Raw genomic sequence first — 54,590 nt, forward strand, 5'->3', positions numbered from 1 at the left:
AAGCTTGCAAGGGCGTGGGGGGGCATAAGAAACTTCTATGACGCCGGCAGGGGGGGAGGCATATCGCATGCCCTCGGGGGGGCCGAGCTTGGCTGGTTTGTGCCCGGGTCGATAATAGCGAACACAGATTCGCACTCGGTAGCAGCGGGTGCCTTCAACTGCCTGAGCAGGGGGGGGCTGGGCACCCCCCCGGAGCTCATGCAGGTGCTCTGCACGGGCAGGACGTGGTTCATCGTCGGGGGGGAGACAGTGAGGATAGACTTCCAGGGTGGCCTCAGGAAGGGCGTTGAGGCCAAGGACGCCTTCTTCGAGATAGCCAGGCGGGTGGGTGACATATCCAACATGAACATAGAGTTCGGTGGAGACATGCACTCTCTCTCCATGGACGACAGGTCCTCAATATCCGCCATGACGGCGGAGCTGGGGGGGGTGGAGTTCTCCATCTTCGAGCATGACAGCGTCTTATCTTCATACCTTTCAGGCCGGGTAGGTAACTACAGGCCCGTGGCACCGGATGCAGGTGCCCCGTACGCACAGACGCACACTGTTGACCTCGGGGGGGAGCTGGAGCCAATGGTCGCGGTGCCCCCACAACGTCGTGGGCAACGTAAGGCCAGTCGGTGACGTGCAGGGCACCAGGATAGACCAGGCTGTAATCGGCTCATGCGCCAACGGACGCTGCATGACCTTGAGGTGGCCGCGCGGATACTGAAGGGCAGGAAGGTAAACAGGGACGTGAGGCTCATCGTCACTCCGGCCACGGTAAACATATACAGGGAGGCCCTGGAGCTGGGCTACATAAAGGCGATCGCGGAGGCCGGGGCGGTGGTCACAAACCCCACGTGCGGCTCGTGCTTCGGTGGCCACATGGGGGGGCTGCTGGCCCCGGGCGAGGTTGCTGTGACCTCCACCACCAGGAACTTCAGGGGCAGGATGGGCTCCAGGGACGCCAGCATATTCCTGGCCTCGAGCGCCACAGTGGCCGCCTCCGCCCTGAACGGCTACATCTCAGACCCCCCCAGGGAGGTGATGGCACAGTGACAGCCCACAGGGTCATGGGGAGGGCCTGGGTCTTCGGCGACAACGTAAACACCGATAATATGTACCCGCACATCTGCTACACGCTGCCGGAAAGGGATAGCCAAAATACACCATGTGGGCCAACAGGCCGGGCTGGGCCGAGCAGGTCAGGCCCGGAGACCTCCTGGTGGCAGGGAAGAACTTCGGCCTTGGGTCTTCCAGCCTGCGGCGACAAACCTCCTGATGCTCGGCATCAGGGCTGTATTCGCAGAATCGGTGAACGGCCTCTTCCTGAGGAACGCCGTGAACGTGGGCCTCCCGGCCGTGGCCGTGCCTGGCATAACCTCCGCGGTGACGGAGGGCCAGACCCTGGAGGCCGACCTGGACGAGGGGGGGTGGGTGAGGACGGAGGAGGGGGGGAGGAGATAAGGTTCAGGCCCCTCCCGGCCTTCCTTATGGAGATAATAGACGCGGGAGGCATAATCGAAGTGCTCAGGGCCAGGGGGGGGCTCCTGAGCGAGGAGCCGCTTTAGGTGGTGCCATGGACAGGAGGCTCAGGCTCGCAGTGGCTGAGGGCGATGGGATAGGCAGGGAGGTGGTGCCGCAGGCCATCAGGGTCCTCAGGAGCGCCCTGGAAGCGTATGGGGGGGAGACTGAGGTCGAGTTGGTTGGCGTGCCCGTGGGCTGGGTATCGGTGGAGAGGTTCGGGAGGCCTCTGACTGACGCCGTCCTTGAGACCATAGCGGGGGGGTGCGATGCACTGGTCCTGGGCCCGCTGGAGGTCGGCAGCTACCCGGGGGGGACGCTGGAGGAGACGGTGAGCCCATCGGGCAGGATAAGGCGGCACTTCGATTTATACGCGAACATAAGCCATCAAGGTCAAGGGGGGGAGGAACATCTGCGGGAAGGAGGTCGATATTGTCATAGTGAGGGAGAACACAGAGGACTTCTACGCGGACAGGAACATGTTCAGAGGCTCCGGTGAGTTCATGCCCACCCCGGACGTGGCTATGTCCCTGAGGGTCATAACGAGGGCTAAGAGCCAGAAGATCTCAGAGGTCGCGTTCAGGTACGCCATGGGGGGGAGGAGGAAAAAGGTAACCGCTGTGCACAAGGGCAACGTGCTGCGCATGACGGATGGCCTCTTCCTGCAGGCATTCCGGCAAGTGGCCTCCAGGTACCCTGAGGTGAAGGCAGAGGACAGGATAGTGGATTCCACAGCCTACGACATGGTACTGCACCCTGAGAAGTTCGATGTCATCGTTACCACCAACATGTTCGGCGACATACTCTCCGATGAGGCGGCAGCTTTCGGGGACACTAGCTGGCACCCTCGATCAACGCTGGCGACAGCTTTGCCATGGCCCAGGCCGTCCACGGGTCCGCACCTGACATTGCAGGGAAAGGGATATCGAACCCCCCCATATCCGAGATACTCTCCGTGTCCATGCTCATGTCCTGGCTCTCTGAGAGGAAGGGCCTCAGGGACCTGGAGAAGGTAGCCTGGGCCATCGATGGTGCCGTAGACAGGGTGCTCCGGTCTCCGGAGGATCTGACCCCCCCGGATCTGGGCGGCAGAGGCACCACAGTGTCCCTGGCTGACAGCATCATCGCGGAGATGCGCTGATACGATCTCCTGAATGTACGGTACGGAATACGTAACAGACTGTCCTGATGGCTGGCAGGGAGACTGAGAGGTATATATTTTGAAATTTTCTGGAAAAGATGAAGAGAGACACGATCCGTCATCTATACGAAATTCGTAATCTGATTACGATTAATGATAATTTTATATCTCACATTGCCATGGGGGGGCAGGATAGCATGACACATGGGATCAGGGTTGGCCTCCTGGACTCCACCCTGCGGGAGGGCGAGCAGACACCGGGGGTCGTGTTCACGAGGGAGCAGAGGGTCGAGATTGCGAGGGCGCTTTCGGCGCTGGCATCAGCATGATAGAGGTGGGCCACCCGGCGGTGTCTCCGGACGTTTACGACGGCGTAAAGGAGATTATGCGGCTTAGGCGTGAGGGGGAGATCACGAGCGAGGTGGTGGCTCACAGCCGTGCAGTGCGCTCTGACGTTGACATTGCGATGGGCCTGGAGGTTGACAGGATAGCCATATGGTACGGAGTGAGCGACATCCACCTGGCGGCAAAGACCAGGGACACAAGGGAAGCTGCACTGCAGAAGATAGGCGACGCAATACAGTACGCGCATGACCATGGCTTCAGGGTGCGCTTCACCCCCCCGGAGGACGCCTCCAGGACGGACCAGGAGTACCTCATCCAGGTGATCAGGACAGCGAGGGAGTGCGGTGCGGACAGGATAGGCGTCGCGGATACTGTGGGCCTCCTTGACCCGGAGCAGACATCGGGCCTCTTCAGGAGGCTGAGGGCCGCAGAGCCAGGCGTTGAGTATGACTTCCACGGGCACAACGACCTGGGGGGGTGCGCGGTGGCCAACTCTCTTGCCGCCATATCAGCCGGGGGGGCGACCATAGTACACTGCACGGTCAACGGCCTCGGCGAGAGGGTGGGGGGGATAACGCCAACGCAGGTCATTGCTGTCGCCATCAAGCAGAAGTTCGGCGTGGACGTGGCCAGGCTGGACAGGCTCAGGGATCTCTCGGTCCTGGTGGAAAGGTACAGCGGCATACAGATGCCCCCCCCAACTATCCCATCACAGGAGACTTCGCCTTCGTGCACAAGTCGGGCGTACACGTCCAGGGCATACTGAGCGACCCGAGGACCTACGAGTTCATGGACCCATCCCTGCTAAACAGGAGCAGGGACTATGTGATCGACAAGTACACAGGCAAGCACGCGGTGAAGGCCAGGCTGGAGCGCATGGGCATCCCGCTAAGCGATGACGAGCTCACCAGGGTCATATCTGCCATAAAGAGGGCTGAGGATACCAGGTCGTTCTCCGATGCCGATCTCGTCGAGCTTGTGGAGAGGGAGACGGGAAAAAGGGTCTCCTCCAGCACGCCGGACAACATCGAGGCCATGGTGTCCGTCAAGTGCGAGTCGAACATCTACACAACATCAGTGGCCAGGAGGCTCAGCTCCATCCAGGGCGTCAGGCAGGTCGTGGAGGTTTCCGGGGGGGAGTACGACATTGTTGCATGGGTTGAGGGCAGCAGCACGAAGGAGATAAACAGGATAATAGAGGCCATGAGGTCGGTCAAGGGCCTCTCATCCACAAAGACGGACATGGTGCTCAAGAAGCTGCCCGCCTGAGGACCGTGCTAAGGGCAGGCTTGCTGCCGGTGGCCTAGCGGTACAGGGCATCCAGCCAACACATTCAGCAGGGGGCACCATATGTGGCCAGCCCATGCCTGTGGTCAAGGGAGAGCGGAGTGCACAAGGCCCTACGGGCTAGGGATGCCAGGAAACGGTCTCACGCGGGGGGGCTGTGCAGAGGGACTGGCCTATACGCCTCATCAGGGGGGGCGCTATTATCTGCTGCCTGTCTAGCCTGGCCACCCTGAGCTTCAGGCCGTCCACGCCCAGGACTATGACCTCATCGCCCACGTTTATGCTTGGCCCCACAACGATGGCGGACCATAGCTGGGAATTCACGCTCACAGTTACGTTCCCGTTGCTTATGCTCTTCACTATGGCCCTGCTGCCTATGAGGGCCTCCTTGCCCGTAACGGGTTTCCTGCCCCCCCACGGCCTCCTGAGGAAGAGCCTCGCGAACCAGGCGCCGAAGAAGAAGGCGAGAACCGCTGTGAGGATGATTTCCGCGTCGAATGTGAGGGAGGAAATATACATAATCCTTAATACAAAGTGGTGTTATAAAACCATTACCACCCTGCAGCCATGTTTTATAAGGGCGTGTATGCTGTATGCCCGTGTACATACCGAGGGAGTTCGCTGTCAGGGAGAGGGAGAGGATCGTTGGCTTCATGCAGAAGTACCCGTTTGCGCAGCTGCTGACGCCTGTTGATGGGGGGGACATTGAGATGACCCTCGTTCCCGTGGTCACAGTCCCTGGCGAGCAGATAGAGGCCTACTTCCACCTCTCAGTATTCAATGAGCACTGGAAGAAGGCCCAGGGCAGGAGGTCATACCTCGTGTTCTTCGGGCCACACCACTACATATCAGCCAGGTGGTACGGCGACAGGAGGTCTGTGCCCACCTGGAACTACGCTGTGGTGAAGGCCGCTGGCAGTGCCCAGGTAACGGACGAGGAGAAGAAGGCTTGGATCCTGAGGCGGCTCTCAGAGGTCTTTGACGCCGAGTGGGCGTCATGGCACATGGAGAGGGAGGACTACTACCGCACCATGATGAGGGAGATCGTTGGGATGAGGTTCCTGGTCGAGTCTCTGGAGGCCAAGTTCAAGATGAGCCAGAACAGGCCTTTGCCTGACAGGCTCAGTGCCATAGAACACCTGAGGGGGGCCTGCCGGACGGCAGGGAAACTGCTGAGTTCATGGAGGGCCTCCTGGGAAATGTGGAGTAGGGCTCTGCCCTGAGCCTCACTGTGATATCTCATCTATGTTTTCACTCAGCTTTTCTATGAGCCTGTAGAACTCCCTGAGCTCCTCCTTGGAGAACGACTTTAGCGATTTCTCCACGAACCTCATGTGCGTCTCCCTGGCCTTCTCGAAGGTCTGCCTCCCGAGGTCGGTGATGGCTATCTTTATGACCCTCCTGTCCTCGTCTCCCCCCTGACCCTCCTGACCAGCCCCCCCTCTCCTCAAGCTTGTCTATCAGCCCGGTCATCCAGCCCTGGGAGACGTGCAGCATTTCGGCCAGGTAGGCCATATTGCACTCTCCCTCCTCGGAAAGGATGCGTATGGTGGAGTAGTCGTTGACCCCCCCGAGGCCCAGGGAGCTCAGGTTCCTTTCAACGCACCTGTACCACTTCTTCCACGTCCGCGAGTAGAGGCGCCATATATTTATCGGCTCAACGTCACTTCCCTCTCGGAGCACTGCTATCACCCCCCCTCTGCACCTGTAAGCTGCCGTCCAGGTCGTGCACGTACTTCTTGCCCCTCATGGCGGACGCGACCGCCGCGATGAAGGAGAGTGCCATGCCGAAGTAGAAGGTTATGTGGAGTGCTTCATGAAGGCAGGCGCTATGACATGCGGGAACCAGGTGTTGCTCTCAAGCGTCGATATTACCGAGGCGCTGAGGCCGCTGGTGGCGGATGATGGCAGGCTGCTGAGTATGGTGCCAACCGGGTTATAGCCCAGGAAGGCTGAGAAGAGCGCTGAGGTCGGCGGTATGTTGCTGAAGTACGGGGACAAGCGAGCTGGCGCCAGCCGCTGTAAGCGTGGAAGCGAAAGCGTGTGGCAGGCTGTAGGAGAGGTCGAGTATCACTATTGAGAAGAATATGGCAAGGCTCGCTGTCATGCCTGCGTTCTGCATCGTCGTCCTCATGCCTGATGCAGCACCCCTTGTCTCCGGGGGGGCACGGAGTTCATTATTGAGGCGGAGTTGGGCGAGGCGAACATGCCGCTGCCGAGGCCGAAGACAAGGAGCACGAGGGCGAAGTAGATGTAGACGAAGTTGTACGGGAGGAGTGCCAGGATTATGAAGCCACACCTGCGACGACCATGCCGAATGTGGCCAGGAACCTTGCCCCGTACTTGTCGGAGAGCGCACCGCTCAGCGGGCCCATGATCAGGAAGCCCGCGGTCAGGGGGGGAGCATGTAGACGCCTGCCCAGAACGGCGTCACAGAATAAGCGTAGCCATGGAGCGGGAGCCATATGCCCTGGAGCAGTATGATGAGCATGAACTGCAGCCCGCCCCTGCCTATGGAGCTGAGCATGCCCGCCAGGGTGCCATATGTGAAGGGCCTTATCTTGAACAGCTCCATCCTGAACATGGGCGAGCGCACCCTCTTCTCAACGAAGACGAAGGCCACAAGTACCGCGGCACCAACGACGATCGCTGCTATGACCAGCGGGTTTCCCCAGCCATGGTGCTCTTGCCGTACGGCATCAGGCCGTATGTTGCACCTACGAGTATTGAGGTCAGGCCCGCAGCGAACATCATGTTGCCCACATAGTCGATCTTCTGCTGCGTGTCCCTCCTGCCGACGTCCTTCAGCTTGAGGTATGACCAGACCGTTCCGAGGATGCCCACGGGCACGCTAACCAGGAACACGAACCTCCAGTTTATCGTGGCCAGTATGCCCCCCCAGGAGGAGGCCAATGAAAGAGCCAGAGAGGCCGGCCACCTGGTTCAGGCCAAGGGCCTTGCCCCCCCTCTCCGTCGGCGGGAAGGCGTCCGTGAGTATGGCGGCGCTGTTGGCCATGAGGAAGGCTCCGCCGACGGCCTGGACAAGCCTGAAGAGTATGAGCTCGAGGGCGCCGGTTGTACCCTTGCCCGGCGTCAAGAAGAGCAGTATGGAGCCGATGGTAAATATGAGGAAGCCCATGTTGTAAAGCCTTGTCCTCCCGAATATGTCTGAGAGCCTGCCGAATGTCACGAGCAGTGTGGCTGTGACTATGTTGTAGCCCATTATGATCCACAGCAGGTACACGAACGAACCAGGGGGGGCGAACGGGTTCAGGTCTATGCCCCCCTGAATATGGCTGGGAGCGAGATTATCAGGATCGTCTGGTTGATGAAGGCCATCAGTATGCTTATTGTGGTGTTTGACAGTGCTATCCATTTATACTGCACCATGATAATCATGTCCTAAATTATTTCAGCTATAAAACATTTCACTGGAAAAGTAAAATATCGGCGTTGATATACATCTCTTGGATGGAAAGGAACCGCAAGATACTCCTCATAGTGATCCTCCTCATAGTCGCGAACTTCGCGATGATGCTGATAGCGGCCATGATCAACGAGGGGGGGATGCTGAACCCCTGAGCTAAGTTAAAATACCGTCTGGGGGGGATTTTTGATACGATAGGGATGGCGCAGCTCAGAGAGCTCGAGCGTTTTGAGGAGAACTTCCTCGACCTGTGCCTAGATCCTGAGTACAAGGAAAAGCTGAGGCAGGAGATCGCCAAGAGGAGCGAGCCACTGGACAGGAAAGCCATGAAGAAGTACAAGGACAAGATAGAGAAGGTCAATGAGAAGTACAGGGAAAAGACGCTGAAGCACTGAGATTTTAAGTGGCCTGGCGATATCCATCCGATGCAAGCCGCTGTCCTGACCATAGGAAACGAGATACTTAAGGGAAAGACCGTTAACACCAACGCGGCCCACATCGGCCGCGTGCTCACATTTTCTGGCCACACCGTTGTCCTGGGCCTCACGGTAAGGGACGTGCGTGAGGAGATAGTCTGGGGGGGCTTCAGGACAGCATCACAGTTCGCTGACATAGTGGTCTCCACCGGAGGCCTTGGCCCTACATTCGACGACATGACATCGTCGTCTTTCGCTGAGGCCCTGGGACTACCGCTCGTTGAGAACCTGAGGCCATGGAGATGATAAGGTCCCGCCTCACCGCCAGGGGGGGCCTGGAGATGACAGAGAACAGGAGGAAGATGGCCATGATGCCCCAGGGGGGGCCAGAGCCATCAGGAACCTGGCAGGGACTGCCCCCCGGGATATATCTCGAAGCAGGGGGGGCAAGAAGTACCTGGTGACGCCTGGCGTGCCTGACGAGATGAGTCTGTGCTCGAGAACGCCATAGAACTGATCGCTGACAGGAACGTCAGGTACGCGGAGAGGTCGACGCTGGTGCGCGGCATAATGGAGAGCTCCTTTGCGCCCCCCATGTGGATGAGGTGATGAAGATGTTTGCGGGCAGGGTATACATAAAGAGCCACCCCCAGGCCCAGGGGGGGCCCCAGGGGGGGCCTGAGATAGAACTGGAGGTTTCCGCTTCTGGCCAGGACCCGAGGGGGGGACGTCGAGGGTGCCCTGCGGGAGCTGGAGAGAAGGGCAGCCTCGATGGGGGGGCGAGTACTCCAGGATCTAGTGTGCCCCCGGCGGGAATACTATGCTGTCGTACCGCAGGTAGCGCTCGTCCTCGAACCTCAGGTAGTCAGGGTTGATGCCCATCCTCAGGGCTAGGTGGTAGGCGAAGAAGTAGACAGAGAGGATGTAGGTGAACGGCGACCTCATCTCGTCTATGTAGGGCACATCCATGCTGTGGTCGCCATCGCCGTTCACCACGAGCGTCTCTGTATCTGTCTCCCTGCACGCCCTCACTATGTCGGAAACCCTGTCCTCAACAGTGGGCGTGCTGAATATTATGACCAGCGTTTCCTGGTCTATGACCGAAGTGCAGCCGTGGTTGAACTCTTCGAGCTCGATGCCCTCAGCGTGGAGGTGCGTGGCCTCCTTGAGCTTCTGTGCGCACTCCCTGGCGCTGACCTGGTTTGGGCCAGCCCCCCCAAGCACGAACATCCTCTTCGGCACACGGATGCCCTGGGCCATCTCCCTACCTAGCCTGTCTAAGTAGGGTATGTTCCTTGAGATGATGGAGGAGACCGTTTCCCAGTCGTCCCAGGCGCCTAGGGCATTTCCCGTCAAGATGTACGAGGCGATGGCGTTGTCGAAGAACGCCTTTGTGTTGCAGAGCGAGATATCGGGCGAGTTCCCTATGACAAGACCCGTGTCGCTCTCCCTTATGATGGGCGAGTCCCTGTAATGCGATATGCCCACGGTCCTGCACTTCCCCCTGTGCTTCCTGAGGGCGTCAACGGTGGACTTCGTCTTCCCGGTGTGGGAGATGCCTATGATGGTTCCTGATGGCCTCATGAACCTCTCCAGCTCGAAGGCCTGGACGCACCTGACCCTCATATCGTCCGCTGGCTGCGAACCGACAAGTGCGGAGTGGTAGCTCGTACCGTTTCCAGTGAAAAGGATCTGGCCTGTGTCACCACCAAGCCTGAAGTCCTCGCAGGCTGAGACCGTGCCCTGAGGCCGTTCGGTATGTCCATGAGCATGTCGTACATTGCGTATGGGTGTCCGCTCCTCCTTGGTGGCAGCTCGTCTGTCATCGTGGAGTTCAGTCACTCATGATATAAAGGATTTTCACAAACGGCCCTTTGGATATTGCTCACAGTGAAATGAAAAAAGTACCCTGTAAGGGGTATCTACGAGAAGAAGTTCAGGTAGAAGTTTACGTCAGACTGGCCGTAGTAGACCACCAGCACTTCGGTGACAGGCGTGGAGGAGGAGAGGACTTTGGAGCTCTCTAGGCTGCTTATCAGTGCCGTGTTATACGAGAGTGTTGCACTGACCTTGTACTCCGTGTACTTGACCCCCCCGGACACGGTCTTTGTCGTTCCTGTGGGTGAAATGCTGGGCGTTCCTGACAGCACTGCGACCATCCTGGAAGTGTTGTTGGATGTGACGTAGGCTGACGGGGGGGTCGCTGTGGCCCACACCTCTGCGGTCACCGTGTAGGACGTGCCTGATATCGTAACGTTTGTCACCTGGGGCGTTGCGTTCATGACGTCGGGAATGTAAGTGGGAGATATCGAGGAGGAGGAGTGCATGAACGGGACATAGTATGCTGCTGCCAGCCCTATGCCCGCTATGATGGCAACTATGACCGCTGTACCGAAGACCATGAGGAACTTGTCATCCTCGAACTGTTCCTGGTTCTCATCCCTTTTCCTGCCAGGTCCCATTGGCATGAGTATCAGATCTAAATCGAAGATGTGGATTTTAAACTTGTGCGTTTCTGCGCTGGTGAAGGCCCCAGAGCGCCGGACATGCGCCAGCCGCATGTGGGAGGTGTGCGGGCGTTAAAATTCATTTCCGTATACACGGGATCCGGGATGTAAAAATTTCAATATTGGCCCGGTCTACAGGTGGACAGTTTGCCTGGCTCCATATTCCTTAAACTCCCCCCCGGGAGGAGGTACAGCGAGGTCCTCTCCAGCCACCGCATTAGGAGGTATATACTCTCATACAACCTATTCTTTGTTTCGAACAGCGTGGCGTCAAGTTTCATAAATGTACTGCTCTTCTCAACCGGCAGCATAGCAAGGGTCGTGGAGTTCCAGGCCATGAACCAGGCCGCGCAGTTCCTCTTCTTCTTCATGAGCGGCTTTTTGAGCTCCCGGGCCAGGGACGAGACGCTCTTCGCCCTCGGCAACCTGCTGAGGGGGCTTCTCAATGCTCCTGGCGATCCTGGTGGGTGGTGTGTTCTTCAACCCCCCCCTGGTATTCGGCACCATCTACGGCATATCTGGCGGCCTCTTCTGGGGCTCGAACAACGTGATGCAGCAGGAGGTCACCAGGGGCAACGACAGGCTCACCTTCCTCTCCCTCAACTCCACAATCTCGGGCATAATCTCCCTCGTGGGGCCCGTGGCTGGTGCGCTCATAATAGGGGGCAACACCTTTCCACGGTGTGGCCAGATACGTACCTGTCTTCTCAGTTTCCGCAGCTGCCCTCATAGTCGCGGCTGCGGTGGGGGAGGACCATAGGCGTTTCCAGGGAGAGGCGCAGGCTCACTGCCAGGGACCTCAGGGAGGCGAACAGGAACATACCGCTTAGGTTCAAGGTCTTCTTCTTCTCATCTAACATCTACACCCTGGCCCTCTCCGTGGTGCTTCCAGTGTACTTATTCGCGCAGACGCACAACTACTACCTGGTCGGTGTCCTGGGGGGGAGCGTCCTGGCCTCCGGCAGCGTGCTCGGCAACCTTCTCACCCCATGGCTCCTCTTCAGGGACAGGCCATGGGTGCACGCACTCTACGGCATAGCGGTGATCGCAACTGGCCTCCTGCTCATGGACAGTTCCCTTGCCGCTGTGGCGGCCTTCCTATCCGGCTTCACTGCCAACCTCCTGACTGTACCGATAAGCAACGGCACGCTTACGGCGTTCATGGGCATAATGGATGTACCTGCAAGCTCGTACCCGTACTGGATCAGCAGGGAGTATTACCTGGTGGGTGGCAGGGTGTCAATGCTCGTAGCCCTCCTGGCCAGTTCCATTCTGGGGGGGCATCGGCGTTACAGCGGCTGTGGCATCCCTGCTCTCTGTGAGCTTCATGCTATGGTTCCAGCGCTCTTCGTTACCGGTGCAGGGAAGAGGTGATGAACACGGCCGGATGGGTCTACAAAACAATATATACCCCCCCACTAAATTCACAATCGGTCAGATGAGTCCAGCTGTTTATGAGCCGGTGAACACATCAATAGGCCTCAACCAGATATCCAGGGAAGTGCTAGACTTCTGGGAGAGGGAGGGCACAGTGAAGCGCGTCCTCTCAGACAGTTCGAGGCCCAGGGTCTTCTCCTTCCTTGAGGGGGGGCCGCCAACGGCAAACGGCAGGCCGCACGTGGGCCATGCCATGACGCGTACAATAAAGGATATAGTGCTCCGTTACAAGTACATGCAGGGCTACTCCATCTCGAGGAGGTACGCAGGCTGGGACTGCCACGGCCTGCCGGTTGAGCTCGAAGCGGAGAAGCACTTCGGTTTCAAGGTCAAGAAGGAGATAGAGGACTTCGGCATAGAGAAGTTCAACTCTTACTGCAGGGAGAGCATTTTCCGGTACGTGGATGAGTGGGAGCAGGTCGACAGGCTCCTGGGCTTCTGGATCGACCACTCAAAGGCGTATGTGACGCTTAGGAACGAATACATCGAGAGTGAGTGGTGGGCCCTGAAGAACCTGTACAGCAGGGGGGGCCTCCTGGTCAAGGACTTCAAGATCGTTCCCTACTGCCCCCAGGTGCGAGACTTCGCTGAGCTCGCACGAGGTATCGCAGGGGGGGTACGAGGAGGTCAAGGACCCCCCCTCAGTATATGTGAAGTTTCCGGTCAGGGGCCAGGAGGGCACCTTCTTCCTTGCCTGGACGACCACTCCATGGACGCTTCCCTCGAACGAGTTCCTGGCGGTCAACCCCCCCGACTTCGATTACTCCTTAATATTGGTTGGTGAAGAAAAATATTACATGGCCACCGCTGCAGTTGACCGGGTCATGGAGGGGAAGCAGTACAGGGAGGAAAAGAGGCTCAAGGGATCGGAGCTGCTGGGCATGGAGTACGAGAGGCCCATAGACTTCATACCAGCACCTGACGGCTCCTGCAGGGTTGTCGGGGGGGGTTCCCACGTCACCCTCGAGGAAGGCACAGGCATAGTGCACACGGCGCCGGCCTTCGGGGGGGCAGAGGACTTCGAGATAGGGAGGCGGGAGGGTGTTGCTGTCATAAACCCTGTGAACGCCTCCGGAAAGTTCGAGGACGACAGGCTCCCGTGGTCAGGCCTCTTCGTGAAGGACGCTGACCCGAAGATAATATCGTACCTCAAGGGCAGGGGGGGCCTCCTGTTCAGGAGCGGCAAGGTGAGCCACACTTACCCGTTCTGCTACAGGTGCGGGACGCCACTCCTGTACTACCCCCCTTGAGGCCTGGTTCATTAAGGTCTCCAGGATAAGGGAGGAACTGCAGAGGAACAACTCGAAGATAAACTGGTACCCGGACCACCTGAAGGACGGCAGGTTCGGCAACTTCCTAGCAGAGGCCAAGGACTGGGCGCTGAGCAGGAACAGGTACTGGGGGGGGACGCCGCTCCCCGTCTGGGACTGCAGCAATGGCCACACGGTCTTCCTCGGCAGCATGTCGGAGATAAGGGAACTCGGCGGCGAAGTCCCGAAGGACCTGCACAGGCCCTACATAGACCAGGTCACTCTGAAATGCCCGGAGTGCGGCGGGGGGGAGATGAGGAGGGAGCCGTACGTCATAGATACCTGGTTCGACTCAGGAAGTGCCACTTACGCAGCCATGCACTACCCGTTCTCGAAGGACTTCGACCCATCCTCTGACCTGCCGGTGGACTTCATAACCGAGGCCATAGACCAGACCCGCGGCTGGTTCTACACACTGCACGTGATCTCGTCCCTCCTGTTCCAGAAGAATGCTTACAGCAACGTCCTCTCCATAGACTTCATCCTTGACGAGCAGGGGGGGAGGAAGATGAGCAAGAGCAAGGGCAACTCCGTCTACGCCCTTGACTTCATCAACGAGTTCGGTGCAGATGCTGTCCGCCTCTTCTTCCTCAGCAATGCGCCTTGGAGGCCCAAGGCCATAGACAGGAAGCTGATCCTGGAGATGTCCAGGAAGACCATATACACTATGCTTAACGTTTACCAGTTCTTCGCGTCCAATGCCAACCTGGACGGTTACATGTACAGGGGGGGCCTGGTGCAGCCCAAGAACATACTGGACCGCTGGATAGTGTCAAGGGTCAACAGCACCGTCAGGGACGTGACCAGGGAGATGGACAACTACCAGGTGCACACTGCGCTGAAGCTCATAATGGACCTCATAGACGACATATCCAACTTCTACCTCCGCCTCTCAAGGAGGAGGTTCTGGTCAGATGAGATGGGCATAGAGAAGGAGAGGGCCTACTCTTCACTGTTCTATGCCATGTTGAACACAGTGAAAATGATGGCACCGCTGACGCCGTTCTTCTCCGAGTACCTATACAAGCGCCTTGTGCCCGGGGGGGGAGGGAGCGTCCATGAGGAGCGTTATCCGGTGGCCGACCCGGACCTGATAGACAGGGAGATAGAGGGGGGGAGATAGAGTTCGCAAAGACCGTGATCGAGGGCGTCAGGAGGCTGAGGCAGGAATCCGGGATAAAGGGCAGGCAACCGGTGACGGAGATACTGATATCTGCACCCGGCAGCATACCGGAGGACATCATAGAGATAATAGCGCCGGAGTGCAACGCGAGGTCTGTAAGGTACATAGCAAAGGAGAAGAGGCCCCTGATGCACCAGGTCAGGGTCAACATGTCCAGGGCAGCGCCAGTGCTCCGTTCAAAGGTCAGGCAGCTCCAGGCCTATGTGGAGAGCACAGAGCAGGAGGAGATATACAGGGAAGTATCGGAGAAGGGCTACGTGACCTGGGAGGACAGGGAGATAGAGAAGGACATGCTTGAGATAACGGAGGTTCCAGACCCGAGGTACGCATACCTGCACGAGGCAAAGAGCGACATCGACATATTCCTGAACAAGGAGATCGATGAGGACCTGGAGATGGAGGGCCTGGCCAGGGAGGTCATAAGGAGGGTGCAGGTCATGAGGAAGGAGATGGACCTCGAATACGATGAGAGGATCGTAACGACCGTGGAGTGCTCTGACAGGGTAAAGAGGGCACTGCAACAGCACATGAAGATGGTGAAGAACGAGACACTCTCTGACTCGGTTATCTTCGCCGATGCGCCCGGCGGGAAGGAGTGGGAGATAGAGGGCGAGAAGGTGAGGATAAGCATAAAGACCTCTCCCGCCTAGCTGCCGGAGGCTGAACAGTTGGCAAAACCGAGGAAGGAGACGGGCAGGGCGTTCATGGTGGGCCGGTTCCAGCCCTTCCACAACGGCCACCTGGCTGTGATAAAGGAGATACTGAAGGAGAACAGGAGCATCATAATAGGTATCGGGAGTGCGCAGTACTCGCACACCCTAAAGGACCCCCCCTTCACGGCAGGGGAGAGGCACCTCATGATATCCAGCTCGCTGGAACAGGAGGGCATCTACAACTTCTACCTCGTCCCGATCGAGGACGTGAACTCAAACCCACTCTGGGTGGCGCACGTGGAATCGCTCACCCCCCCGGGCTTTGACAGGGTCTACACCAATAACCCCCCCCTTGTGAGGAGGCTCTTCCAGGAGAGCGGCTATGAGGTGCGTTCGATGAAGCTGCTAAACAGGAAGGACTGGTCCGGGACGAGCATAAGGAAGAAGATCATAAGCGGTGAGGACTGGAAGTCTGATGTGCCGAAGGCCGTGGCGGAGATCATAGAGGAGATAGACGGCGTCACAAGGCTCAGGGAGCTGACGCAGTCAGACGAGTGAAAATGTTTAACTCTCCCATCGCCTTCATAATTGCAGATGCGTGACTTCTCGGGCACAGGCTTCATGGTCTCTGAGATTGGTGTCGGTACCTACTACGATCCTGGTTGGATCGTCCGTGCCAGGCTCTTCGGGAGCAGGCCGAACAGGGACATGAAGGTGAAGGCCATTTCGACCGCCCTGGAGTGCGGCGTTAACATGATCGATACTGCGGAGATATACCAGTCGGAGGACATGGTGGCCGAGGCGCTGGGGGGGGCAGGGACAGGTCCAAGGTGTTCCTGGCCACAAAGGTCTGGCCATCGCACTACAGGAGGGAGAGGCTCCTCAAGTCCCTGAGGGCAAGCCTGAGGCGGCTGGGCACAGACTATGTGGACCTCTACCAGCTGCACCTCAATTCATCCGGGAGAAAGTGGGAGAGGCCCTCAAAGCCATAGAGGAGCAGGTCAAGGAGGGCACAGTCAGATACATAGGCATAAGCAACTTTGACGCCGAGCTAACGAAGTTTGCCCTGTCTGTGGTCAGGGATGCGAGGATCGTGTCAACGCAGATGCCGTTCAACCTGCTGAATAGGAAAATCGAGGCCGATATCTTGCCAATATGCAGAGAGAACGGCATGTCGGTGCTGGCCTATTACCCCCTCGGGCATGGCAGGCTTGTGACATCCAGCGGGAAATTCGCCGAGGCGGTCAAGAAGATACAGGAAGACCATCCAGGCAAGACCGTCCCGCAGATAGTGCTCAACTGGTTCCTGTCCAAGTTCGATAACGTCTACCCCATACCCAGGGCATCGAACCCTGAACACGTCAGGGAGAACACCGGCGCAATGGGCTGGAAGATGGATGAGGAAGAGATAAAGATGCTTGAACAGTCAGTTTCCTGACTGTTCCAGGTCAACCTCGATGAACCCCTCGTTCTCCCTCACTGCGAATGTCTTCTTGCCCATCTTGTCCATCATCGCGTTCGGTGCGACGAATGGTGGCTCCAGCATCCTGCCGGTCTTGACGTCGAATACAGCCTTGTGGCAGAAGCACTGCACCTGGTTCTTCTCCGCGTCGTACTTGCAGGATGCACTTGGCGTGGGAGCAAACAGCGTCCATGGCGTAGAGGTTGTTCCCGCTCTTTGCTATGAAGACGACCTCGTTATCTACCCTGGCAGCAAACGACCCTCCTGCAACCTCCAGTGCCTTCATTGACACTACTCTCTTCCAGGCCATGGCACACTGTATCTGCAGAGAGAGTTAAACTTTGTCACTCCATGAAAGACGGGCCCCCCCCAGCCATACGGTGGTTACCGGAACTCCATTTCCATCTGCCAGCACATTTGGCCGTGGTCGAAAGAAAAACCTCCTTCCTCTCCGTCCGGCGTGGTGGCATCCACCACTCCGCTCTCTGTAAGGAACACAAACAGGCGACCTGGCACGGTAACGGGAAACCTTGTTGCCTCTGCCTCCTGAGAATGGCATAGGCGGTTGGGGGTCTGGGAACAGCAGCCGGCAATTCCGTCATTGATTTGCGCGAAAGGACCGATCCGTAATTTTGGCCCGCACCGCCACTGCCAAGGCAGCAGGTCAGGTTCATACCCCCCCGGTGGTCTCCATTGCGGCCGGCGAGAAAGAAATATTTCAAGGGAGCGATACATACCCATGGACGCCAGGGAAGCCTATTCGGTCAAGGTCCTGTCCGACCCTTTCGTGAACGGTGACGAGTGCTACTTTGTCCAGAACTGGATAGAGGGTAATGAGTACGGGTCTTCCATATTCAGGATGGCCCACGGCAGGGTGGAGAGGGTCACCTTCGGTGGTTCCGAGAGGTCCCCCCCTTCTGTATACGGTGGGTACCTCTATTACATATCCTCGGCTGGCGGTGAGGAGAGCCTCATGAGGATGGGCAGGATGTCAGGGCCAGAGAGGGTAGCAACCTTCGGCAAGATACACAAGTTCCTGCCCTACAATGATGACATGCTCGCCATAGTGGAGGCGAAGGCGGAGGCTGGCACACTCTTCGTGGCGAAGAGGCAGATGTACAGGTACGACACAAGGGGGGGCTACCTGAGGAGCAGGAAGAAGCTCGTTTCAGTGAAGGGCGGCAGGGACATAGTGGCCGGTGACTTCGATGTGGTGGACTTCGCCGTTAGCGGTGACGATGTCATCGTGTCCACAACCGAGGAGGACGACAGCACAGGCCTGCACCAGGTCTACAGGCTCATCAGCGGCCTCTCAGGGAGGGAGAAGCTGACGGGCGGCAGGGGGGGCCTGGCCACATCCGTGGGCTTCACGCCATCCGGCGAGGCTGTGTTCATCGGCCACAGGTCCGGCATTGCGCCGTGGAAGCAGAAGAGCGTAATGGCAGCTGATGGGAGGGTGCTGTCTGGCGGCGTGAACTGCTCCCTGGATGTCATCACGGACCTCTTTGTTGGCGGTGCACAGGGCCTTGTGACCGACGGCAGCCTCTACACCATAGCCCATGAGGGCGGAGACACTTACGTCTACGACGTCCTGGCCCGGAAAAGGCTGACGGGCCGGGGGGGCATGTCAGTGAGGTACTTCCACTCCTCTGGCGGCAATCTGGCGTACATCCTCACGGAGCCAGGGAGACCGTCCCTGCTAAGGTTCGGCGAGCAGGAGTACGACCCGAACCCTGGAGTGAGGGGGGGTGCTGAGGTGGAGAACTTCAGGACTGGCGGGGGGGGAGAGTACTGGTTCATCCACTCAGGCAGTGAGCGCCCGACAGTCCTCTCCGTGCACGGTGGGCCCCATATGGCGTACGGAAACTGCTACTACATAGAGTTCAACTTCCTAGCGGCCAACGGCTTCAACGTCGTCTACGGCAACCCCAGGGGGGGGAGTTCAGGGTACGGTGATGACTTCGCCAGGGCATGCGTGGGCGACTGGGGGGGAGGGAGGGACTTTGAGGATGTTCTCTCCTTCCTTGACGATGCCAGGGACAGGTTTGGCCTCACCGGGAAGGTAGCCATCACGGGAGGCTCCTACGGGGGGGCTTCATGACCAATGTGGCCATCGTGAAGAGCAACAGGTTCGCCTGCGCTGTTTCCGAGATGCCCGTGTCGAACCTCCTGAGCATGCTCGGCACCAGTGACATAGGCTTCTGGTTCAATGCTGTGGAATCGGGCATAGAGGACCCGTGGAGCAGGGAATCGCAGGAGAGGCTGCTGCGCATGTCCCCCCCGATATACAGCGTCAAGGATGCCAGGACACCCACCATGTATATACATGGCGAGGAGGACTTCAGGTGCCCCATCGAGCAGTCGGAGCAGATGTTCATGGCGCTGCGCTATTACGGCGTGGACAGCGAGCTTGTCAGGTACTCAGGGGGGGACTCGCACGAGCATGCAAGGCACGGGAGGCCGCAGAACATGGTCGACAGGCTTGAGAGGAAGCTGGCCTGGTTCAGGAAATACATGGTGGACGGGGGGGGAGGGGGGGGTGGGGGGGGCAGGGGTGCCGCTCCTTGACGGCATGCTCTCGCTGGTCACGGGCGCATCAAGGGGGGGCATCGGGAGGGCGGTGGCACTGCGCCTGGCCTCGGAAGGCAGTGACGTGGCACTGATATACAGGGAGGACCACGTGGATGCGGAGTCGACAGCCAGGGAGATAGAGGCCATGGGGGGGTGCCGTGCTGTGGCAGTGAGGTGCGATGTGTCGGAACCTGAAGATGTTGCCAGGGCGTGCAGCCAGATCCGTGTTGAAGTGGGCTGGCCGGACGTTGTGGTGAACAACGCCGGCGTGATGCTGAACGGTGACATCATGGAACAGCCCCCTCAGCGACCTGGACGCGATGATGCGCACCAATGTCTACAGCATAGTCCACCTCACCAGGGCCCTCGGTGAGAGGGTCAGGAAGGGTGACATGAGCATTGTGAACGTGGCAAGCAACGCAGGCCTGGGCACGGCGCTGGAGGGCTACACATTCTATTCGGTCACAAAGGCTGCTGTGATGGCTCTGACGAGGAGGATGGCCTTCGACCTGGGCAAATATGGCGTCAGGGTGAACGCAGTGGCACCCGGAACCGTGGACACTGAAATGATGAGGCGTGGGAGGAGCGAGGAGCAGGTCAATGAGGTCTACCCCCCCTCTAGGGCATCCAGGACCATCCTCTCCAGGGTCGCACAGCCAGGGGGGGAGATAGCAGATGCCGTCCTCTTCCTGGCGTCCCCCCCGCTCTCACGCTTTGTCACGGGCCAGGTGCTCGTTGTGGACGGCGGGCGCCTCGACTACCTCACCCACTCCCTCTAGATGACTATCCTCTCCTTGGGGGGGAGGTGCCTGTCCTCAACGCCCAGGGCGGCGACATCTATTTCCTGCCCGCCATAGAGCATTGCCTTCTCCCTGCCGGCGAGGAGTGCAGAGACGATCCTGCCCGCTGCGTCCCCCCCTTCATGATGCCGCTTCCGCTGGTGCCTGTGGCCACGATCACGTTCAGGTCCCTGAAGATGTAGTGTGTCCTGTCAATGGTGTTGTAGGCGTAGTGGCCAGCCCACATCGACGTCACCCTGGACCTTGAGACAGCCGGTATGTAGGCACTCACAACTGGCACTATGCTCCTCTCGTAGAACTCGGGTTCCGGCTGGGGGGTCCTCCTCGAAGGAATAGGGGCGACCGTAGTCATCGGCAACAGAGAACCACACGGACCCACTTTTTGGTTCCGGCCTCATTATTATGCCGTGGGCTGGGAGTATCGTGAAGGGGGGGAGGACGTCCTCCCCCTCCACCATGGGGGGGTGCCTGACCAGGGAGGATATCTCGCTCCCGCTCACCTGGAAGACCTGCCTCTTCTTTGGCCTCGTGTGGCTGTCTATGCCTGTTGGGTCAAGGAGTGCGGTCGTCCACATGTCGGTGCAGAGCACGTACTGTTCCGCCCTGACCGTGCCCCCCCTGCTGGTATCCAGAGTGTCCACATGCACAGACTGCCAGAGGAACGGCTCTCCCGGATAATTGAGTGGTTCCACGGGCTTCAGCCTCAGCGGCCTCACCTCTGTGTTGTAGAGGAACTCCACCCCCCCCATTCTCCTGCACTCGCCCTCGTAGTAGGCTGCCAGCCTGTCCGGCTCTATTATGCCGCAGTTCCTGCCGAGGAGGCCGGCATCTATGTCAGGCACCGAGAGCAGGGCCTTCTCCTCGCTTGATGGCCTGGTGTTGAAGCCTGCCTCCCTTATCTCGTCCTCCTCCACTACCCTGGCCCTCCCCCCCTCCCTTATGAAGCCCTGGACCACATCGCACTCCACGAACTTCCTGCCAGCGAGGAACAGGTAACCGTTGAACTTCATGCCAAGGTTGAAGCCAGATTCCTGCACCTTTCTGTAGAAGGAAATGGAGGAGGACGTGAGCTTCCTGTTCACCTCAGAGGAGAAGAGGTCCCTGAAGCCGGCGGCACTCCTTGCCGTGTTACCCTGGGCAAATGTCCCCCCCTTCTTCTCCACAACCGCCACGTTCATGTCCGGGTTTTCCCTCTTTATGTGGTAGGCCGAGGCAAGCCCGGTTATGCCAGCACCCACCACAACTGTGTCGAAAGTGAGCACAACGGGGGGGTATCGCTTGCTGGATTAACTTTTATCGCTCCTTTTTCCTGGAAAAACATTGGTTTTCAACGCAACAGCATGCCGGCCTTTGTGTTTTCCAGAGTCCATTGCAACAGTCTCCTCAGGTGCACCATGGAACCCTCATCCAGTGGCGGGAAAGGGTCCCTTGTCAGAGGTTCAGATATGACGCCCAGCTCCTTCAGTATGGCCTTCTTCACAGCCACAGTCCTCTCAGGGTAGAAGTTGGCCAGGGGAAGCGTTTTGGCGAAGAGATCGGTCGCCTCCTCCACCTTCCCCTCCCTGAAGAGCCTGTATATGGACACAAGGTGCTCCGGGATAGGTGCAGATGTCATCACCCCCCCGTCCGCACCCTCAGCCAGCTCCCAGAGCAGGTTCCTGCCGTGGAGTGCCCCCCCCAGTATGGAAATCGATGTGCCCAGCGCTGCCCTGATTGCCCTGACCTTGGGCGGCGAGGGCTGCTCCTCCACCTTCACGCAGACCACGTTCTCTGCCTCTGAGACTATGGCCTCAGGTGTCCACACCGATCCTGGCGAAGCAAGGGCCGGGTTGTCCAGGACAACTGTGGGCAGTGCATATTTTTTGGAGACGGAGCGGTAGCGCCCCCCCAGGATGGTGCTCATGGGTACCTGGCCCCCCCTGTGCGGGCCCAGCAGGAACGCGTCAACCCCCCCGAGCCTGGCCGCCCTCTCGGCCTCCATGAGGACCTGCCTGTCCGAAGGCATGGTAATGCCACACACCACGGGTACACTGCCGGACGTTTCCTCCATCACTGTCCTGATTATGCTCTCCCTCTCCTCCTGGGTGAGCGCTTCGCTCTCCGACACCTCCCCCCCGAGGATCGTGAGGCCGTCCACGGACGCCCGCATGTAATAGCGAACCATGCGCCTTAGGCTTTCCAGGTCCAGAGAACCGTCGCGGCTGAAGGGTGTGAGCAGGATGGGGAATACGCCCCCCCTGAACTCCATGGAATGGCATCACGGTCCCGGATAATTTGGTTTCCATTTGTGCGATCACCCGGGGGGGCATCCATTTTTAAATCCAATAGCCATGTGGACGATCGGGAAGAGGGGGGGGAACGCAACACGATCGGGCAACATGGTGGTGCCCCCTGCAGGGATGATATGGATGGAGAAGGTGGACCCCCACAGTGAAGGAGGAGAAGCTGCCATCGGGGGGGGTGGCATGCATAGACTACGTGATGTCAGGTGGCCTGGAACCGGGAGTCATGACAGAGCTCTACGGTGAGGGTGGTACGGGGGGGAAGAGCAACATGTGCATGGTCTTCGCTGTCTCGGCCCTCTCCCTGGGCAGGTCCGTCATATTCCTGGACACGGAGGGCCTCTCCACAGAGAGGCTCCTTCAGGTCTCGGGGGGGGTGACACTGGCCTCCTGCGTCACCTGATGCTCTACAGGATCACCTCCCTGGACGACCAGGAGGTGGCCATCATGCGCTCCTCCAAGATGATGGAGAGGGAGAGGAAGGTCGGGCTCCTCATCATAGACTCGTTCACTGAGTACTTCAGGCTCGAGAAGAGTTCGGACACGAGGGAGAGGGTCGCGGCCATGCAGAGGCACATATCGCTCCTCAACTCCATCGCGGTCAGGTTCAGGGTGCCTGTTCTCCTGACAAACCAGATATACCTTGACCCTGAGGAGCAGAGGCTGGAGCCGTTCGGCGGCTATGTCATAGACCACTCCATGAAGGCCATATTCATGCTCGAGAAGTCTGACGGCGTGAGGAGGATCGTCACGGTGAAACACAGGTCCGTGGAGGAGGGCAGGTCGGCACAGTTCAGGATAACCGAATCTGGCATTTCATGCGAGGTGTGATGCATGGGCGTAGACCTGGGTGAGATCGTTGTCAGGTCCCCCCCCACAACTCTGAAGGAGCACTCGGGGGGGCAGACGGTCAGCGTGGATGCCTACAACATAATCTACCAGTTCCTGAGCAGCATAAGGGGCCCGAACGGAGAGCCCCCTCAGGGATTCGCAGGGCAGGGTGACCTCACACCTGTCCGGGCTCTTCTACAGGACAGTGAACCTTCTGGAAAGCGGCATAAGGCCCGTCTTTGTCTTCGACGGAAGGCCTTTCGAGCTGAAGGCAAGGACTCTCGAGGAGCGGGCCATGGTCAAGGCCAGGGACCTTGAGGCGTACCAGGAAGCTGTGGAGGCAGGCGATGCTGAGAGGGCCAGGTCGCTGGCGTCCAGGATAAACTACATAACGGATGAGATTGTCCAGGAATCCAAGGCACTCCTGGGCCTCATGGGCCTCCCGGTGGTGCAGGCCCCCTTCGGAGGGGGGGAGGCCCAGGCCTCGTACATGTCCAGGGCTGGCCTGGTCTACGGTGTCATAAGCCAGGACTATGACTGCCTCCTCTTTGGTGCCAGGAGGGTGCTGAGGAACTTCACGGTATCGGGCAGGCGAAGGGTGCCTGGAAAGAACGTCTACCAGAACGTATCGCCAGAGGTGGCCAGCCTGGAGGAGACGCTGAGGCAGAACGGCATAACGTACGAGCAGCTGGTTGACATAGGCATAATGGTCGGCACCGATTTCAACAGCGGACTCAGTAGGGTGGGCGCGAAGACTGCGCTGAAGCTGGTCAAGAAGTATGGCGATATCACCAGGGTGCTCGAGGCCAGGGGGGGCGAGGTGATAGAGAACCTGGACAGGATCAGGTCGTTCTTCCTCGACCCGCCGCACGTGGACACGGAGATAAGGTTCGGCAGACCGGACAGGGAGGGCATATTGCGGTTCCTGTGCGGTGAGCACGACTTCTCCAGGGAGAGGGTTGAACCCTATCTTGACACAATAGAGGCAGGGCTGTCAAGGGGGCTCACAGTCCAGCCTGGACACATTCTTCTGATGGCCAGCGGGCCTGTGAATCCTTATCGGTGCAGCAGGCCCCCCTGATACATAAATGTCCGGATGCGGTCTCGATTCACGCCACTGAAGCCCACGGTGGGTCCAGTCCCTGCCTGTGCCGGCGTCAGACAGGGGATGAGGGGGGTTCCGGCAAGGATTCGGGCAGTTTATAGTTTAAACAGATTTTAGAACTGGAAAATTGTTTTTATGGATTTTTAATCCAAGATTTAAAACAGATGCAATTAAATACCAGATTTACCATGTAGAATCATGCCTCAGCAGAAATCATTGGTAGATGTGGCGCATGTATCAAAAAGGGGGGGAAGCTCTCTAAGGATAACCCTGCCGAGAAAGGTGGCGGAGAGGTTGAAGATCGAGCCAGGTGACATATTGGGCTTCTACACGGACGGCGAAGTGATCTTCCTGGAAAGGATGCAGTGAGCTCAGAGGCTCTCAGGCACCAGGTCCCGGTACCTGGACACCTGGCCTTCGAGCGCCTCTGCCACGGCCTCCTTCAGTGAACGCGGGTCTATCTGGCCCTGCACGTAGCTCCTCTCGAGGTCCTCGAACCTCTTAAACTCAACCTCGCCGTTCCCAGTCTTGACCCTGAGGGGGGGCCTGTGGCAGGATTATGTACCTGGCTATGTCCGTCACAGGGTTCCCCTGCACGGTTCCCTGCGGGCAGTATGCCCTGGAGATCTTTCTCCTTATGGCCTCCTCGCTGTCAGAGAGGAATATGGCGGACTCCGGGTCGCTCTTTGACATCTTCTTGAACTGATCCATCCTGCCGGAGCCGGTCAGTGATGATAGAAGTGGCCCATGGAGCGATATGGGCTTCTTCCTCCCCATTTTCTCCGCGATGTCCCTGGCGAGCATGTGGGCATGCCTCTGGTCCATGCCGCCCATGGCTATATCCAGGTCCATGTAGAATATGTCCGTGACCTGCATCAGGATATATGTATTTGCTGAAGTCCCTGTCAGCCTCCTCCTCGCTCCTCCCCATGATGGGCAGGGCCCTCCTTATCCTGCTGAGTGACGACCGCTTTGCCACAGAGAGGAGGAGCGACCAGTAGTTATCGTCCCGGGCCAGATCGCTCGCCCACACGAAGTGCACCCTGCCCTCTCCTGCCCTCCTCTCTATGACTCTTTTGAGTACGTCCCCCCCGCTCCTGTGTATCCTCTCCATGTCGCCCCCCCCGAGCTTGTCGTTGACCATGGCATGCCAGTCCGCGAGGAGTACAGTCGTGTTTATTCCGGCGTCCACGAGATCCCTGATCTTGCCGGGCCACAGCAGTCCGGTGCCCAGGTGCGGTATCCCGGACGGCTCGAAGCCTATGTAGGCCCTGGCCTTTCCTGCTTCAATGGAATCGAGTTCCTCCCTCCTTATTACCTCCACCAGTCCCCCCCTGGTGACCAGGTCCACTGTCTGTCTGTCCACGGCAGGTTATGCTTTCACACTTTAATGTTTTCCGCCTGTTCCTGCCAGGGCCCCCCCCTGGAAACGAGTATCCTCCCGTAAGGTTCCTCCTGCTCCATGCGTATCCTGCCCTGCTTTGCCAGGAACATGCAGTAGATGAAGAAGGGCACCTTGCCGTACCTGAACCTCTCCCACACGTCCTCGAGGTAGAACTGATCCGCCCTTATCCTCTCGACGAACCTGGCGGCCTCCTCTATCTCCCTCTCAGGCTCCTCTGTGTGGAGCTTGCTGAATATCTCATCGTTCACGTGGATGATCTCCTGCCGCCTCTCCCTCCTCTCCCTGAACTTCTTCCTGAGCGCTTCTATTATCTCCACCACCATCACGGGCCTCCTCTCCGTGTGGGCTATGGAGGGCACGACCTGGATGGCCCCCCCCTCCTCGGGCTCCTCCACTTCCCGCGCCGGTTCCTCCTCGGGCACCGGGTCCTCATCACTGAACGAGCTCTTGATGGAGAGGAGGTGCCATGATTCGACAAGGAGCTCGCCGGCCTCGAAGTACCTGTCGAAGTTCTCGTCAAGGAGCGTGGAATACACGAAGAGCATGTCCCGGAGGTCCACCTTCCACGGGTCTATGGCCCCCTCCTCGCACTTCCTCAGTATCTCGAGCACTAGGGACGAGAAGGCGTCCCTGCTCCCGCTCACCCTCTGGAGGAGATCCCTGTAGAAGTCCACGTTGAGGTCGAGCATGGTGGCCTGCACCAGGACCTCGTCGACTATGCTCAACTCCCCCCCACGACCTCCCCTATGTACTTCTGGAAGAAGTGTGTCCTCTCATCAGGGCCCACCGTAACGCCTATGACAGAGTTCGCGTACTTCAGCATTGCCTTCCTCAGTGAGATCACTATTATCTGCGCGTTCTTTGAGGCATCCCTGAGCAGCTTCCCGATCCTGTCGACGTTGGCCCCCGTCAAGGAACATGTCGACCTCGTCAAGGAAATAGAAGGGCGACGGGAAGGTCCTCTGGACAGCGATTATGAATGACAGCGCGGTCAGGCTCTTCTCCCCCCCTCCGCTGAGCGCCTCGAGCCTTGTGTACCTTGTCCCCCCCTTCGGCCTAGCTTTATGTGCACCTCGCTCCCCCCCATGGGGGTCGTTCTCATTGGAGAAGTAGAGGATGGCATCGCCGCCGCCGGACAGTTCCTGGTACACCTTTCTCATCTCCTCCCTTATCGAATCGAAAACTCTCAGGAACGTCACCTTCCTCTGCTCGAGGAGCCTCTCCGTGAATTCCTCTATTGCCTTCTTCTCCTCCAGCAGCGCAGACATCTTGCCCTTCATCTCGCTGAGCCTTGAGTTCTCGGCTTCGTATTCCTCCAGGGCCTCATGTTGACCTGGCCGAGGCTGTCCAGATGCCTCTGCGTCTCGGCCATGAGCCTCGATACCTCGTTCCTGTCGGTGAGAGACACGTCAGGCTCGCCCCCCCCGACGCCTCCAGCTCCCCCCCTTCCTTCGAGGAGAGCTGTGCCCTGAGGTCTGAGATGCGGCCCCCCCTGAGGGACGACTGGACGTCCCTCTTGCTGGACACCTCCGCCCTGGCCCTGTCGTACTCCCTGGCCAGGGATTCCAGGGCCCTCACCTCTGCCTCCCTCTTTGCCTCGAGGTCCTTGAGGCCCTCACCGTAGGTGGCTATGCTCGCACGTATGGAAGCGATCTCTTCCTCAATGGAAGAGACCCTGTTCCTTGCCTCGGTGTTGGCCCTCTCAATGTCCCTGAGGCGTATTGCTGTGTCTTCCAGGTTTTCCCTCTCCCTCTCAACCTCCTCCCTGGTGTGCTCCACATCCCTCTTCACTCCGCTCAGTTCAGTGAGCACCTCCCTGATCCTTTCTCCCAGCGACCTGAGTGCCTCTTCCCTGGCCTCCATTTCCCTGAACTTCTCCGGCGATGTCTCCCTCAGGGCGGCGGTGAGTTCGGCGATCCTGGACGATACCTCGGACACCCTCGTCCTCACCGAATCCATTTCCTCGCGGGTCGTCCCGATCCTCCTTTCCACCGCTGCCCTCTCCTCCTCCAGTTCCCTTATCCTTTGCCTGGCCTCCTCTATTTTCGACGATACAGACGCCATCCTTGACTCCAGTTCCCTCTTCAATCCCTGGGACGACGCCACATCTCCGGTGGCCTTCCTGAGTTCCTCGGACACATCCTCGAGCATGGCAGACTTCGACGACAGGTCTGCTGTGAGGGCCTCCATCTCTTCGCTCTTCTCCCTTATGGCCTGTGACACCTGCTGCAGCCTTGCATCCACGTCCAGCCTGGCCGCCGCCTTCTCCTGTGAACCGCCGGTGATGGCTCCACTGGCCTCGAAGATGTCGCCGTCCAGGGTCACGAGCCTCACTCCACCCATGTACTTCCTCGCCTCTTTCACGCCCGGCACGAGGACTGTGTCCTGGAAGGCGTACCATACAGCACTCTCGAACTGCCTCTCATACCTCACTATCTCGAATATGTAGCCCAGCGATTCGGGCTGGTTCCTCACTATTATGGCCTTGCCCCTGGGCCTGCCGGTGGACATCTTGTTAAGCGGCAGGAACGTGAGCCTCCCAGCCCCCGCTCTGCTTCAGGAGGCCCAGGCACTCCTCCGCAACGCCATCGTCCCTGACAACGACAGCGTTGAGCCTCCCTCCCGCAGCGCTCTCCACTGCGGCCCTGTACCTTTCCTCGAAGCTTATGAGCTCCCTGAGTGTCCCGAATATGCCATCGATCTTCCCTTTCCTCCTCGCCTCCATGACCTCCTGCAGGGCCCTGGATGACTGGCCCCCCCTCTGTGACTGTGCAACAAGCCTCTCGTACTCCCTCCCAAGGTCAGAGAGCTCCCTGGCGAGCCTGTCCTTCCTCTGCCTCATCTCCTCGACCTCTGCCCTGAGCCGGTAGTATTTGGCCGAGAGATCCCTGAGGGCCTCCTCGCTCCTGGGCACCATCTTCTTGAGCCTCCAGTCGGTGTCCCTGAGCTCTGCCTCCAGATCCGCAAGGTCCTCCTGCCTCGCCGCTATTGCGCTCTCAGTCTGCGATTTCCTGGCGCTGTCCGCCATGAGCCTCTTCTGCATCTCCTCCATCTCTGCCTGGAGCCTCTCCCTCTCCGCGTTGAGGCCCTCCAGCTCCCTGTTCATCCTCTGGAACTCCTCCAGCTCCCCGGACCTCAGTGCCCGGAGCTCTCCAGCTCTTCCCTGGCCCTTTTTTCCTTCTCACGCAGATCCACGAGCGCCTTCTCCATCTCGCCTTCCCTGCGTAGCAGTTCGGAGAGCCTGCCCTCCAGGGCCGCTAGCCTCTGATCCCCCCGCGCTTCCTCTCTTCCTCGAGTTCCCTGTACTGGCCCTCCCGGTCCTCTATCCTCATCCTGATCTCCGCTGCCTGTATGCGCTTCCTGTCAAGCTCCTCCTGCAGCCTCCTTATCTCCGCAGAGTACCTCTCCTCGATCTCGCTGGACAGTTCAGCGACCCTCTTCCGCCTCTCATCCTGCTCCTGCTGGATCTCCTCCAGCCTGTTCTCCAGCCTCGATATCCTCTCCTCATTGTCCCTCAGCGTCCTTTCCAGGGCCTCGATCTCGGCCCTGATGGCCTGCGCCTCAAGGTGTATGTAGGTGGCCCTTAGCTGGCGGAGCTCCCCCCCTGCATCTCGATGTACCTCTCAGCCAGTTCCTTCTCTGCCCGCAGCACGCTTACCCTGGTCTCTATCTCCTGTGAAACTGCCTGCAGTGTGTTTAAGTTCGATATTACGCTCTCCCTGTCCCTCCTGCTCCTCTCTATGTCCATGTCGATCACGTCTAGGCCGGCAATGCTCTCTATGAGCCTGCGCCTCTCGGTGCCGCTCATCTTTATCAGGTTGTTTATGTCGCCCTGGAGCACGAAGCTGTAAGAGTCCAGTGAGATCTTGTTCCTCAGGAGGAAGGCCTCGATATCCGATAGCCTTGCCTTCTTGCCGTTCATGTAGTAGTTGCCCTTGATCTCCCCCCCGTCCTCCTCCACCAGCTCTCTCTTGATCGATACCGTCTCGCCTGTGCCCTCCTCCCTGAGGTTCAGGGTCACGGAGCAGTGCCTTGGGGCCCTCTCTCCCTCCTTTGGCCTGTAGATCAGGTCCCCCCCATCTTCTCGGCCCTGACTATCTTCGAGGAGCGTGTGCCGAGGACGAAGACGAGTGCGTCCCCCCCGATGTTGCTCTTTCCTGAACCGTTGGGGCCGCTTATCACCGTCAGTCCAGGCTTAAAGAACACCCTGCTCCTCGAGCCAAACGACTTGAAGTTCTCAAGCTCGACACTTTCTATTATCATTTCACCACTGTCAGACAGGTGTCAAGCTTGTACCGGGGGGAAAAATATATAATAATTCGTATCCACAGTGAAAGGGAGGCGCTCACCTGAACTTCGGCTTCCTCTTCTCAAGGAACGCGTTCACGCCCTCCCTGGGCTCTGGCCCCCCCTCGAAGCAGGAGGCGAAGAGCTCCATCTCCCTCTCGTACATATCGCTGTTGCGCCACCTGACCAGCTCCTTCGCCCTGCACAGGCTGGACCTGGGGAGCTGGAGGAGCTGCCTTGCAAGTTCCAGAGACCTGGAGAACGGGTCATCCGATAATTCGTTGACCAGGCCCAGCTGCCTTGCCTCCTCTGCGCCAATCCTCTTCCCGAACAGGACCATCTCCAGGCCCTGGCCTCACCCAGAACCTCCCTGAGCCTCTGGGTGCCGCCGAAGCCAGGTATGATGCCCAGTGTAACCTCTGGGAGGCCCAGCAGGGTGCCCGGGGGGGCGGCTATCCTGAGGTCACACGCCAGTGCCAGTTCCAGGCCCCCCCGCCCAGGCATAGCCGTGGATGCTTGCTATTACGGGGTCAGGGTGCTCCATTATCGCCCTCACGGTGTCGTGGCCTGCCTGTGCGAACTCGTACGCCCTCTCAGGGGTCATTTGCAGGAACTGCTTCACATCCGCTCCCGCGCAGAACGCCTTTCCGCTCCCCCCCCTGATAACCACTGGCCCCCCCCTGAAGATGCCAGGTGGTCCCTTATCTGCTTGAGGTCTTCCACCGTTAGCGGGTTCAGGGGGGGTGGCCTCTCCAGGGTCAGGACACTTATCCCCTCGATCTCCTCCTTCTTCACCATCCCGACACCTCAATACTTGTAGAACCCCCTCTCCACTCTTCCTGCCCAGCTTGCCTGCGTTCACCAGGTTGCGCAGTGTTATCGGTGGCTTGAACCTGGGATCACCGAAGTCCCTGTACATGACTTCCATTATATCCAGCAACACATCAAGGCCTATGAAGTCGGCGAGTTCGAGCGGGCCCATGGGGGGGTGGTTGAGTCCGAGTCTCACGGTCTTGTCTATGTCGTTCTTGGTTGCCACGCCCTCCTCCAGGAGCAGTATGGCTCCCTGATCAGGGGCACTAGCACCCTGTTCGCTATGAAGCCCGGGAAGTCCTGGCTTATCACTGGCTCCTTCCCCCCCAGGGCCTTCACCATCTCGAATACCTTTCTCACAACGCTCTCCTGCGTCCTGTCACCCTTAACGACCTCCACGAGCTTCATCACCGGGACGGGGTTGAAGAAGTGTATACCCAGGAACCTCTCAGGGTTCGAGACGAACTTTGAGAGGTAGGTTATGGATATGGAGGAGGTGTTCGATCCTATTATGGCCTTCTTCGGCGCGACCTCCGAGATCTTCTTCAGTGTCTCCGCCTTCACCTCTGGCTTCTCGAACACAGCCTCGATGTAGACATCAGCACCCTCAAGGTCGGACGGGGGACGTGGTGAACCTTATCCTGGAGACGATATCCCTCGGCTCCTCCTTTATCTTCCCGCTGTCCCTGAGCTTGCCCAGCGATTCCTCTATCCTGACCCTCGCGTTCGCTATCTGGTTCTCGTAGATATCGTAGAGGACAACCTCGTTGGAAGATATTGCAAATACCTCGCCGATACCTGAGCCCATTGTGCCGGAACCGATCACACAGACCTTCATCAGAGCACCTCCACGGTCATGGTATGGCCTCCTCCCCCCCACCGTGGCATATGGTTGCCAGGCCGGTCCGGAGCCTTCTGCGCCTCAGGGCGTGTATGAGCGTGACCAGGATCCTGGAACCGCTGTTGCCGAGCGGGTGTCCCAGGGCAATGGCGCCGCCGTTGACGTTGAACCTCTCCGGATCGATCCCGAGTTCCCTCTGAACCACGATGGATGCCACGGAAAAGGCCTCGTTGTGCTCCACGAGATCGTAGTCGTCTATCTTTTTCTTTTGCCTCTCCAGGAGCTTCCTGGTGGCAGGTATGGGCGCCTCAACGAAGTCCCTGGGGGTTGAGTGATGCGGAACTGAACCCTGTTATGCGCGCTATGGGCCTGAGTCCATGCTCGTTCACAGCCTTCTCCGAGCACAGCAGCAGGCGGATGCCCCCCCGTCGGAGAGCTGGGACGAGTTGCCCGCGGTGAGTATGCCGTTCCTGTCGAATGCTGGCAGTAGTCTCCTCAGGTCCTCCATGGAAGTCTTCCTTATGCCCTCGTCCCTCTGGAGGTTCTCCACCGGCACGACCTCGTCAGAAAAATCTCCTCTCTGTTGCCCTGGCGGCCCTCTCCTGGCTTCTCAGCGAGAACTCATCGGCCTGTTCCCGGGTTATGCCGAACTTTCTAGCCGAAGATTCTGCGGAGACGCCCATGTGCTCGAAGTAGAATGCATCTATCAAGCCGTCCCTGAGCATTGCGTCCTCGATCCTGTAGTTCTTGAACAGGAGCTGCTTTGGCCCCCCACCTGAGGTCGGGCGGCAGCAGGAACGGCGCGTTGCTCATGCTCTCCATCCCGCCGGCCACAATAATGTCGTGCTCTGACAGCGCGATTTCCCTGTATGCGCTTTCCACGGCGAGCATGCCGGAGGCGCACACCACATTGACAGTGTACTTCAGGGTCTCGTCCCTCAGGCCGGCCAGGGTGGCCACCTGCCCGGCAGGGTTCTGCCCCCACGCCTGCCTGGATGACGTTTCCGAATATCACCTCCTCCACCATGTCGGGGGGGTCAACTGAGGATTCCTGTATGACCGCCTTCACGGCGCTGCCCCCCAGCTCCGGGGGGGCCCTGACCTTTGCGAGGGACCTGCCAAACTTTCCTATGGGTGTCCTCTTGGCAGATACAACGTAGACATCAGACATCGGCACCTCACAGGTATCCGGCCAAGGTTTAATACACTTTGTGGGACGCTCCTGTATGCAATTGCGTGGCAGTCTCAAGGGAGACAGCTCTGCGTCGATCTGCTCGCTCCAAACGCCCGTCCGCGGTTGCAGTATTGCGTGCCTGAACCCGGCGCAGGTGCACATGGGCTCCACGGCCCGCCCGTCCTGTGTTAAGGCATTTATCCAGGTCCCAGATCCCCCCCTGTGGTGCGCCTGACCAGCGATGAGAAGAAGTACATCGCATTCATCGTGATCTTCGCCACAATCCTCCTTGTGACCTCCTACCACTCACTCTTCCTCCTCGCCCCCCCTCCGTTCGCGGTTTCCACCTACCTCCTCACCTTCGACCACGGTGGCAGGTTCTCCACGTACTCCTCCATCTCCGCGTCCTACCTCTTCGTGATCCTCACCACAGAGGCCATACATGTGCTCCTCGGCACAGGGACGCTCCAGATGCTGCTGAACGTTGTCCTCGTCTCCCTCTTCATAACCTTCCTCCCGTACAGGCACCCCCCCTGCGCTGGCACTCACAATCTTTTCCTATATCACGCACAGCACCTTCGACTTCACGCTGAGCTCCATCACTGTGCTGCTGATCCTCCTCGCCTCACGCTACATACTGGGCCATATTAGATCTTACCCTCGTTAGGCCCTGGATGCGTAGAATAAGTGTTAAATCCAAGAGTAACTGTTATTGTAAGACCCTGGGCTTACGGTGCTCAACATGGACCATGAACAGGTGTATGTCATAGTGATCCTGGTGGCGTCTGTGGCACTGCTGATAACGAACAGGATCCGCTATGACCTGGTGGGCCTCGGCACGGTGCTCGCACTTGTCCTGCTGCACATAGTATCGCCGACTGCGGCCATAGAGAACTTCGGATCGATACCTGTCATCACGCTCGCCCTCGTGATGATAACGAGCAAGACAATTGCCAATTCAGGCATACTGGACAAGGTCGGGGACATACTGATCAGGAGGCTGAAGAACGAGTATGTGATCCTGGCGATAATCTTCCTCCTGGTCGGTGTGCTCTCCGGCTTCATGAGCGACGTCGCCCTCACGGTAATGATGATACCGCTTTTCTTTTACATCGCGGATAAGATGGGCAGGTCCTCCTCTAAGTACCTCATGCCCCCCCTGGCCTTCGTCGCTGTGCTCGGTGGCAGGTACACGGTTCTGAGCACCTCATCCAACATAGTGCTCTATGACCTCTGGTACCAGAAGACCGGCTCTTTTCTGCCATTCTTCCAGTTCTTCATCCCGGGGTTCATTATACTCATAATAGGCATTCCGGTCCTCCTCATCATATCGCGCATCATGCCGAACCGCAAGAACCCGGTGAGCACCATAGAGGGCTTCAAGACCGGCGAATACCTGACAGAGGCGGAGGTGCAGGGTGACAGCCCGCTGGTGGGCAGGACGCTGGGCGAGGTGGAGAAGCAGTTCAGCATCAGGGTGGTGAGCGTCTATCCAGGCCGGCTGAGCAGCCCGGAGAGGGTGCTGGCGGCCGGTGACATACTCGTGATCAGGGTGCGCCCAGAGAACATCCCAGCCCTGTCCGGGATAAGGGGGCCTACGCCTGGCACCCTCGGAGAAGATGACCCCCCCCGGCGACAGCGTGCCGAGGTCTTTGTCATGCCGGACTCGAGGCTTGTGGGGGGGGAGCACCATAAGCGAGAGCCAGTACGTTAAGAGGTACAATATCTCCATCATAGGCATATCTGCTACGGGAAGCGCATAATAGGCAGGCTGAGGACAGTGAAGATATCCGCGGGCGATGTCATCCTCCTCTCGGGTAAGGAGGAGGACATAGCGGAGTTCATATCCCAGATGTCCCTGGCCCCCCCCATGCACAAGAGGGATATCAGGATCCTCAGCTGGAGGGACGGCCTGATCTCGCTGGGTGCCCTTGCCCTGGCTGTGGCCCTGTCCGAACTGGGCCTTGACATCGTGTACGCGTTCCTCATAGCAGTCCTGATACTCGTAGCGACCAGGACGCTGAACTTCAAGAGCATGTATCAGTACGTGGAGTGGCAGATAGTGGTCTTTGTGGGGGGTGCTTCCTCTCGCTGGGCTCGGCCCTCACCAGTTCCGGTATAATCACCTACCTGGGCCACGTGGTGGCCGGCTCCCCCCCGTTGTTCCTGTTCCTGATGACGGTGCTCCTGGCAAACACCATAGGGAACGTGGGGGGGGCAGCCATCATAATGGGCCCTGTTGCCATAGGCTTTCCCAGCGCGGTGAAGGCACTGACCGTGGTCGCCATGGCGGCCTCCTCCACATTCATGACTCCATTTGGTAACCAGTCTAACCTCGTCGTCCTCTCTCCAGGGGGCTACAGGCCTAGGGACTACCTTGTCTTCGGCTCTATCATAACGGTGGAGGTCATGGCGCTCACGCTGGCCTACACCCTCCTCTGACCCCACTGGCCTGGAGAGCGGAGAGGAAACCCGGAAGGTTCAATTTCCGGTGAAAACCTCGATCCCGTCCATTGTGAATCCATCAGCCCCCCCCTGAAGCCCGTGTTACTGGTGTACCAAAAACTATTAAGGACAGGCTCAGCATTACTAAGGGATGTACAAGAGAGGTAACGTAGCAGTCTTCATAGACTTCGAGAACTTCTATTACAGCCTTAAGAACTTATACAGCCTGTCGTTCGACCAGGCAAATGACCGCTCTGTGAGCATAATATCGGAAGTCACCGAAATGATAGAGAGGGAATTCGGCCCAGTGGTAATAAGGAGGGCTTACGCGGACTGGAGCAACCTCTCCGATGTGAAGAGGGAGCTGGAGAGGATGGGCGTAAGGATAATCGATGTGCTCTCAACTGAACACAAGAACAGCGCTGACATCGAGCTCTCACTATCGGTGTTCGAGATCCTGCTTACCAGGCCAGATGTGGAGACCATGGTCATTTTCGCGGGTGACAGGGACTACATGCCCATCGCCATGAGGGTGAAGGAGAGCGGTAAGAAACTCATGTTCATAGGGTTCCAGCATAGCCTGTCCGGTGACCTGAAGAAGCTCGTTGGTGAGGGCAATTACATGTACGTGGACAGGGAGATACAGGGCATAGGCATCCCTGCAGGTGAGAACCAGGTGACGTCACTGGACGACCTGTCACCAGACGAGCAGCTCGCACTGCAGGCATGCCTGGAGGCTTACGACCAGTACAGGGACAGGTACGGCTCTGTGAAGCTTGGGGGGCTTCCTGGTGGACAGGCTCCAGAAGGTGCTCCCGGAGCTCGACCACATGGCCAGGAAGGCCATATTCCAGCGCCTGGTCAGGTACGGTGCTGTCAGGGTGCTGCAGTCCTCCTCCAAGGCCGGCACCGAGACTTTTACGGTCTTCGTTGTTGACGAAGACACCCGATCGTCCAGGAGGCCAGGAGGAGGATGGTGCAGTAGGCCTACTGCCTGATGCTTGTGTCCTCCAGCAGCTGCTGCCTCACTACCTCCCTGATGTTCTTCGGGTATCTCATGGCAACTGTTATCACAAGGGCGACCAGTGCAGGTATGTCCATGAGGTAGAGCATGCCTGTTTTCAGGGGGGGCACGTTCCTGGCCACCTCGTAAGCGAGGAGGAGGGGGGGCCTATTATTCCGCCGATGTTGAACGTCATCAGTATGGCCCCCGCTCACGCTACCCACAACCTCGTCCCTGACCATGTCTTGTCCGGCTGCGGGGGGGCTGAGTATCGAGAAGATGCTCCAGCCTGTTCCGAAGGCCAGGGTCAGGAAGATGAAGAGGCCCATGTTTCTCGGTGAGTACGTGATGCCCAGGGCTCCCAGGGCGATGAGGGTTATCCCTATGACCAGGACGCCCTTCCTCCCGATCCTGTCACTGAGGTAGCCCGCAGGTATGCCGAAGACCACACCCCCAACACCCAAGAGAGAGATGATGACAGCAGCTTGAGCATCGCTGAACCCTATGACCTTCTCGAGCAGGTCTGAGTAATAGCCGAGGATGTTTAGGAGCGTGAACCCGAAGAAGAACATGGCCAGCATGGGGGGGAAGATGGAATAGCGGTTCACCATGTCCTTCAGAGGGTTCCTTGCCCTGGGCTCGTTCTTGAACACCCTGGGTATGACCGTCTGGAATATGCCCGCAACGACGAACCCCAGGATCCCGGAGATCAGGAATGGTATGCGGTAATCTGGCAGGAACGGAAGGATCACGTAGGGGGGGGCAAGGAAGGTGCCGACTCCGGCCAGGACACCCCCCACACCATGACACCGGTGCCCCCCCTCGCCTCCGGGTTCGCGTCCCCCCCGAGGAACGATACGGATGCAGACTGGAACATCCCAACGCCGAACCCCCACCAGGACCCTTGAGGCCACCAGCTCGGCAGCAGATGTCGAATACCCAGTGAGTATCGTGAATACGCTGAAGAAGAGCACCGAGGCCACAACAACAGTCTTCGGGGGGGAGACCCTGTCAAAGAGGAAGCCGCCAACGAGGCTGAACACCGCTATCCCTGCGGCGTATCCGCTTATCAGGACGCCGTAATAGTATGCCGGCAGGTGGACCGCGCTTATTATGTACGTGGAGGCATAGGTATAGGCCGAGCCGTCAAAGTCGGATACCAGTGCAGGTATGGCGCCCACAATGAATATGGCTATTATCGAGAGCCTGCTGGCCACGGCCATCTTTCTCGTGCTTTCCATGGGTTGTGCAGTTGCATGGTATATATTAACATGCCCCTTGCGGTCGCAAGGCACACACCACCTCTCAGCGAAATCCGCGAAATGCCCCCAGCGCATGCAGGAGCGTCCTGTACGGTTTCCCTGGAAAACAAGACCCCCTGTGACGGACGGGCTGGCGCAGAAACATTTATGTACATTGTGTAGGTGCTATTGAATATGCTCTCCCGTCAGGCCCTCCAGTCAATACAGAAGGGCGCCAGGGTGGTAGTATACCCGTTCAGCGAGAAGTACGGTGATGATTTCACGACCCCGGCCCTGGAGTGCTTCGGGTCGCCACTTTCAGCATCGAGCCTCATCGAACTTGTCCAGGAGCCCACTGAGGCCTACTTCCTCGACTTCGATGGCTATTACATAAGGCTACAGACGGCGGAACACTGGTGCATAAGGGTGCCGGTGGAGGCCATAAGGGATATCAGGCTCGTAGCTAGGGAACCTCTCCAGCACCTCATCCCTGAACGCCTCGTAGTTTCTCCTGTAAAGGGGTGAGTAGGCGAAGCACCTCTCCACTGCGCTCAGCATGCTCCTGTGGTCCGCCTTCCCCCCCTGCCAGGCTATGTCGAATGCGGTGCCGTGGTCCACGCTGGTCCTCAGGAACGGCATGCCGGTGTTCATGCTCACGGTGCCGTAGAAGTCGTGCATCTTCGACGCTATGTGCCCCCCCTGGTCATGGTAAAGGGAGACAACACAGTCAAACTCACCGCTGGCTGCCCTGTGGTACACCGAATCTGAAGGGAAAGGCCCCCCCCTCACGTCTGCCACCCTTGACGCCTCCTCCACTGCTGGGGCCAGTATATCTATCTCTTCCTTCCCGAGGAGGCCGTTCTCGCCAGCATGGGGGGGGTTCAGAGCAGCCAGGGCGATCCTCCTCCCCCCCAGGCCGAGCAGGCGCAGTGAAGTGTCGGTCTCTAGTATGCACCTCACGACCGAAGCCACATCCAGGGATTCTATGGCCTTCCTCAGTGGCATGTGCTTCGTGACGAATGTTGTGCGCAGGCTGCCAGATTCGAAGAGCGTCAGCAGTCCACGCACCCCCCCAGTGAGGTGTGCCAGCATCTCCGTATGGTCTATGAACCTTGAGCCTGCAATTTTCATGGCCTCTTTGTTTATGGGGGGGGCCGTGCATATGCCCTCAACCTCACCGGACATGGCCAGCCTGACGGCCCTCTCTATTGCCATCACTGCCTGCCTGCCGGCCTCCTCCTGCACCCTGCCGGGCTCCACGGCATCCCCAGGTACCTCCTCAACGTCCACCCTCTCCAGGATGTCTGTGAGGCCCAGCAGCCTGGAGGCCCTCCGCATCACCTCCATGTTCCCGACAACCACAACCGACCGGGACCTCTCACCCAGGGCAGCGAGGCTTCTGAGCACGATCTCAGGCCCGATGCCTGCGGGGGGGTCTCCGAGCGTGATGGCAATTTTGCCCATGGTGGTGCAAGCATAGCCTGCACCATTAACTTTCCCGTGAACGCTTTGCCACCTCCGCAAGCATTCCGGACGCCGCGGCCACATGCACCTACCCTGCTCATATTACCGGGCCAGATGCGCTCCTAGGGCACGGCCATGATAAAGGCCACAGGCCTCCAGGACTTTGGCTGCGCAACCGCATTTCACCCGTGTGCCTGTAGAGAACCTGACCCTGCTGGTTCCCGCGCCGTGCATTGCAGTTCACGTTCACCGGGAGTTCAAAGGTACCTCTGCATCACCTCCGCTCGCACACCCTTTACCACAGCTTGGTTGGAGAGGTGTGCTCATATGACCCTAAGAGCCTGCCTCCTGACAGCAACGGTCACAGGCGCCTCAAGGGAGTTCTCACCGTCGACCTCGGTGGGCGCCTTTCCTTTGATTTCGATCCTCTCTGCCCTCATGGATGCGATCCCGGGCATTCTCACGTATGATCCGTCCACCAGGTGCCTGAACCTTGCAAGCAGGGAAATGCGCCCCCCCATTTCCCCCCCTATGACGTGGACATCCACCAGTCCGTCAGTGAGGTCGGCGTAGGGAGCAGAGAGCATGCCTCCCCCCCCAAAGTACCTGCCGTTTGCCAGGATCACCTCAATGGCCCTGTAGTGCGCTACCTGCTCCCCATAGAGCAGGTCAAGTTCGTACGCCCTCAGGCCCGGCAGTTCCCCCCCCAGCACGGCGATCTCGAAGGGGGGGAGGCGACCGTGGCCACCGCCGGAGCGGTTGACCCTGGAGACGACCCTGGCACCGAAGCCAACCTCCATGATGTTCACGAAGAGCCTCGTCCCCTCCAGGTACCTCGCTTCGCACACGTCTATGCGCCTGAACTCTTCATCCCTTATCATTTCGGCCACAGAGCGCCCGGCACGCCAGTGGAATGACCTGACGAGGTCCGAGCCTGTGCCCGCCTGGAAAGGCACAAGGCACACGTCAAACGCGATGGCGCTCTCAAGCAGGCTGTTCACCGTGCCATCGCCTCCCACAACAACCACCGTCTGGTGTCCTTCTCCCGCTATCCTCTCCATCACCTGCGTGGCCTCCCCTGGCGATGATGTTGTGAATATGGAGAGGCTGAAGGGCGAGAGCTCCCTCCTGACAGCTGGCAGCGCCTCCCTGTACCTGCCGTGGCCCGAGGTGACGTTAACTATAACAGGTACCTCCACCACCCGCGGCATCACCTCCGGCCAGTTCCCTGTGCACCGTTGGATCATAGAAGAACCACCCCCCCTCCCGCCTGACATAGATGTCCTCGGGGAAAATGGCGCACTCGTAGCGCCTGTCCCAGTCCACAGGGTCAGCAACGGCGGGCCTCCTGTAGACGATGTCTGGGCCTGAGCCCGATACCCTCTTTCCAGTTATCCCCCCCGACACGGCCCTGGCCGCCCTCCTCGCTGTGACCCTGTGGTCGGTGAGCTTGCCACCCAGCACGTGAACCACGTTCCCGGTGACGACTATCGAGGAATCCCTCGATGCCCTGCCAGGGTCGGAGTGGGAGCCTATGAGGGGCCTGATGCCGGTGTACCTGGCAACGACACCGCACTGCCTTACCCAGGGAAAGACCGCAGATGCGGAATCCATGAGGTACATCTCCTCCTCCCTGGAACACTCCAGGTCGTCCGGCGACTCCACCTTCACCTCGGTGGTACCCAGTATGACCGTGTTCCCCCCCCTGGGCACCATGAAGAGCTGCCTGCCATCTATGGCCGACCTGAAGGCCACCGCATTCCTCAGCGTACCGCCCGGGCAAGTGAGGACCAGGTGCATACCCCCCCTGCTCAGTGTTAGGCTCACGGGCAGCCCAACGCCAGCCATCCTTGCCACGTCCCCGGCCCACGGGCCCGAGGCGTTTACCAGGCATGTGCAGGTGAACTCCGCCACCTGACCGTCCAGGGAGTCACGTATGCGGACTGTGTATGGCCCGCTGCCACTTATGGAGAGGATGTCCACGTAGTTGAGGCATGTTGCGCCCATCTGCCAGGCCGAGCACACGTGTCCGATGACCAGCCTGGCGTCGTGGGTGACAGCATCCCAGTAGGTGAAGTATCCTCTCACTGCCTCCGGGTACTCACCTGTGTTGTCCTTCACCCTGGGCACCTCGAACCTGCCGTCCAGGAGCGAATACAGGAAGAGGCCAAAGGCCAGCATGTGGCGGTTCCAGCCGTGCTCGGTAAGGAGCAGGTCAAACCGCATCCTGACCACGTCACCGGAGGAGCTCAGCCAGTAGTCCCTCTCCCTGAGCAGGCGCCTCACCTCCATCACGCGCCCCCCCTGCTGGAGGTACCTGAGGCCGCCGTGGATCATCTTGGAAGACCTGGAGCTTGTCCCGTAGGCGAAGTCCCTCCTGTCCAGCAGTACTGTCCTGATCCCGGAGGTGGCCAGGAGGTTCGCAGTGGCGGACCCGTTTATGCCCGCACCCACCACCGCGACGTCGAACACCTGGCCGTCAGCGTCACGCAGCGCCTCCTTCCTGGTACTGGAACTGAACTCCCTGGCCCCCCCACTCACCATCCCACCACCCCCCCATCCCTCTCTATGTGGTCGAAGGCGTGCTTGGCGAAGGGAAGGAGGAGCCTACCGATCCCGTGGTGGTGGGTTAGTGAGCCGCCATGTCTGAGGAAGGCCCTGACCACGCTGTTGCGCACCCCCACGAGCTGCCCCACTCCCAGGGGGCCCCTGAAGCAGGAAGGTGAAGTACATGCACGCTCCGGAGGTGTAGAGGTGGGACACGTGTGCCATGATTATGCCCCTGATCCCCTCAGCAGAGCAGGCATTCCCGAATGCTTCCCTGACCCCGTGGTAGAGGCCAGGAAGGCGGTCCCAGTCTGCAGAGGTCTCCAGGGTATCCGGCACCACACCGGACATCCAGAGCCTGTTTGCAAGCCCCGGCCTCTGGAACCTCCCCTCCTCCCACTCCTGGCCGGAAGGGCGCCGAGCGAGACACCACCATCAGGGAGCTTTGCGGGCATTTCGTTGTTCACGACCACCAGCATCGACGGGTCACCGAGGCCCCCCCTGAACCTCAGGTACCTCCTGGCCAGCGATGTGAGGGCACCGTCCCCAGCCACTGCCAGGGAGATGCCTGTCTCCACGGTATCTGAGAGCCTGGCCACAGTCGGAAACCTGTCAAGGGAAGAGAGGAACCCTATGCCCTCCTCGAAGGACCTGAAGAACCTGGAGGCGTAGAACCTGCTCCTTGGCAGCCTGTGCGTCCGCAGTGTCACTGTGGTTATGACTCCAAACCTGCCCTCAGAGCCGATGGCCTGCGCCCAGCGGCCGTTTGGCCCGGATTCCCTCGGAACCTCATGGCCCTCCACAGTGCCGTCGCTCCTGACGCAGGTTGCTGAGATGACCATGTCCTCAATGCCGCCGTACTGGTTCGATTCCTGCCCGGTGGCCTTCGTGGAGACCCAGCCCCCAGCGGTTGAGTGCATGAAAGACTCCGGGAAGTGGCCCAGCGTCCAGTTCTCCCTGTTCAGCCCCCCCCTCGATCTCGGGGGGGCCCCTCATGCCTGCGCCCACCGTGCACCTGCCCTTTGACACAGAGATGCCCCCCCTGAGGTTCGATGTGTCTATGACAAAGCGCCTCTGGCCAGGGATGAGGGCACCGGTCACGCTGGTGCCTCCTCCAAACACAGTTGCACGGGAGCCTGAGGCATGGAGCCTTTCCAGGAGGGCCGGGAGGTCCCCCCCGTAGCGTGGTCTGAAGACGGCATCCACTCTCCCGATCCTATGGCCGTTCCTGGCCATCAGTATCTCCACGGATGACTTGCCGATGGAGTGCATGAAGCGGTCAACTGGGTCAGTGGAGACGTCGGAGGGCCAGGTTTCTTCGGGGGGGCGGCTGGCCTGAAGTGCTCCGGTACCCTCACGGTACCGTCCCACGGTTGCCCGGAGAGGCCGAACGCGCTCATTATGTAATCGGCCTCTGCAGCGAAGTTCTCCCCTGAAGAACCGTACAGTATGAACGGCAACATGTGTAAATGCACTGTATACTTAAAAGAGATCCCGCAGGCACATGGAACATGGACACTTCCGAATGTAACATGCAGGCTGCATGAATATATACGATTTGATATACTTTTATATTATCCTTAAAAGACTTTACCATTCCATAGCATTATTTCTGCGGATCAACAGAATTATTTAAATAGCGTGTACTTGATACTTACCCATGTCGTATTTCCACGAGATAGACAGTGCAAGAGTCGGGTCATTCCACAGGAGGCTTGCGGTCACTGCGGCGCTGGGCCCGTTCACAGATGCCTTCAACGAGTTCGGAGCATCGATATCCCTCATAGCAGTCGGCATACTCTTCCACCTGCCGAAGGTGCTGGTAGCTGTTGCTACCGCGGCTTACTGGGTCGGGGGGGTTGCAGGCGGTGCCATCGGTGGTGGCATACTCTCCGACGCCATAGGCAGGCGCCGCCTATTCCTCTATGATACCATAGGCATGGCTGTGTTCGCCATCCTCAGTGCGGCCTCCACAGACTACACCTTTTACTTCCTGACCAGGCTGGCACTGGGGGGGATATTCATAGGCATAGACTACGCTGCTGCAGTTCCGCTCCTCGCCGAATACTCCCCAGTGCGGAGGCGCGGGAGCCTACTGTCGTTCGAGAAGGTGTTCTTCATGCTCGGCACCATAGCCACTGTGGCCATAGGCCTCGGCCTCACGCTCTATGTGGGTGTGCTCCTGGCCTGGAGGTACGATTTCCTCATAGCTGCCGTGCCAGCAATCATACTCTTCGTACTGAGGTTTGAGATGCCTGCGAGCCTGAGGTGGGCCCAGTCGGCGGGCAGGAAGGACCTCATACCTGAGATCGTGGAGAAGCTGCGGAAGAACGGCATTCTGGTGGACCCCCTCCAAGATACAGGTGGAGGAGAAAAAGAGCGTGCGGGACAATATAAGGGCCTTCTTCAACAGGAGGAATGCGAGGGCCATTGCCTACATATTCTGGATAGGGGCCGCCTACGCGCTCACGGTCAACCTCGTGTCGGTGTACTCCTCCACTGTCCTCGAGGACCTTGGCGCCAGTTCAGTCCTGGCTGAGATAGGTACCCTCATTATCGATGTGGTGGGCACCCTGGGAGTGGTCATAACGCTCTTCACAGTGGACAGGCTCGGGAGGAGGCTCATCGGCCTCCTTGGGTTCGAACTGAGCGCGGTCCCTGTGGCAGTGCTTATCCTCGCTTACATACTGCACTTCCTCTCGATCCCCCCCCTTGTCATAGGCATGTTCTCTCTCTTCTTCCTGATAAACGTGGGCTTCGTTGGCACACTGCAGTACGTGCCGGCCGCTGAGGTGAGCGCAACCAACGCCAGGGGGGGCCTCTCCGTTGGATGGGAAAAACTGTTCGAGTTCGGCCTGGCGCTCCCGGCACTGACCCTCTACGCTGCCATAGGCCTGTACCATTCCCTCATCTATGACTTCGTCATGGTGATCGTTGCCGGCATAGTCCTCTACCTCCTGTCCTATGAAACTGCTGGGAGGAGCCTTGAGGAGAATGCGGAGATGGTCTCATCTGGAAGGAAGGACATGGGCGAGAAGGAGACGGCCGATACATGAGGCCGTTTCCTACTGGTTCACAGACTGGTAGAACTCAGCAATTTCTGACACGTCTTTCTTCCCCCACCCCCCCTGAAAGGATGGCTGACTTCATCATCAGGTTGTTCATCTCCACAATCGGGAGCTTGTCCACGCCCAGCGACCTGGAGGATTCAAGGGCCATCTGTATGACGTGCTGTGCGAGGCTGAGTGAGAAGGATTCTTCGTACTCACCGCTCACCTGCCACCTGAGCCTGAACAGCTGCACGGTGTCCGCACCGCCCATGGACAGTGCCCTTATGGCAGTTTCCCTATCTATCGAGACACGCCTGAGTACCACCGAGACCTGTGCCAGCAGGTCAACAATCGCAGTGCCGACCATGTTGCTGACCAGCTTCATGACTGTTGCCTGCTGGTGGCTCCCTATGTAAACATGCTCGCCGAGGGCATCGAGGAGTGGCCTGCACCTCTCGTACGTGCTCATTGGCCCGCCTATGAACATTGCGAGCCTGCCCTCACTGGCCTCCTTCGGCCCGCGCTCGAGCCTGCAGGTGAGGTAGTTCTCCGGGTTCCGTAGCGATGATGTGATCCGGCTCACCTCGTCAACGCCAAGTGTGGTGGTGTCCACCAGCACCGACCCTCCGCCCCCACAGGGAGACCATTTCCCTTACCTCCTTTCCTGTGGGCAGGGAGAGGATGACGAAGTCCGCATCCAGTGCGTCTGCCAGCCCACTGGCCGCAGTGAAATTGCCGCTCCCGCTGAGCCGCTCCATGGCCTGCCTGCTCACGTCGTACCCCCCCTTCACCCTGTGCCCTGCCCTCAGGAGGGTCGAGGCCATGCCGCTGCCCATCCTGCCCAGGCCTATCACAGACACTTCCATGGTTTGTGTCAGTGGAACATGGGGCATAAACCATTGGGTCTGTGCCCCCCGGTAACGTATATAGGCCGCCACGGATTCGCATGGTATGATAGGGGGGGACAAGCACATAGTGATAATAGGCACAGGCGAGCACATGGGCAGGGCCACAGCTGCACTCCTGCTCAGGGAGGGGGGGGCAAGGGTGACGCTCAACTCCAGGAACAGGGCCAGGCTGGACCGGCTCGCCTCATCCCTGGGAGGGGGGGGAGACAGGGTGAAGGTTGTGGACGGCGATGTCCTTGACAGGGACATGCTGCGCTCTGTCCTTGACAAGGCGGTTGAGAAGAACGGATCCATAGACGGCATATCGGTCCAGGTCGGCGGCTATTACGATGAGACGCCTGAGAGCATGGAGCACCTCGATGAGATGCTCGATGTCAATGTGAGGCTTCCGCTCAACGTCATATCCCTTGCCAGGGATTATCTATCCAGGGGTTCCTCCATCGTTTTCACGTCTAACGCGAACACGCTCTTCAGGCCCAGGGCCTCGAACACACCGTACTCCGTGACGAAGTTCACCATGAACGGCATAGTGCACCTGGGTGCAGAACACCTGAAGAAGCATGGCATAAGGGTCAACGCTGTGGCCCCCCGGTATAATCGGTGAGTACAGGGGGGGCCTGGACATTGACTACGCATCGGTCATAGGAAACAGCACGACAGACCCGGTTGCCATAGCATCGGTCGTGGCCTTCCTCCTCTCAGGCGAGTCCTCCGCTATCACCGGCGCAGTCATACCTGTGGACGGTGGGGCCAGGCTCTAGGCGGCCACGTGCTCTGCCTGCTCACCGTGGCCGTGCGGCTGTGCCGGCCCCCCCTTGGGCAGCGAGACGTCCCTGTTGATGACAACCGCCTCTACCTTTTCCCTCCTCTTCAGCAGCTGCTCTATGGAGATGCCTAGCTGGTTGGCCACCTCACATATGCCCTGGGCGTCCCTGCCCTCTATTACCTTGTACTTTTCGCCCGCGAAAGAACCGGGGGCCACTGCCTGCGTAAATCACTGTAATTTTCCTGATCTTGCTGCAGTCGTAGGCGACCATGGTGGGAAATTACATAATTGTATAATATATTTATGCACTTCACTAAATGAACTTAATCTTCGACCTTCTCCAGCCTCCTCCTGGCCTCCTCAAGCTCCTCCCTGAGCTGCTTGTTCAGCGGGTTCTTCTTCACCTTCTCCTCCAGCTCATGCACCTTCTGCTCAAGGCTCTTCCTCTTCCTTGAGAGGTCCCTCTTGCTTAGCCCCCCCACGACCAAACATCGCTCCTGCTATTAAATACTCTCCCTTTCACCTGCCGAAGTCCTCTATGGCCTGCACCACAGGGAGGAGAGAGTCTGAATTGATTATGAGCATGCAGCGCTTCCTCACAGCCTCGTCCTTCGGATCAACGGCAATGGAGAGTGCGGACAGTTCGAACATGCCAACGTCCTGCTCCGTATCGCCCACCGAGACCGTCTCGCCCCCCCTGCCTATACCCAGCCTCCTCTGCAGGCCAGCAAGCACAGCAGACTTGTTCTTGGGGTCTACGACCATCCTGCCGTCCGGCACCAGGAAGCCGTCACGGCAGTATATCTCGTTGGCGAAGACATAGTCTGCCCCGTACCGCTCGCCAATCATCCTGGCCAGCCAGAAGATGCCACCCGATATTATGGCAATGGCCGACCCTAGGCTGTGCAGCTTGAGAATGCTTCCCCCCCGATGTCCCTCCTTAGGGGGGATCCCCCCCTGGAGCACGGAGATTATGTCCTGGGCCCTCACCGGCCCCCCCCTGGCGGAGAGCCAGAGCCTGACATCGCTCCTCAGGAACTCCATGTAGTCGATCTCGCCCGCAAGGTACCGCCTGAGGTTCTCGCTGTTGTCCACGCCGAAGTGCTCGTGCACATACTGCCAGCTGCTTATTGACCTCGTGAGGACACCGTCCATGTCAAAGACCGTGAGCCTTGGCCTCATTGACCGAACATGCGTGGTTCATAGATAACTGCTATGGGCTGACGCTGGTTGTCGATATCACCCCGTTCGTCCTGGTGTCTATGAGCTGTATCTCGGAGATGTAAGGGTCCGTGCTCGCCGTTGCCCTGCCGCTAATCGTCATGGCGGTTGTTGCGCCCAGGTAGTCACCGCCCTTCACCGTGATGTTCCAGGTGTTTGCGACGTTGTAGGTCTGGTCGGGTATGAGGTGCGTGATGTATATGGAACCGTTAGCGTCGATGATCCTCATGTCCACTGAGCTGAGCGATATGTTCCCGCTGAACTGGTCCACATAGACTATGTAGAACGCCTGGTCCCCGGCCGAAGAGTTCTGCACCTCCACCGATGCAGTCGGTGTCGTTGCCCCCCCCAGGAGGCTGGTGTAGCCACCCAGTATAGTGTATAGAGTGGCTGCGAGCACAACCGTTATGGCCACCAGGAGTATGGTCGCAATTATGGGCGATACAGCCTCATCATCCTTTGTGATTACCTTCCTCATCTGAACCCCTGCACTGTTACAGACAGTCTAACCTACAGTGCATACTAAAAGGTTGATGCCAGCTGCTCGCTCATGTTTCAGTTTCGCACACCGCTCCGGCGCCAGTCAGTGCCCTTCTCAGTGACCAGATTCCCTATGAGGTGGCTGGGGGGGCATACCTCGAAGTAGACGTTCAGGCAGTCCAGGCCTGGCTCCACCTCCGTGCAGCCCATTTCCCTGAATGCCGGAGGCCTCTCCATGCTATGCTCCCCCATCGAACCTCATGGAGGTCCCGATGGCGAGTGTCCCCTTCCCTCTCCCGTTAGCCACCAGGAAGAGCGGCAGAGTCCCTGACTTGTTCACTATCGAGGCGTCAGAGAGTATGGCGTCGCAGCCAGATACCGCCACCTCTGCTCTGGCGACGGCATGCGACACCATCCCGTCCGGGACCACAATGGCCTCCCGGACGCTGCCCCCCCTGAGGCTCCTGCACATCAGGACGCCCTCCCTCATGGGCCTGGATTCCAGGACAAAGACCCTTTTGAGGCCAGAAAGCACCATGGCTTCCCTTACCAGGCTGCTCTGGCTCAGCGTCACAGCGCTATCGTACCGCGAAAGAAGGAGGGATGCGTTCTCCGCAGCCATCCTGTTCTGCTCCCTGACCATGTTAGCGAGCCGCTCAGATGCCTCCCTGGGGCCCTCCTGGGGGCAGAGGTCCAGGAACAGGCGCATGCAGTTGCGCACCATCGCCATGTCGCTGAACGCGGACGCTATCTGAGATGCTCCCCCCCTGGCGGCGGCAGCCGCATCCAGTGCCGAAAGGGCAGAGAGCGCCTTCTCAACTATGACAGAAGCGCCACTGCTCCTGTCCGCCAGCACCTCTTCGACGGTGGCCATCAGAGGACCTCTACGCTGAAGGAGAAGGTGGCGCTGGAACCAGGCCCTAATTCCCTGAGCCCGATGCCGTTGTTGAAGGCGTCCGGCGCGCCTACCATGGGCTCTATGGCCACCGATCCGCCTGGGGGGGCGTACTGGCCGTTGTAGATGACGAAGAAGCGCATTGAACGGCGCCTTATCACGAGATCTCCAGCCTGGGAGCTCAGCCTTATGCTCCCCCCCCATCCCCCTGAAGCAGTTGTCCAGGGAGAGCGAGGAGAAGTCCTGGACACCTTCGAAGTCAAAGTGCCTGAACGTCCCGTCAGGGAAGTAGCCCTGCCTGTAGCCCAGGATGTCCGCGCCGCCCACCACCGATATCCTGTAGGGGGGGCCTTCACAGCAAAGTACGGGTGAAAGCCCGGGCTCAGGGGGAGGGGGGATTGCGGATTCGTTCCTGACAGTGAGCCTGCAGAGGAACCTGTTGGACCTCAGGACGAAAGCCAGGTGGACCTGTAGCCTCCCGGGATAGCCAGGGTGCTCGAAATCGGTGTGGAACTCCACCCGGTCACTGTGCTTCGTGGCCTCGAAATCCCTGTCCAGTACAAGGCCGTGTATGCTGTTCTCACCGTCATTCCTAGGCAGCTCGTAGACTCTTTCCCTCCACCTGTAGCTGGCGCCCTTGACCCTGTTGGCGAATGGGAAGAGGAATGCGGATCCACCGTGGGTCTTCTTCCCGTCCCGGGGCGGCACTATGACCTGCCTGCCCCCTCAGCACCAGGCTCTCCACCCATGCGCCGGTGCTGTCGTAGACTATGGTGCTGGAGCCCACAGAGAGAGAATCCCTCGTTGGGATCACTCCTGGCCAAACCTGAACATGAAGGAGACCTGCTTCACTATATACCTCTCGATCTCTTTCATCACCTGGGCCTTCAAGAGGCCTGGCTGGAGGTCAGGCATCCTGTTCACTGCGTAGAGGTATACGAAGTACCTGTGCGTGCTCCTGCCTGGCGGACACGGGCCGCCGTAGCCCGTCCTCCCGAAGTCGTTCTTTCCCTGGACCCAGCCGTTTGGGAGGTGCTCTTCCTTCTGCAGACCCTCCGGCACCTCAGATATGCCCTGTGGTATGTTGTAGAGGACCCAGTGAACGAAGGTGCCCCCTGGGCGCATCAGGGTCTTCCATGACCAGGACGAATGACTTGGCGGACTGCGGGGGGTCAACCCATTTCACCTGTGGGTTTATGTCCTGCCCCCCCTGCACGTGTACTTCGGATCAATCTTCTGCCCGTATTTCACCGCAGGGATATCGATGTTGAAGGTCATGTTCCTGTTATCCCCCCCCATCTGGTTAAAAAACTTCATCTGGCCCCCCCATGGCCCCCCCGCTCTTCGAGGAGGACAGGCGCAGGGTGTAGGAATGTGATGTCGATATATATGCCAGGAAGGTGAGGAGCGAGAGCACCGCAACGGTGAGCCAGAACTCCCATGTGACGGCACGGTAGAAGTAGAGGAGGTAGAGGCCCACTGCGGTGCCAGCAACCCTTCCAGCACTGGTCAGGAGGTTGTACACGCCTATGTACGTGCCCCCCCTGGCTTCCTGTGGCGCTATGTTAGTTATGATTGCCTGTGTCGTAGGGCTCACGAAGTCCTCACCGACCGTTATGATGGCCATGATCGCCAGGAGGAAGCCCAGGCTGTGGAAATGGGTGAGAAGTGCAAAGGAGGCTGCGTAGAAGAGCATGCCGATGCCCCCTCCAGAAGACCGCGTTGGATCTCATGGTCATGACGCGCAGGACGAAGAACTGGAGGGCCACCACCAGGAGGCCGTTCATGGAATATATGTAACCGATGTCTATGATGGGCATCCTGTTGAAGTCAAACACATAGAGTGTCAGCGCGGGCCCGTCCTGCCTTATGACAAAGCCCGCCAGAACCCCCCCTATGAGGGAGAAGATGAGCAGGAACCTGTCCCTGCCGAGTACCGTGAGGTCGATCCTCTCCCTCTCCCTGCCGCCGGTGGGCGTGTAGGTCTCAGACATGGTCGAGTAGAGCATTATGACCTCCACCACCGTGGCTACGGAGGCGGAGAGGAACACGTACTGGAAGCCCATCGTTGCAAGGAAGCCGCCCAGCAGAGGGCCAAGGGCGGCACCCACGTTGACGAGCATCCTGACCGCCGTGAAGGCTGAGAGCCTCTGTTCCGGCCTGCTTATATCGGCAACCGAAGCCTGTATGGCTGGGTACTGAAGGGCGTTCACGCATATTGTGCCGAGCCAGGTGAGGACAAGTGAGGCCGCTGGCCATCTGTAGGCCACCTCAAAGTACATGAGGAGGTAGAGGAATATGACAGGCAGGGGGGGCGCATAGATCAGGAAGGCGCGCTCCCGACCCTGTCTGTCCAGAGGCCAGCGTAGTACTGGACAAGCTCATAACAGCGTACCTATGGCCAGTATTATGCCTGACAGGAGGAAAGATATGCCGTAAACGAAAACGAATATCAGGGGGGGGAGGAACAGGAAGGAAGAGACCCTCCCGAGGGAGCGTATCAGCCTGCTGCCCGCTAGCAGCCAGACCCTCCTGTCCAGCCCGCGTAGATTGTATTCATCTTTCATCTGGTTTAATCCAGAGTATTCCGGGTATCTATTTAACTGAATTGGAAAATGGAAACTCCGGGACGGAGACCTTCCTTACCGGACTGACAGGCACCCCGGTTCACATGACCTGGCCGCGGGACCCCCCCTGGCCGCCCTTGGCCGGGATGCCAGCCCTGGCTCCGCACCTGCCCGTCCTTGACCCCCCCTGCCCTTCAGGCCTCCGCTATCACGTCAAGCTCCACCATGACACCCTTTGCGGCGAAGCCCGTTACGACTGTGGTGCGTGCTGGCGGCGCAGATTTGAAGCGTTCGGAGAAGAGTGCGTTCATCTCCTGGAAGCTCGACGGGTCAGAGAGGTATACAGTGACTTTCACAGTCCTGTCCAGCGAGGAGCCAGAGGCCCTCAGTATCTTCTCCACCCTTGAGATGGCATCCTGGAACTGCTCCCTGAAGCTGTTCCCCCCCTGCCCTGTCTGGCCGGACACGAAAACGAGGCCACCGGCGACAACCGCGTGCGAATATGGTCCACCCTTTCCCAGGTCCGGAAGGTCAATGCATTTCTTCATGCCACTGAAATAGGGTCTCTGTTCAAAACACTTTGCAGTGCCCTGGAAACATTTGCTGCCCTGCCGGTGATTCAGCAAACTTTCCTATCCAGTTTAACATTTTGCAAATAAAATAATATCATTGCCTTCATTATACATGATACTGTGCGTCCTCATATACACATCGACTCAATCTGGCCACAAGAGTTATTATAAGTCTTTGTATATTGAACATGGAAGGTGTGTGGTGGAAATATGGAACAGGGTAAGCAGGTAAGTATACAGGACATAATGTCAAGGCTTGACAGGACAAAGGCCACCAGATTCTACTGGCTCCTGACGCTGCTGTCAACCATCGGGGGGGCTTCCTGTTCGGGTATGACACTTCCAACATAGGCACGGCAATGGTCTTCATGCCAGCCTCGTACCACTCGGGAGCCCTTGTGGAGGGGTACCTGGTATCTGGCGCCTCCCTGGGCGCAGCCATCGGCGCGCTGATCGCGATGGCCCTCACTGACAGGTACGGCAGGAAGTCGATGCTGATATTCGACGCTGCCCTTTACACCGTCGGTGCAGTGCTGTCGGCAGTCACGGTGGACCTTGCCATGCTGCTCATATCGAGGACGCTCATTGGCCTCGCGGTGGGCGCGGATTCAGCAATTGCGACCGCATACATAGCGGAGTATGCTCCGAAGGGTGAGAGGGGGAGCCTGGGCATACTGCAGCAGTGGATGATCACCGTTGGCATCCTGGGCGCATACCTTGTGGGCATGGCAACGCTCTTCTTCGCCCCCCCGGGCTCGCATACACCGTGGACTGGAGGCTCATGCTGGGAGTTGCGGCCATACCATCGCTCATAGGCCTGGCCTTCAGGTTCATGATGCCGGAATCTCCGAGGTGGCTCCTCCTCAGGGGTGAGAGGAAGAAGGCCCTAGACGCGCTGAACAAGCTGGGCATACAGACAAGCGAACAGGAGCTCAGTGCTGTCAACATACCTGAGGAGAGGAAGAAGTTCACCCTCACAAAGGGCATGAAGAGGGCACTCCTGGTTGCCGGCCTCTTCATGATGTTCCAGCAGATAACCGGCATAAACATACCGTTCTACTACGGCCCCCCCACCGTGATCTCCTCGCTCCACATATTCAGGGCCGGTTCAAGCGTTGTTTACTCACAGGCATATGCAGTGGCGGCCTCATCCATACTAGCCGTGATAAACGTAGCGGCGACCTACATAGGCTTCAGGCTCATAGATAGGCTCGGCAGGAGGTCGCTGGCCCTGACAGGTTACATAGGCATGGCCGTGTTTGGCTTCGTGGGCACGATACTGCTCCTCGAGCACATCCTGATAGGCCTCCTGATAGCCTTTGCGGGCTTCATCATATTCTTCGCCTTCGGCGTTGGTGGCACCGGCTGGATCATACAGGGAGAGTACTTCCCCCCCACAGAGGTCAGGGGCAGGCTCGCAGGCATCGTGGCTTCATAGACTGGATAGCGAACTTCGCCATCGTGGAGGTCTTCCCACTCCTGCGCATAACCATAGGCCTTGCCTACACCGAAGCGCTCTTCGGCATCCTGTCGGTTGCAGCGTTCATAGTGTTCTACTTCATCATGCCCATGACCAAGGGGGGGAAGTCAGTGGAGGAGATAGCGGAGATGTTCGAGAAGGGCTATTCGGTCAGGGAGAGGGCATGAATCACCTGAGGTCGCTGAAAGCCTCCCTTATGCTCTCTCCCTTTATCATTACGAGCGTCTCAGTTTCCATGTGTGCCCTCAGTGCGTTCAGTGACCTTATGAGGTCCCGCTCTCCTATACCCCCCCTCACGAACATGACTATGTCGTACCTTCCGTACGTGTCGAACTCCTCCGACTCTGCGCCGGCGGCAGATATGGACCTCTTCCATAACCTGTAGGCATCGTACTGTTCCTGTCCCACCGGCCCCCCCTCCACCTTCCCAGCACAATGCAGTCCATAGGGCCAGCAGTGAAACATTAAATAAGTATCCTATCATGCATTCCTGTGTCCAATTCAGACCACCACTTCTCGACCACGGTTGTGGAACTGGAAAAGCGCGAATACAGGAACCCCCTTGTCATCGGGGGGGGTTTCGTGGGCGGAAGCGTGGCAGGCGTCATGGCCGCCGGTTACATAATCAACGCACTCGGGCTGCACCAGGTTGCCCACCTGAAGTCCCCGCACATACCTCCGGTCGCGGTCTTTGTCGGCGGGAGGCTCAGGCACCCCCCCTTCAGGATCTATGCGAACGACATGAACGACCTGCTCCTCCTAACCTGTGAGGTGCCCATTGAACAGGACGGCCTCTACGAGGTCTCGTCTGCCCTCATGGACTGGCTGTCAGGTGTGGGAGCGAGGGAAATCGTGATTCTTGACGGTATACCAGTCCGGGACATACCGGAGGAGCACCCCCCCATCTTCGGTGTGGCTGACGAGAGGGCCATAGGCGAGCTCTCGAAGCGCGGCATACAGATAGCGCAGACCGCACTTATAACCGGCGTGGGTGGCAGCATCCTGAGCGAGTGCATGGTCAGGGACGTCCCTGGCAGCTCCCTCCTGGTGCCCATGTCGGTGGCCTACCCTGACCCGGAGGGCATCCTCTCCCTCATAGACTCCGTGAACAGGGTCTACGGCCTATCCATATCCACGGAGGCCCTGGAGAACGATGTGAAGAGGATGC

General features: G+C 58.8%; 61 protein-coding genes and 16 pseudogenes (2 of these 77 running past the window's edge). 34 read left to right on the forward strand and 43 right to left on the reverse strand.

The genetic code is table 11. The features are described from left to right. The 6 genes and pseudogenes from JCM13583_RS05490 to lysS form a co-directional block, all read left to right on the forward strand. Positions 1-1,041: pseudogene (locus JCM13583_RS05490) on the forward strand (3-isopropylmalate dehydratase large subunit) (it extends 243 nt beyond the left edge of the window). A 14-nt stretch (positions 1,042-1,055) separates the two neighbouring features. Further along, positions 1,056-1,553: pseudogene (locus tag JCM13583_RS05495) on the forward strand (3-isopropylmalate dehydratase). An 8-nt stretch (positions 1,554-1,561) separates the two neighbouring features. Then, positions 1,562-2,005 carry a hypothetical protein gene (locus tag JCM13583_RS12325; protein WP_162509462.1) on the forward strand — a complete coding sequence of 148 codons (444 nt, stop codon included), beginning with the start codon at positions 1,562-1,564 and terminating at the stop codon, positions 2,003-2,005. After that, positions 1,947-2,522, forward strand: coding sequence for a hypothetical protein (locus JCM13583_RS12330; RefSeq protein ID WP_171823461.1), 576 nt, complete (start codon positions 1,947-1,949; stop codon positions 2,520-2,522). The genes JCM13583_RS12325 and JCM13583_RS12330 overlap by 59 nt, the downstream gene beginning before the upstream one ends. Beyond that, the gene (locus JCM13583_RS13910; protein ID WP_171823462.1) at positions 2,474-2,647 is read left to right on the forward strand and encodes a hypothetical protein; all 174 of its coding nucleotides are present in this window, start codon (positions 2,474-2,476) and stop codon (positions 2,645-2,647) included. Before JCM13583_RS12330 ends, JCM13583_RS13910 begins: the two co-directional genes overlap by 49 nt. A gap of 197 nt (positions 2,648-2,844) precedes the next feature. Next, positions 2,845-4,261: pseudogene (lysS, locus tag JCM13583_RS05505) on the forward strand (homocitrate synthase). A gap of 138 nt (positions 4,262-4,399) precedes the next feature. Here the strand turns inward: lysS and JCM13583_RS05510 are convergent. Beyond that, on the reverse strand, positions 4,400-4,798 hold the full coding sequence (locus JCM13583_RS05510; RefSeq protein ID WP_075056983.1) for an NfeD family protein: 399 nt from the start codon (positions 4,796-4,798) through the stop codon (positions 4,400-4,402). Between the two features lie 80 nt (positions 4,799-4,878). Here JCM13583_RS05510 and JCM13583_RS05515 point away from each other — a divergent pair, with 80 nt between their 5' ends. Further along, complete coding sequence (locus tag JCM13583_RS05515; protein ID WP_075056984.1) at positions 4,879-5,502, forward strand: FMN-binding negative transcriptional regulator; 624 nt, start codon at positions 4,879-4,881, stop codon at positions 5,500-5,502. A gap of 28 nt (positions 5,503-5,530) precedes the next feature. On the opposite strand, the gene JCM13583_RS05520 is transcribed toward JCM13583_RS05515, so the two are convergent. Both JCM13583_RS05520 and JCM13583_RS05525 read right to left on the reverse strand, forming a co-directional pair. Further along, positions 5,531-5,971 (reverse strand): MarR family transcriptional regulator, encoded by a 441-nt coding sequence (locus JCM13583_RS05520; protein ID WP_162509465.1) that lies wholly within the window; start codon positions 5,969-5,971, stop codon positions 5,531-5,533. Next, a pseudogene (locus tag JCM13583_RS05525) lies at positions 5,943-7,618 on the reverse strand (MFS transporter). Before JCM13583_RS05525 ends, JCM13583_RS05520 begins: the two are co-directional and overlap by 29 nt. 288 nt (positions 7,619-7,906) lie before the next feature. Here JCM13583_RS05525 and JCM13583_RS05530 point away from each other — a divergent pair. From JCM13583_RS05530 to JCM13583_RS13915, 3 genes are read left to right on the forward strand one after another with little or no spacing between them, the layout of a single operon-like run. After that, on the forward strand, positions 7,907-8,101 hold the full coding sequence (locus JCM13583_RS05530) for a hypothetical protein (RefSeq protein WP_075056986.1): 195 nt from the start codon (positions 7,907-7,909) through the stop codon (positions 8,099-8,101). Positions 8,102-8,131: 30 nt separating this feature from the next. Continuing rightward, positions 8,132-8,428, forward strand: a complete 297-nt coding sequence (locus JCM13583_RS05535) for a hypothetical protein (protein WP_075056987.1) — start codon at positions 8,132-8,134, stop codon at positions 8,426-8,428. Then, positions 8,419-8,586 carry a hypothetical protein gene (locus tag JCM13583_RS13915; protein WP_171823463.1) on the forward strand — a complete coding sequence of 56 codons (168 nt, stop codon included), beginning with the start codon at positions 8,419-8,421 and terminating at the stop codon, positions 8,584-8,586. The genes JCM13583_RS05535 and JCM13583_RS13915 overlap by 10 nt, the downstream gene beginning before the upstream one ends. 331 nt (positions 8,587-8,917) lie before the next feature. On the opposite strand, the gene JCM13583_RS05540 is transcribed toward JCM13583_RS13915, so the two are convergent. The 3 genes from JCM13583_RS05540 to JCM13583_RS05550 form a co-directional block, all read right to left on the reverse strand. Beyond that, entirely contained in the window at positions 8,918-9,964 is a 1,047-nt protein-coding gene (locus JCM13583_RS05540) for an SIS domain-containing protein (protein WP_075056988.1), read from the reverse strand. Positions 9,965-10,044: 80 nt separating this feature from the next. Beyond that, positions 10,045-10,590 (reverse strand): hypothetical protein, encoded by a 546-nt coding sequence (locus JCM13583_RS05545; protein ID WP_162509466.1) that lies wholly within the window; start codon positions 10,588-10,590, stop codon positions 10,045-10,047. Between the two features lie 155 nt (positions 10,591-10,745). Next, on the reverse strand, positions 10,746-11,000 hold the full coding sequence (locus JCM13583_RS05550) for a hypothetical protein (protein WP_162509467.1): 255 nt from the start codon (positions 10,998-11,000) through the stop codon (positions 10,746-10,748). A gap of 74 nt (positions 11,001-11,074) precedes the next feature. Here JCM13583_RS05550 and JCM13583_RS05555 point away from each other — a divergent pair, with 74 nt between their 5' ends. The 5 genes and pseudogenes from JCM13583_RS05555 (at position 11,075) to JCM13583_RS05575 (ending at position 16,650) form a co-directional block, all read left to right on the forward strand. Beyond that, positions 11,075-11,389 (forward strand): hypothetical protein, encoded by a 315-nt coding sequence (locus JCM13583_RS05555; protein ID WP_075056991.1) that lies wholly within the window; start codon positions 11,075-11,077, stop codon positions 11,387-11,389. A 131-nt stretch (positions 11,390-11,520) separates the two neighbouring features. Beyond that, positions 11,521-12,003 carry a hypothetical protein gene (locus tag JCM13583_RS05560; RefSeq protein WP_162509468.1) on the forward strand — a complete coding sequence of 161 codons (483 nt, stop codon included), beginning with the start codon at positions 11,521-11,523 and terminating at the stop codon, positions 12,001-12,003. 64 nt (positions 12,004-12,067) lie between these two features. Next, positions 12,068-15,209 (forward strand): annotated as a pseudogene (locus JCM13583_RS05565) (isoleucine--tRNA ligase). Positions 15,210-15,263: 54 nt separating this feature from the next. Beyond that, a complete protein-coding gene (locus JCM13583_RS05570) occupies positions 15,264-15,770 on the forward strand; it encodes a nicotinamide-nucleotide adenylyltransferase (RefSeq protein WP_075057050.1) in 507 nt (168 codons plus the stop codon). A gap of 36 nt (positions 15,771-15,806) precedes the next feature. Then, positions 15,807-16,650 (forward strand): annotated as a pseudogene (locus tag JCM13583_RS05575) (aldo/keto reductase). Here JCM13583_RS05575 and JCM13583_RS05580 read toward each other — a convergent pair. Then, positions 16,639-16,984 (reverse strand): annotated as a pseudogene (locus tag JCM13583_RS05580) (Rieske (2Fe-2S) protein). The pseudogenes JCM13583_RS05575 and JCM13583_RS05580 sit on opposite strands and share 12 nt — an antisense overlap. Before the next feature lie 429 nt (positions 16,985-17,413). On the opposite strand from JCM13583_RS05580, the gene JCM13583_RS05585 reads away from it, so the two are divergent. From JCM13583_RS05585 to JCM13583_RS12345, 4 genes are read left to right on the forward strand one after another with little or no spacing between them, the layout of a single operon-like run. Beyond that, positions 17,414-18,775: a prolyl oligopeptidase family serine peptidase gene (locus tag JCM13583_RS05585; RefSeq protein WP_162509469.1), complete on the forward strand. Its 1,362-nt coding sequence runs from the start codon at positions 17,414-17,416 to the stop codon at positions 18,773-18,775. After that, on the forward strand, positions 18,772-19,242 hold the full coding sequence (locus JCM13583_RS12335) for a prolyl oligopeptidase family serine peptidase (protein WP_162509470.1): 471 nt from the start codon (positions 18,772-18,774) through the stop codon (positions 19,240-19,242). Before JCM13583_RS05585 ends, JCM13583_RS12335 begins: the two co-directional genes overlap by 4 nt. Then, a complete protein-coding gene (locus JCM13583_RS12340; protein ID WP_171823464.1) occupies positions 19,229-19,618 on the forward strand; it encodes an SDR family NAD(P)-dependent oxidoreductase in 390 nt (129 codons plus the stop codon). The genes JCM13583_RS12335 and JCM13583_RS12340 overlap by 14 nt, the downstream gene beginning before the upstream one ends. Further along, positions 19,527-20,024, forward strand: a complete 498-nt coding sequence (locus tag JCM13583_RS12345) for an SDR family oxidoreductase (RefSeq protein WP_171823465.1) — start codon at positions 19,527-19,529, stop codon at positions 20,022-20,024. Before JCM13583_RS12340 ends, JCM13583_RS12345 begins: the two co-directional genes overlap by 92 nt. Before the next feature lie 58 nt (positions 20,025-20,082). On the opposite strand, the gene JCM13583_RS12350 is transcribed toward JCM13583_RS12345, so the two are convergent. The 3 genes from JCM13583_RS12350 to JCM13583_RS05600 all read right to left on the reverse strand — a co-directional run bounded on the left by JCM13583_RS12350 (position 20,083) and on the right by JCM13583_RS05600 (position 22,293). Further along, positions 20,083-20,280: an FAD-binding oxidoreductase gene (locus JCM13583_RS12350; protein ID WP_171823466.1), complete on the reverse strand. Its 198-nt coding sequence runs from the start codon at positions 20,278-20,280 to the stop codon at positions 20,083-20,085. After that, positions 20,237-21,307 (reverse strand): FAD-binding oxidoreductase, encoded by a 1,071-nt coding sequence (locus tag JCM13583_RS05595; protein WP_162509474.1) that lies wholly within the window; start codon positions 21,305-21,307, stop codon positions 20,237-20,239. Before JCM13583_RS05595 ends, JCM13583_RS12350 begins: the two co-directional genes overlap by 44 nt. A 65-nt stretch (positions 21,308-21,372) precedes the next feature. After that, positions 21,373-22,293 (reverse strand): dihydrodipicolinate synthase family protein, encoded by a 921-nt coding sequence (locus tag JCM13583_RS05600; RefSeq protein WP_075056993.1) that lies wholly within the window; start codon positions 22,291-22,293, stop codon positions 21,373-21,375. A 233-nt stretch (positions 22,294-22,526) separates the two neighbouring features. Between JCM13583_RS05600 and radB the strand changes: the two are divergent. The 3 genes and pseudogenes from radB (at position 22,527) to JCM13583_RS12355 (ending at position 24,632) form a co-directional block, all read left to right on the forward strand. Continuing rightward, a pseudogene (radB, locus tag JCM13583_RS05605) lies at positions 22,527-23,158 on the forward strand (DNA repair and recombination protein RadB). Between the two features lie 3 nt (positions 23,159-23,161). Continuing rightward, positions 23,162-24,239 (forward strand): annotated as a pseudogene (gene fen / locus JCM13583_RS05610) (flap endonuclease-1). 249 nt (positions 24,240-24,488) lie between these two features. Further along, positions 24,489-24,632 carry an AbrB/MazE/SpoVT family DNA-binding domain-containing protein gene (locus JCM13583_RS12355; protein WP_171823467.1) on the forward strand — a complete coding sequence of 48 codons (144 nt, stop codon included), beginning with the start codon at positions 24,489-24,491 and terminating at the stop codon, positions 24,630-24,632. A gap of 2 nt (positions 24,633-24,634) precedes the next feature. Here JCM13583_RS12355 and JCM13583_RS05620 read toward each other — a convergent pair. The 5 genes and pseudogenes from JCM13583_RS05620 to JCM13583_RS05640 form a co-directional block, all read right to left on the reverse strand. Next, positions 24,635-25,614 (reverse strand): annotated as a pseudogene (locus tag JCM13583_RS05620) (tyrosine--tRNA ligase). A gap of 29 nt (positions 25,615-25,643) precedes the next feature. Next, the gene (locus JCM13583_RS05625) at positions 25,644-26,393 is read right to left on the reverse strand and encodes a hypothetical protein (RefSeq protein ID WP_075056994.1); all 750 of its coding nucleotides are present in this window, start codon (positions 26,391-26,393) and stop codon (positions 25,644-25,646) included. Between the two features lie 51 nt (positions 26,394-26,444). Next, entirely contained in the window at positions 26,445-26,948 is a 504-nt protein-coding gene (locus tag JCM13583_RS05630) for a hypothetical protein (protein WP_075056995.1), read from the reverse strand. A 43-nt stretch (positions 26,949-26,991) separates the two neighbouring features. Continuing rightward, positions 26,992-28,179, reverse strand: a complete 1,188-nt coding sequence (locus JCM13583_RS05635; RefSeq protein ID WP_075056996.1) for a hypothetical protein — start codon at positions 28,177-28,179, stop codon at positions 26,992-26,994. Positions 28,180-28,183: 4 nt separating this feature from the next. After that, a complete protein-coding gene (locus tag JCM13583_RS05640) occupies positions 28,184-28,774 on the reverse strand; it encodes a hypothetical protein (RefSeq protein WP_075056997.1) in 591 nt (196 codons plus the stop codon). 245 nt (positions 28,775-29,019) lie between these two features. Here JCM13583_RS05640 and JCM13583_RS05645 point away from each other — a divergent pair, with 245 nt between their 5' ends. Further along, a complete protein-coding gene (locus JCM13583_RS05645) occupies positions 29,020-29,244 on the forward strand; it encodes a hypothetical protein (protein WP_075056998.1) in 225 nt (74 codons plus the stop codon). Positions 29,245-29,251: 7 nt separating this feature from the next. Here JCM13583_RS05645 and JCM13583_RS05650 read toward each other — a convergent pair whose 3' ends face one another. From JCM13583_RS05650 to JCM13583_RS05680, 8 genes and pseudogenes are all read right to left on the reverse strand, one after another. Further along, on the reverse strand, positions 29,252-29,689 hold the full coding sequence (locus tag JCM13583_RS05650; protein WP_075056999.1) for a hypothetical protein: 438 nt from the start codon (positions 29,687-29,689) through the stop codon (positions 29,252-29,254). 44 nt (positions 29,690-29,733) lie between these two features. Further along, positions 29,734-29,931 (reverse strand): AAA family ATPase, encoded by a 198-nt coding sequence (locus JCM13583_RS05655; protein ID WP_075057000.1) that lies wholly within the window; start codon positions 29,929-29,931, stop codon positions 29,734-29,736. A gap of 82 nt (positions 29,932-30,013) precedes the next feature. Continuing rightward, a complete protein-coding gene (locus JCM13583_RS13920; protein ID WP_171823468.1) occupies positions 30,014-30,295 on the reverse strand; it encodes a hypothetical protein in 282 nt (93 codons plus the stop codon). Next, positions 30,289-30,459, reverse strand: a pseudogene (locus JCM13583_RS13925) (hypothetical protein); the annotation flags it as partial. The gene JCM13583_RS13920 and the pseudogene JCM13583_RS13925, both read right to left, overlap by 7 nt. Further along, positions 30,419-30,994 carry an enoyl-CoA hydratase/isomerase family protein gene (locus JCM13583_RS12365; protein ID WP_162509477.1) on the reverse strand — a complete coding sequence of 192 codons (576 nt, stop codon included), beginning with the start codon at positions 30,992-30,994 and terminating at the stop codon, positions 30,419-30,421. The pseudogene JCM13583_RS13925 and the gene JCM13583_RS12365, both read right to left, overlap by 41 nt. Continuing rightward, positions 30,973-31,350, reverse strand: coding sequence for a 3-hydroxyacyl-CoA dehydrogenase family protein (locus tag JCM13583_RS05670; RefSeq protein ID WP_075057001.1), 378 nt, complete (start codon positions 31,348-31,350; stop codon positions 30,973-30,975). The genes JCM13583_RS12365 and JCM13583_RS05670 overlap by 22 nt, the downstream gene beginning before the upstream one ends. A 25-nt stretch (positions 31,351-31,375) precedes the next feature. Beyond that, positions 31,376-31,606: a hypothetical protein gene (locus tag JCM13583_RS05675; protein WP_162509478.1), complete on the reverse strand. Its 231-nt coding sequence runs from the start codon at positions 31,604-31,606 to the stop codon at positions 31,376-31,378. Positions 31,607-31,622: 16 nt separating this feature from the next. Beyond that, a pseudogene (locus JCM13583_RS05680) lies at positions 31,623-32,780 on the reverse strand (acetyl-CoA C-acyltransferase). Positions 32,781-33,005: 225 nt separating this feature from the next. Between JCM13583_RS05680 and JCM13583_RS05685 the strand changes: the two are divergent. The 5 genes from JCM13583_RS05685 to JCM13583_RS05705 all read left to right on the forward strand — a co-directional run bounded on the left by JCM13583_RS05685 (position 33,006) and on the right by JCM13583_RS05705 (position 36,165). Continuing rightward, entirely contained in the window at positions 33,006-33,434 is a 429-nt protein-coding gene (locus JCM13583_RS05685; RefSeq protein ID WP_075057003.1) for a hypothetical protein, read from the forward strand. 82 nt (positions 33,435-33,516) lie between these two features. Continuing rightward, a complete protein-coding gene (locus tag JCM13583_RS05690) occupies positions 33,517-34,497 on the forward strand; it encodes an SLC13 family permease (RefSeq protein WP_075057004.1) in 981 nt (326 codons plus the stop codon). Positions 34,498-34,563: 66 nt separating this feature from the next. Then, the gene (locus JCM13583_RS05695) at positions 34,564-34,905 is read left to right on the forward strand and encodes a hypothetical protein (RefSeq protein ID WP_075057005.1); all 342 of its coding nucleotides are present in this window, start codon (positions 34,564-34,566) and stop codon (positions 34,903-34,905) included. Beyond that, the gene (locus JCM13583_RS05700) at positions 34,836-35,225 is read left to right on the forward strand and encodes a hypothetical protein (RefSeq protein WP_162509480.1); all 390 of its coding nucleotides are present in this window, start codon (positions 34,836-34,838) and stop codon (positions 35,223-35,225) included. The genes JCM13583_RS05695 and JCM13583_RS05700 overlap by 70 nt, the downstream gene beginning before the upstream one ends. Before the next feature lie 154 nt (positions 35,226-35,379). After that, positions 35,380-36,165, forward strand: a complete 786-nt coding sequence (locus tag JCM13583_RS05705) for an NYN domain-containing protein (RefSeq protein ID WP_075057007.1) — start codon at positions 35,380-35,382, stop codon at positions 36,163-36,165. Between the two features lie 50 nt (positions 36,166-36,215). On the opposite strand, the gene JCM13583_RS05710 is transcribed toward JCM13583_RS05705, so the two are convergent. From JCM13583_RS05710 to JCM13583_RS05730, 6 genes are all read right to left on the reverse strand, one after another. After that, positions 36,216-37,472, reverse strand: coding sequence for an MFS transporter (locus JCM13583_RS05710; protein WP_171823469.1), 1,257 nt, complete (start codon positions 37,470-37,472; stop codon positions 36,216-36,218). A gap of 206 nt (positions 37,473-37,678) precedes the next feature. Then, positions 37,679-37,828: a hypothetical protein gene (locus JCM13583_RS13930; protein ID WP_171823470.1), complete on the reverse strand. Its 150-nt coding sequence runs from the start codon at positions 37,826-37,828 to the stop codon at positions 37,679-37,681. Between the two features lie 40 nt (positions 37,829-37,868). Then, a complete protein-coding gene (locus tag JCM13583_RS05715; RefSeq protein ID WP_075057009.1) occupies positions 37,869-38,936 on the reverse strand; it encodes a 4-hydroxythreonine-4-phosphate dehydrogenase PdxA in 1,068 nt (355 codons plus the stop codon). Between the two features lie 323 nt (positions 38,937-39,259). Beyond that, on the reverse strand, positions 39,260-40,135 hold the full coding sequence (locus JCM13583_RS05720; protein WP_171823471.1) for a hypothetical protein: 876 nt from the start codon (positions 40,133-40,135) through the stop codon (positions 39,260-39,262). After that, positions 40,113-41,480 carry an FAD-dependent oxidoreductase gene (locus JCM13583_RS05725; RefSeq protein WP_075057011.1) on the reverse strand — a complete coding sequence of 456 codons (1,368 nt, stop codon included), beginning with the start codon at positions 41,478-41,480 and terminating at the stop codon, positions 40,113-40,115. The genes JCM13583_RS05720 and JCM13583_RS05725 overlap by 23 nt, the downstream gene beginning before the upstream one ends. Positions 41,481-41,543: 63 nt before the next feature. Further along, the gene (locus JCM13583_RS05730) at positions 41,544-41,834 is read right to left on the reverse strand and encodes a hypothetical protein (protein WP_075057012.1); all 291 of its coding nucleotides are present in this window, start codon (positions 41,832-41,834) and stop codon (positions 41,544-41,546) included. A gap of 108 nt (positions 41,835-41,942) precedes the next feature. Between JCM13583_RS05730 and JCM13583_RS13935 the strand changes: the two genes are divergently transcribed. After that, complete coding sequence (locus JCM13583_RS13935; RefSeq protein ID WP_171823472.1) at positions 41,943-42,155, forward strand: hypothetical protein; 213 nt, start codon at positions 41,943-41,945, stop codon at positions 42,153-42,155. A 174-nt stretch (positions 42,156-42,329) separates the two neighbouring features. On the opposite strand, the gene JCM13583_RS05740 is transcribed toward JCM13583_RS13935, so the two are convergent. Further along, complete coding sequence (locus tag JCM13583_RS05740) at positions 42,330-42,731, reverse strand: FAD-binding protein (protein WP_171823473.1); 402 nt, start codon at positions 42,729-42,731, stop codon at positions 42,330-42,332. Continuing rightward, the gene (locus tag JCM13583_RS12370) at positions 42,719-42,946 is read right to left on the reverse strand and encodes a hypothetical protein (protein ID WP_162509484.1); all 228 of its coding nucleotides are present in this window, start codon (positions 42,944-42,946) and stop codon (positions 42,719-42,721) included. The genes JCM13583_RS05740 and JCM13583_RS12370 overlap by 13 nt, the downstream gene beginning before the upstream one ends. Before the next feature lie 197 nt (positions 42,947-43,143). Here JCM13583_RS12370 and JCM13583_RS05745 point away from each other — a divergent pair. Then, positions 43,144-44,539, forward strand: a pseudogene (locus tag JCM13583_RS05745) (MFS transporter). Positions 44,540-44,573: 34 nt separating this feature from the next. Here the strand turns inward: JCM13583_RS05745 and JCM13583_RS05750 are convergent. Together JCM13583_RS05750 and JCM13583_RS05755 are read right to left on the reverse strand one after the other, a co-directional pair. Next, the gene (locus JCM13583_RS05750; protein ID WP_075057015.1) at positions 44,574-45,152 is read right to left on the reverse strand and encodes an NAD(P)-dependent oxidoreductase; all 579 of its coding nucleotides are present in this window, start codon (positions 45,150-45,152) and stop codon (positions 44,574-44,576) included. Then, positions 45,121-45,399, reverse strand: coding sequence for an NAD(P)-binding domain-containing protein (locus tag JCM13583_RS05755; RefSeq protein ID WP_171823474.1), 279 nt, complete (start codon positions 45,397-45,399; stop codon positions 45,121-45,123). Before JCM13583_RS05755 ends, JCM13583_RS05750 begins: the two co-directional genes overlap by 32 nt. 85 nt (positions 45,400-45,484) lie before the next feature. Between JCM13583_RS05755 and JCM13583_RS05760 the strand changes: the two genes are divergently transcribed. Beyond that, entirely contained in the window at positions 45,485-46,045 is a 561-nt protein-coding gene (locus JCM13583_RS05760) for an SDR family NAD(P)-dependent oxidoreductase (RefSeq protein ID WP_075057017.1), read from the forward strand. Continuing rightward, complete coding sequence (locus JCM13583_RS05765) at positions 46,020-46,202, forward strand: SDR family oxidoreductase (protein ID WP_162509496.1); 183 nt, start codon at positions 46,020-46,022, stop codon at positions 46,200-46,202. The genes JCM13583_RS05760 and JCM13583_RS05765 overlap by 26 nt, the downstream gene beginning before the upstream one ends. Here the strand turns inward: JCM13583_RS05765 and JCM13583_RS05770 are convergent. The 9 genes and pseudogenes from JCM13583_RS05770 to JCM13583_RS05800 form a co-directional block, all read right to left on the reverse strand. Beyond that, a complete protein-coding gene (locus JCM13583_RS05770; protein ID WP_075057018.1) occupies positions 46,199-46,423 on the reverse strand; it encodes a hypothetical protein in 225 nt (74 codons plus the stop codon). The genes JCM13583_RS05765 and JCM13583_RS05770 overlap by 4 nt on opposite strands. 107 nt (positions 46,424-46,530) lie before the next feature. Further along, positions 46,531-46,689, reverse strand: coding sequence for a hypothetical protein (locus tag JCM13583_RS13940; RefSeq protein ID WP_171823475.1), 159 nt, complete (start codon positions 46,687-46,689; stop codon positions 46,531-46,533). Between the two features lie 37 nt (positions 46,690-46,726). Further along, positions 46,727-47,389, reverse strand: a complete 663-nt coding sequence (locus JCM13583_RS05775) for an HAD-IB family phosphatase (protein ID WP_075057019.1) — start codon at positions 47,387-47,389, stop codon at positions 46,727-46,729. Between the two features lie 31 nt (positions 47,390-47,420). Further along, positions 47,421-47,906: a type IV pilin gene (locus JCM13583_RS05780; protein WP_075057020.1), complete on the reverse strand. Its 486-nt coding sequence runs from the start codon at positions 47,904-47,906 to the stop codon at positions 47,421-47,423. Between the two features lie 77 nt (positions 47,907-47,983). Further along, positions 47,984-48,145: a translation initiation factor eIF-2B gene (locus JCM13583_RS12375; protein ID WP_162509486.1), complete on the reverse strand. Its 162-nt coding sequence runs from the start codon at positions 48,143-48,145 to the stop codon at positions 47,984-47,986. Between the two features lies 1 nt (position 48,146). Then, a complete protein-coding gene (locus JCM13583_RS05785; RefSeq protein ID WP_075057021.1) occupies positions 48,147-49,511 on the reverse strand; it encodes a hypothetical protein in 1,365 nt (454 codons plus the stop codon). 102 nt (positions 49,512-49,613) lie between these two features. Continuing rightward, a pseudogene (locus JCM13583_RS05790) lies at positions 49,614-50,081 on the reverse strand (YbhB/YbcL family Raf kinase inhibitor-like protein). Between the two features lie 25 nt (positions 50,082-50,106). After that, positions 50,107-51,370 (reverse strand): annotated as a pseudogene (locus JCM13583_RS05795) (MFS transporter). Positions 51,371-51,564: 194 nt separating this feature from the next. Further along, a complete protein-coding gene (locus JCM13583_RS05800; RefSeq protein WP_075057022.1) occupies positions 51,565-51,918 on the reverse strand; it encodes a RidA family protein in 354 nt (117 codons plus the stop codon). Positions 51,919-52,152: 234 nt separating this feature from the next. Here JCM13583_RS05800 and JCM13583_RS05805 point away from each other — a divergent pair. Continuing rightward, positions 52,153-53,589: pseudogene (locus JCM13583_RS05805) on the forward strand (sugar porter family MFS transporter). Between the two features lies 1 nt (position 53,590). Here the strand turns inward: JCM13583_RS05805 and JCM13583_RS05810 are convergent. Next, positions 53,591-53,845 carry a hypothetical protein gene (locus JCM13583_RS05810; protein WP_075057023.1) on the reverse strand — a complete coding sequence of 85 codons (255 nt, stop codon included), beginning with the start codon at positions 53,843-53,845 and terminating at the stop codon, positions 53,591-53,593. 183 nt (positions 53,846-54,028) lie between these two features. On the opposite strand from JCM13583_RS05810, the gene JCM13583_RS05815 reads away from it, so the two are divergent. Further along, positions 54,029-54,590: the 5' portion of a PAC2 family protein gene (locus JCM13583_RS05815; protein WP_162509497.1), read on the forward strand. The gene runs 122 nt beyond the window's last position; only the first 562 of its 684 coding nucleotides appear in the window; it begins with the start codon at positions 54,029-54,031; the stop codon falls past the right edge of the window.

Source organism: Thermogymnomonas acidicola JCM 13583, from assembly GCF_001316105.1.
Taxonomy (GTDB): domain Archaea; phylum Thermoplasmatota; class Thermoplasmata; order Thermoplasmatales; family Thermoplasmataceae; genus Thermogymnomonas; species Thermogymnomonas acidicola.

Excerpts from the sequence above, each read along its gene's own strand:
- JCM13583_RS05555 (WP_075056991.1), top strand. The coding sequence starts at position 11,075 with ATGCTCCTGGCGATCCTGGTGGGTGGTGTGTTCTTCAACCCCCCCCTG.
- JCM13583_RS13920 (WP_171823468.1), bottom strand. The coding sequence starts at position 30,295 with ATGGTCCTGTTCGGGAAGAGGATTGGCGCAGAGGAGGCAAGGCAGCTG.
- JCM13583_RS12335 (WP_162509470.1), top strand. The coding sequence starts at position 18,772 with ATGACCAATGTGGCCATCGTGAAGAGCAACAGGTTCGCCTGCGCTGTT.
- JCM13583_RS05655 (WP_075057000.1), bottom strand. The coding sequence starts at position 29,931 with ATGATAATAGAAAGTGTCGAGCTTGAGAACTTCAAGTCGTTTGGCTCG.
- JCM13583_RS05675 (WP_162509478.1), bottom strand. The coding sequence starts at position 31,606 with ATGAAGGTCTGTGTGATCGGTTCCGGCACAATGGGCTCAGGTATCGGC.
- JCM13583_RS05755 (WP_171823474.1), bottom strand. The coding sequence starts at position 45,399 with ATGGAAGTGTCTGTGATAGGCCTGGGCAGGATGGGCAGCGGCATGGCC.
- JCM13583_RS05775 (WP_075057019.1), bottom strand. The coding sequence starts at position 47,389 with ATGAGGCCAAGGCTCACGGTCTTTGACATGGACGGTGTCCTCACGAGG.
- JCM13583_RS13910 (WP_171823462.1), top strand. The coding sequence starts at position 2,474 with ATGTCCTGGCTCTCTGAGAGGAAGGGCCTCAGGGACCTGGAGAAGGTA.
- JCM13583_RS05570 (WP_075057050.1), top strand. The coding sequence starts at position 15,264 with ATGGTGGGCCGGTTCCAGCCCTTCCACAACGGCCACCTGGCTGTGATA.
- JCM13583_RS05545 (WP_162509466.1), bottom strand. The coding sequence starts at position 10,590 with ATGCCAATGGGACCTGGCAGGAAAAGGGATGAGAACCAGGAACAGTTC.
- JCM13583_RS05780 (WP_075057020.1), bottom strand. The coding sequence starts at position 47,906 with ATGAGGAAGGTAATCACAAAGGATGATGAGGCTGTATCGCCCATAATT.
- JCM13583_RS05550 (WP_162509467.1), bottom strand. The coding sequence starts at position 11,000 with ATGAAGAAGAAGAGGAACTGCGCGGCCTGGTTCATGGCCTGGAACTCC.
- JCM13583_RS12370 (WP_162509484.1), bottom strand. The coding sequence starts at position 42,946 with ATGTTGCCGTTCATACTGTACGGTTCTTCAGGGGAGAACTTCGCTGCA.
- JCM13583_RS05645 (WP_075056998.1), top strand. The coding sequence starts at position 29,020 with ATGCGCTTCCTGTCAAGCTCCTCCTGCAGCCTCCTTATCTCCGCAGAG.
- JCM13583_RS05535 (WP_075056987.1), top strand. The coding sequence starts at position 8,132 with ATGCAAGCCGCTGTCCTGACCATAGGAAACGAGATACTTAAGGGAAAG.
- JCM13583_RS05530 (WP_075056986.1), top strand. The coding sequence starts at position 7,907 with ATGGCGCAGCTCAGAGAGCTCGAGCGTTTTGAGGAGAACTTCCTCGAC.
- JCM13583_RS05635 (WP_075056996.1), bottom strand. The coding sequence starts at position 28,179 with ATGTCCACCGGCAGGCCCAGGGGCAAGGCCATAATAGTGAGGAACCAG.
- JCM13583_RS05585 (WP_162509469.1), top strand. The coding sequence starts at position 17,414 with ATGGACGCCAGGGAAGCCTATTCGGTCAAGGTCCTGTCCGACCCTTTC.
- JCM13583_RS05705 (WP_075057007.1), top strand. The coding sequence starts at position 35,380 with ATGTACAAGAGAGGTAACGTAGCAGTCTTCATAGACTTCGAGAACTTC.
- JCM13583_RS05640 (WP_075056997.1), bottom strand. The coding sequence starts at position 28,774 with ATGAACAGGGAGCTGGAGGGCCTCAACGCGGAGAGGGAGAGGCTCCAG.
- JCM13583_RS12325 (WP_162509462.1), top strand. The coding sequence starts at position 1,562 with ATGGACAGGAGGCTCAGGCTCGCAGTGGCTGAGGGCGATGGGATAGGC.
- JCM13583_RS13915 (WP_171823463.1), top strand. The coding sequence starts at position 8,419 with ATGGAGATGATAAGGTCCCGCCTCACCGCCAGGGGGGGCCTGGAGATG.
- JCM13583_RS05510 (WP_075056983.1), bottom strand. The coding sequence starts at position 4,798 with ATGTATATTTCCTCCCTCACATTCGACGCGGAAATCATCCTCACAGCG.
- JCM13583_RS05710 (WP_171823469.1), bottom strand. The coding sequence starts at position 37,472 with ATGGAAAGCACGAGAAAGATGGCCGTGGCCAGCAGGCTCTCGATAATA.
- JCM13583_RS05600 (WP_075056993.1), bottom strand. The coding sequence starts at position 22,293 with ATGGAGTTCAGGGGGGGCGTATTCCCCATCCTGCTCACACCCTTCAGC.
- JCM13583_RS05630 (WP_075056995.1), bottom strand. The coding sequence starts at position 26,948 with ATGAAGGGCAAGATGTCTGCGCTGCTGGAGGAGAAGAAGGCAATAGAG.
- JCM13583_RS05800 (WP_075057022.1), bottom strand. The coding sequence starts at position 51,918 with ATGAAGAAATGCATTGACCTTCCGGACCTGGGAAAGGGTGGACCATAT.
- JCM13583_RS05725 (WP_075057011.1), bottom strand. The coding sequence starts at position 41,480 with ATGGTGAGTGGGGGGGCCAGGGAGTTCAGTTCCAGTACCAGGAAGGAG.
- JCM13583_RS12375 (WP_162509486.1), bottom strand. The coding sequence starts at position 48,145 with ATGGAGAGGCCTCCGGCATTCAGGGAAATGGGCTGCACGGAGGTGGAG.
- JCM13583_RS05715 (WP_075057009.1), bottom strand. The coding sequence starts at position 38,936 with ATGGGCAAAATTGCCATCACGCTCGGAGACCCCCCCGCAGGCATCGGG.
- JCM13583_RS05730 (WP_075057012.1), bottom strand. The coding sequence starts at position 41,834 with ATGTCCGGTGTGGTGCCGGATACCCTGGAGACCTCTGCAGACTGGGAC.
- JCM13583_RS05760 (WP_075057017.1), top strand. The coding sequence starts at position 45,485 with ATGATAGGGGGGGACAAGCACATAGTGATAATAGGCACAGGCGAGCAC.